46 protein-coding genes (1 of these 46 cut by a window edge) are annotated in these 56,774 nt (G+C 68.7%); 32 read left to right on the top strand and 14 right to left on the bottom strand.

From position 1 onward, the window contains the following. The 3 genes in view from ACSQ2F_RS00770 to ACSQ2F_RS00760 are tightly spaced (at most 2 nt apart) and all read left to right on the top strand, a layout consistent with a single transcriptional unit that may run on beyond the window. Window positions 1-649 carry the 3' portion of a LamB/YcsF family protein gene (locus ACSQ2F_RS00770; RefSeq protein ID WP_436018781.1) on the top strand. 116 nt of this gene lie to the left of the window's left edge, so only the last 649 of its 765 coding nucleotides appear in the window; its start codon lies off the left edge, out of view; its stop codon occupies window positions 647-649. Window positions 650-651: 2 nt separating this feature from the next. Further along, a complete protein-coding gene (locus ACSQ2F_RS00765; RefSeq protein ID WP_436018779.1) occupies window positions 652-2,289 on the top strand; it encodes a 5-oxoprolinase/urea amidolyase family protein in 1,638 nt (545 codons plus the stop codon). Continuing rightward, window positions 2,286-4,028, top strand: coding sequence for an acetyl/propionyl/methylcrotonyl-CoA carboxylase subunit alpha (locus ACSQ2F_RS00760; RefSeq protein ID WP_436018777.1), 1,743 nt, complete (start codon window positions 2,286-2,288; stop codon window positions 4,026-4,028). Before ACSQ2F_RS00765 ends, ACSQ2F_RS00760 begins: the two co-directional genes overlap by 4 nt. Window positions 4,029-4,109: 81 nt before the next feature. On the opposite strand, the gene ACSQ2F_RS00755 is transcribed toward ACSQ2F_RS00760, so the two are convergent. Continuing rightward, window positions 4,110-5,660 carry a hypothetical protein gene (locus ACSQ2F_RS00755; protein ID WP_436018775.1) on the bottom strand — a complete coding sequence of 517 codons (1,551 nt, stop codon included), beginning with the start codon at window positions 5,658-5,660 and terminating at the stop codon, window positions 4,110-4,112. 268 nt (window positions 5,661-5,928) lie between these two features. Further along, a complete protein-coding gene (locus ACSQ2F_RS00750; protein ID WP_436018773.1) occupies window positions 5,929-8,001 on the bottom strand; it encodes a TonB-dependent siderophore receptor in 2,073 nt (690 codons plus the stop codon). Window positions 8,002-8,394: 393 nt separating this feature from the next. Between ACSQ2F_RS00750 and ACSQ2F_RS00745 the strand changes: the two genes are divergently transcribed. From ACSQ2F_RS00745 to ACSQ2F_RS00715, 7 genes are all read left to right on the top strand, one after another. Then, window positions 8,395-9,720, top strand: a complete 1,326-nt coding sequence (locus tag ACSQ2F_RS00745; RefSeq protein ID WP_436018771.1) for a GH1 family beta-glucosidase — start codon at window positions 8,395-8,397, stop codon at window positions 9,718-9,720. A 318-nt stretch (window positions 9,721-10,038) separates the two neighbouring features. Continuing rightward, window positions 10,039-11,049, top strand: a complete 1,011-nt coding sequence (locus ACSQ2F_RS00740; RefSeq protein WP_436018769.1) for a porin — start codon at window positions 10,039-10,041, stop codon at window positions 11,047-11,049. Between the two features lie 32 nt (window positions 11,050-11,081). Beyond that, window positions 11,082-12,314 (top strand): ABC transporter substrate-binding protein, encoded by a 1,233-nt coding sequence (locus ACSQ2F_RS00735; RefSeq protein WP_436018767.1) that lies wholly within the window; start codon window positions 11,082-11,084, stop codon window positions 12,312-12,314. A gap of 48 nt (window positions 12,315-12,362) precedes the next feature. Further along, window positions 12,363-13,307, top strand: a complete 945-nt coding sequence (locus ACSQ2F_RS00730; RefSeq protein WP_436018765.1) for a carbohydrate ABC transporter permease — start codon at window positions 12,363-12,365, stop codon at window positions 13,305-13,307. Continuing rightward, complete coding sequence (locus tag ACSQ2F_RS00725; protein WP_436018763.1) at window positions 13,304-14,212, top strand: carbohydrate ABC transporter permease; 909 nt, start codon at window positions 13,304-13,306, stop codon at window positions 14,210-14,212. The genes ACSQ2F_RS00730 and ACSQ2F_RS00725 overlap by 4 nt, the downstream gene beginning before the upstream one ends. A gap of 18 nt (window positions 14,213-14,230) precedes the next feature. Further along, entirely contained in the window at window positions 14,231-15,316 is a 1,086-nt protein-coding gene (locus tag ACSQ2F_RS00720) for an ABC transporter ATP-binding protein (protein WP_436018761.1), read from the top strand. A 73-nt stretch (window positions 15,317-15,389) separates the two neighbouring features. Further along, a complete protein-coding gene (locus ACSQ2F_RS00715) occupies window positions 15,390-16,469 on the top strand; it encodes a LacI family DNA-binding transcriptional regulator (RefSeq protein ID WP_436018759.1) in 1,080 nt (359 codons plus the stop codon). Window positions 16,470-17,024: 555 nt separating this feature from the next. Here the strand turns inward: ACSQ2F_RS00715 and ACSQ2F_RS00710 are convergent. After that, a complete protein-coding gene (locus ACSQ2F_RS00710) occupies window positions 17,025-18,206 on the bottom strand; it encodes a hypothetical protein (protein ID WP_436018757.1) in 1,182 nt (393 codons plus the stop codon). Window positions 18,207-18,403: 197 nt separating this feature from the next. Here ACSQ2F_RS00710 and ACSQ2F_RS00705 point away from each other — a divergent pair, with 197 nt between their 5' ends. The 3 genes from ACSQ2F_RS00705 to groL all read left to right on the top strand — a co-directional run bounded on the left by ACSQ2F_RS00705 (window position 18,404) and on the right by groL (window position 21,008). Then, a complete protein-coding gene (locus tag ACSQ2F_RS00705) occupies window positions 18,404-18,703 on the top strand; it encodes a transposase (protein WP_436018755.1) in 300 nt (99 codons plus the stop codon). Window positions 18,704-19,040: 337 nt separating this feature from the next. Next, the gene (gene groES, locus ACSQ2F_RS00700; protein ID WP_056657987.1) at window positions 19,041-19,331 is read left to right on the top strand and encodes a co-chaperone GroES; all 291 of its coding nucleotides are present in this window, start codon (window positions 19,041-19,043) and stop codon (window positions 19,329-19,331) included. A gap of 27 nt (window positions 19,332-19,358) precedes the next feature. Beyond that, entirely contained in the window at window positions 19,359-21,008 is a 1,650-nt protein-coding gene (groL, locus tag ACSQ2F_RS00695; RefSeq protein WP_436018752.1) for a chaperonin GroEL, read from the top strand. Window positions 21,009-21,187: 179 nt separating this feature from the next. Here groL and ACSQ2F_RS00690 read toward each other — a convergent pair whose 3' ends face one another. Both ACSQ2F_RS00690 and yihA read right to left on the bottom strand, forming a co-directional pair. Beyond that, entirely contained in the window at window positions 21,188-22,093 is a 906-nt protein-coding gene (locus tag ACSQ2F_RS00690) for an alpha/beta fold hydrolase (protein WP_436018750.1), read from the bottom strand. Then, the gene (gene yihA / locus ACSQ2F_RS00685) at window positions 22,090-22,731 is read right to left on the bottom strand and encodes a ribosome biogenesis GTP-binding protein YihA/YsxC (protein WP_436018748.1); all 642 of its coding nucleotides are present in this window, start codon (window positions 22,729-22,731) and stop codon (window positions 22,090-22,092) included. Before yihA ends, ACSQ2F_RS00690 begins: the two co-directional genes overlap by 4 nt. Before the next feature lie 125 nt (window positions 22,732-22,856). Between yihA and ACSQ2F_RS00680 the strand changes: the two genes are divergently transcribed. The 6 genes from ACSQ2F_RS00680 (at window position 22,857) to ACSQ2F_RS00655 (ending at window position 29,495) form a co-directional block, all read left to right on the top strand. Further along, the gene (locus ACSQ2F_RS00680; protein ID WP_436018746.1) at window positions 22,857-23,486 is read left to right on the top strand and encodes a c-type cytochrome; all 630 of its coding nucleotides are present in this window, start codon (window positions 22,857-22,859) and stop codon (window positions 23,484-23,486) included. A gap of 113 nt (window positions 23,487-23,599) precedes the next feature. Then, entirely contained in the window at window positions 23,600-25,732 is a 2,133-nt protein-coding gene (locus tag ACSQ2F_RS00675) for a cytochrome c biogenesis protein ResB (RefSeq protein ID WP_436018744.1), read from the top strand. Beyond that, on the top strand, window positions 25,729-27,093 hold the full coding sequence (gene ccsB, locus ACSQ2F_RS00670) for a c-type cytochrome biogenesis protein CcsB (protein ID WP_436018743.1): 1,365 nt from the start codon (window positions 25,729-25,731) through the stop codon (window positions 27,091-27,093). The genes ACSQ2F_RS00675 and ccsB overlap by 4 nt, the downstream gene beginning before the upstream one ends. Window positions 27,094-27,220: 127 nt before the next feature. Beyond that, window positions 27,221-27,517: a hypothetical protein gene (locus ACSQ2F_RS00665; protein WP_436018741.1), complete on the top strand. Its 297-nt coding sequence runs from the start codon at window positions 27,221-27,223 to the stop codon at window positions 27,515-27,517. Window positions 27,518-27,691: 174 nt separating this feature from the next. Next, window positions 27,692-28,684, top strand: coding sequence for a protein-methionine-sulfoxide reductase catalytic subunit MsrP (msrP, locus tag ACSQ2F_RS00660; protein WP_436018739.1), 993 nt, complete (start codon window positions 27,692-27,694; stop codon window positions 28,682-28,684). A gap of 217 nt (window positions 28,685-28,901) precedes the next feature. Beyond that, on the top strand, window positions 28,902-29,495 hold the full coding sequence (locus tag ACSQ2F_RS00655) for a sulfite oxidase heme-binding subunit YedZ (RefSeq protein WP_436026689.1): 594 nt from the start codon (window positions 28,902-28,904) through the stop codon (window positions 29,493-29,495). Window positions 29,496-29,526: 31 nt separating this feature from the next. On the opposite strand, the gene ACSQ2F_RS00650 is transcribed toward ACSQ2F_RS00655, so the two are convergent. From ACSQ2F_RS00650 to ACSQ2F_RS00635, 4 genes are all read right to left on the bottom strand, one after another. Next, window positions 29,527-30,108 carry a hypothetical protein gene (locus tag ACSQ2F_RS00650; RefSeq protein WP_436018737.1) on the bottom strand — a complete coding sequence of 194 codons (582 nt, stop codon included), beginning with the start codon at window positions 30,106-30,108 and terminating at the stop codon, window positions 29,527-29,529. A 74-nt stretch (window positions 30,109-30,182) separates the two neighbouring features. Further along, the gene (locus tag ACSQ2F_RS00645; RefSeq protein WP_436026688.1) at window positions 30,183-30,695 is read right to left on the bottom strand and encodes a GTP-binding protein; all 513 of its coding nucleotides are present in this window, start codon (window positions 30,693-30,695) and stop codon (window positions 30,183-30,185) included. 5 nt (window positions 30,696-30,700) lie between these two features. Beyond that, a complete protein-coding gene (locus tag ACSQ2F_RS00640) occupies window positions 30,701-31,324 on the bottom strand; it encodes a hypothetical protein (RefSeq protein WP_436018735.1) in 624 nt (207 codons plus the stop codon). A gap of 3 nt (window positions 31,325-31,327) precedes the next feature. Next, entirely contained in the window at window positions 31,328-33,139 is a 1,812-nt protein-coding gene (locus ACSQ2F_RS00635; RefSeq protein ID WP_436018733.1) for a glycoside hydrolase family 15 protein, read from the bottom strand. A gap of 181 nt (window positions 33,140-33,320) precedes the next feature. Between ACSQ2F_RS00635 and ACSQ2F_RS00630 the strand changes: the two genes are divergently transcribed. Continuing rightward, the gene (locus tag ACSQ2F_RS00630) at window positions 33,321-35,573 is read left to right on the top strand and encodes an alpha,alpha-trehalose-phosphate synthase (UDP-forming) (RefSeq protein WP_436018731.1); all 2,253 of its coding nucleotides are present in this window, start codon (window positions 33,321-33,323) and stop codon (window positions 35,571-35,573) included. Next, window positions 35,570-36,364 (top strand): trehalose-phosphatase, encoded by a 795-nt coding sequence (gene otsB, locus ACSQ2F_RS00625; RefSeq protein ID WP_436018729.1) that lies wholly within the window; start codon window positions 35,570-35,572, stop codon window positions 36,362-36,364. The genes ACSQ2F_RS00630 and otsB overlap by 4 nt, the downstream gene beginning before the upstream one ends. Window positions 36,365-36,385: 21 nt before the next feature. On the opposite strand, the gene ACSQ2F_RS00620 is transcribed toward otsB, so the two are convergent. After that, the gene (locus ACSQ2F_RS00620) at window positions 36,386-37,702 is read right to left on the bottom strand and encodes a chloride channel protein (RefSeq protein ID WP_436018727.1); all 1,317 of its coding nucleotides are present in this window, start codon (window positions 37,700-37,702) and stop codon (window positions 36,386-36,388) included. Between the two features lie 49 nt (window positions 37,703-37,751). Further along, window positions 37,752-38,261: a pilin gene (locus ACSQ2F_RS00615; RefSeq protein ID WP_436018725.1), complete on the bottom strand. Its 510-nt coding sequence runs from the start codon at window positions 38,259-38,261 to the stop codon at window positions 37,752-37,754. Window positions 38,262-38,511: 250 nt separating this feature from the next. Between ACSQ2F_RS00615 and ACSQ2F_RS00610 the strand changes: the two genes are divergently transcribed. Together ACSQ2F_RS00610 and ACSQ2F_RS00605 are read left to right on the top strand one after the other, a co-directional pair. Beyond that, window positions 38,512-39,966: an MATE family efflux transporter gene (locus tag ACSQ2F_RS00610; protein WP_436018723.1), complete on the top strand. Its 1,455-nt coding sequence runs from the start codon at window positions 38,512-38,514 to the stop codon at window positions 39,964-39,966. Then, window positions 39,963-40,412, top strand: coding sequence for a MaoC family dehydratase (locus ACSQ2F_RS00605; RefSeq protein ID WP_436018721.1), 450 nt, complete (start codon window positions 39,963-39,965; stop codon window positions 40,410-40,412). Before ACSQ2F_RS00610 ends, ACSQ2F_RS00605 begins: the two co-directional genes overlap by 4 nt. Before the next feature lie 17 nt (window positions 40,413-40,429). Here ACSQ2F_RS00605 and ACSQ2F_RS00600 read toward each other — a convergent pair whose 3' ends face one another. Further along, the gene (locus ACSQ2F_RS00600) at window positions 40,430-41,044 is read right to left on the bottom strand and encodes a TetR/AcrR family transcriptional regulator (RefSeq protein ID WP_436018719.1); all 615 of its coding nucleotides are present in this window, start codon (window positions 41,042-41,044) and stop codon (window positions 40,430-40,432) included. A gap of 241 nt (window positions 41,045-41,285) precedes the next feature. Here ACSQ2F_RS00600 and ACSQ2F_RS00595 point away from each other — a divergent pair, with 241 nt between their 5' ends. From ACSQ2F_RS00595 to ACSQ2F_RS00575, 5 genes are all read left to right on the top strand, one after another. Beyond that, complete coding sequence (locus tag ACSQ2F_RS00595) at window positions 41,286-42,161, top strand: dienelactone hydrolase family protein (RefSeq protein WP_436018717.1); 876 nt, start codon at window positions 41,286-41,288, stop codon at window positions 42,159-42,161. Window positions 42,162-42,357: 196 nt separating this feature from the next. Then, complete coding sequence (locus ACSQ2F_RS00590; RefSeq protein WP_436018715.1) at window positions 42,358-43,638, top strand: hypothetical protein; 1,281 nt, start codon at window positions 42,358-42,360, stop codon at window positions 43,636-43,638. A gap of 1 nt (window position 43,639) precedes the next feature. After that, window positions 43,640-44,083 carry a hypothetical protein gene (locus ACSQ2F_RS00585; protein WP_436018713.1) on the top strand — a complete coding sequence of 148 codons (444 nt, stop codon included), beginning with the start codon at window positions 43,640-43,642 and terminating at the stop codon, window positions 44,081-44,083. Further along, window positions 44,080-45,708 (top strand): diguanylate cyclase domain-containing protein, encoded by a 1,629-nt coding sequence (locus tag ACSQ2F_RS00580; protein WP_436018711.1) that lies wholly within the window; start codon window positions 44,080-44,082, stop codon window positions 45,706-45,708. Before ACSQ2F_RS00585 ends, ACSQ2F_RS00580 begins: the two co-directional genes overlap by 4 nt. Further along, entirely contained in the window at window positions 45,705-46,259 is a 555-nt protein-coding gene (locus tag ACSQ2F_RS00575; protein ID WP_436018709.1) for a GAF domain-containing protein, read from the top strand. The genes ACSQ2F_RS00580 and ACSQ2F_RS00575 overlap by 4 nt, the downstream gene beginning before the upstream one ends. On the opposite strand, the gene ACSQ2F_RS00570 is transcribed toward ACSQ2F_RS00575, so the two are convergent. Next, entirely contained in the window at window positions 46,260-46,670 is a 411-nt protein-coding gene (locus ACSQ2F_RS00570) for a carboxymuconolactone decarboxylase family protein (protein ID WP_436018707.1), read from the bottom strand. A 157-nt stretch (window positions 46,671-46,827) separates the two neighbouring features. On the opposite strand from ACSQ2F_RS00570, the gene ACSQ2F_RS00565 reads away from it, so the two are divergent. After that, complete coding sequence (locus tag ACSQ2F_RS00565) at window positions 46,828-47,325, top strand: hypothetical protein (RefSeq protein ID WP_436018705.1); 498 nt, start codon at window positions 46,828-46,830, stop codon at window positions 47,323-47,325. Window positions 47,326-47,435: 110 nt separating this feature from the next. Here ACSQ2F_RS00565 and uvrA read toward each other — a convergent pair whose 3' ends face one another. Next, on the bottom strand, window positions 47,436-53,105 hold the full coding sequence (gene uvrA, locus ACSQ2F_RS00560) for an excinuclease ABC subunit UvrA (protein ID WP_436018703.1): 5,670 nt from the start codon (window positions 53,103-53,105) through the stop codon (window positions 47,436-47,438). Window positions 53,106-53,269: 164 nt separating this feature from the next. Here uvrA and ACSQ2F_RS00555 point away from each other — a divergent pair, with 164 nt between their 5' ends. The 3 genes from ACSQ2F_RS00555 to ACSQ2F_RS00545 are packed head-to-tail and all read left to right on the top strand — an operon-like array spanning window position 53,270 to window position 56,586. Beyond that, window positions 53,270-54,799, top strand: a complete 1,530-nt coding sequence (locus ACSQ2F_RS00555; protein WP_436018701.1) for an acyl--CoA ligase — start codon at window positions 53,270-53,272, stop codon at window positions 54,797-54,799. A 10-nt stretch (window positions 54,800-54,809) separates the two neighbouring features. Further along, window positions 54,810-55,829, top strand: a complete 1,020-nt coding sequence (locus ACSQ2F_RS00550) for a 2-dehydropantoate 2-reductase (protein WP_436018699.1) — start codon at window positions 54,810-54,812, stop codon at window positions 55,827-55,829. Beyond that, window positions 55,816-56,586, top strand: coding sequence for an MOSC domain-containing protein (locus tag ACSQ2F_RS00545; protein ID WP_436018697.1), 771 nt, complete (start codon window positions 55,816-55,818; stop codon window positions 56,584-56,586). The genes ACSQ2F_RS00550 and ACSQ2F_RS00545 overlap by 14 nt, the downstream gene beginning before the upstream one ends. Window positions 56,587-56,774 lie beyond the last annotated feature (188 nt).

Below are 56,774 nucleotides of genomic sequence, written 5' to 3'. Positions count from 1 at the left end.
CGGCGACCCGGCCGGCATCCTGGCCACCGTGCGCAAGGCGCGGGAGCGGGGCGTGGTCGTGGGCGCCCATGTGGCCTACCCTGACCTGGTCGGCTTCGGGCGAAGGAACATGGATATCGCAAGCGACGACCTGCGGGCCGGCGTCATGTACCAGGTGGGCGCCCTGCAGGGCCTGGCCACGGCGGCGGGCACCACCGTCCGCTACGTCAAGCCGCACGGCGCCCTCTACAACACCATCGCCCACGACGCGCGCCAGGCCATGGACGTCATCGAGGCGGTGCTTGCGATCGACCCAACGCTCGTGCTGGTCGGACTGGCCGGTTCGCCGTTGCTCGGCTGGGCGAGGGACAAGGGCCTCACGGTCGTCGCCGAGGTGTTTGCGGATCGGGCGTACGAGCCCGATGGCGCCTTGGTCTCGCGTCGCCAACCCGGGGCCGTCCTGCACGACCCGGCGCTGATCGCCCAACGCATGGTGCGGCTGATCAAGGAGGGCGCGATCACCGCCATCGATGGCACCGACCTGCGCCTCGACGCCCAATCCATCTGCGTGCACGGGGACTCGCCCGACGCGGTGCAGATGGCGCGTGAGGTGCGGGCTGCGCTGCACCGCGAAGGCGTTGCATTGAAGAGCTTCGTGGGCACGCCGTGACCATGCGGTTCCTGCCCGCCAGCCTCGATGCACTGCTCGTGGAGCTGGACGACCTGCCGCAGACCATGGCCTTGCTGGCCTCGTTCCGGGCCCACCCCCTGCCGGGCGTCACGGAGCTCGTCCCGGCCGCGCGCACGATGCTCATCCGCTATGAGCCCTCGCTGCTGACGCCGGCCGCGATCGTCGAGAACGTGTCCCACCGAACGCTCGTGTTCGAGGCGGCGCAGGACGCGCCGTTGGTGGAGATCGAGGTGGACTACCGCGGCGAAGACCTGCCCGCGGTGGCGGCGCTGCTGGGCATCTCCCCGCGGGAGGTGGTCGAGCGCCATGGGGCGGCGCTGTACACGGTGGCGTTCAACGGGTTCGCGCCGGGATTCTCGTACCTGAGCGCCCAGGCCGGACTGGACGTCCCGCGTCGGCGCTCGCCGCGCGTGCGGGTGCCTGCCGGGTCGGTGGCGCTGGCCGGTGAATTCAGCGCGGTCTATCCGAAGGAAAGCCCGGGCGGCTGGCAGTTGATCGGCACGACGACCGCCTCCATGTGGGACATGGGGCGTGACGTCCCGGCGCTGCTTCAACCGGGCTACCGCGTCCGCTTCATCGACGCGGCGCGGCGCCGCGTGGTCAGCGCGGGCCGGCCCGCCGCGGGGGAGCCGCCCGTTACGCCCGCCAAGCTGCCCGCCTTTCACCCCCTCCCCCACGGCGCGATGGCGCAGTCAAGCGCCACGCTCGTGATGAACCGCGTCGGGATCCAGACGCTGCTCCAGGATGGCGGACGGCCCGGCCTGGCGGCACAGGGCGTCTCGGCTTCCGGCGCGCTCGACAAGGCGGCGCTGCGGTCCGCCAACCGCGTGGTCGGCAACGCGGTGAATGCCCCGGTCCTGGAAATCGTCGGCGGAGGTTTCGAGGTCACGGTGCAAGGCGCCTGCGTGGTGTGTGTGTCCGGTGCGGACGGCCCGATCACCATCACGTCCGCGGCGGGCCGTGAACGGCCTGCGTGGCGGGGCCACCCGATCGCCCTGGACAGCGGCGATCGCCTTCGCCTCGGCGAGCCAGCCCGCGGGGTGCGGTCCTACCTGGCCGCGCGCGGCGGCCTGATCGCGGACCCCGTGCTCGGAAGCGTGTCCACGGACACGCTGGCCGGCATCGGTCCACCGGTCGTCACAGCGGGACAGGCCGTCGGGGTCGCGCCCCTCCGGCACGGGACAGTCGGCACGCCGGAGCCTCCCTCGCCGGCGCTGCCCGTGGCGGGCCAGGACGTCGTACTGGACGTGGTCATGGGGCCACGCACGGACTGGTTCTCCGACGAGTCGGTGGAGCGGTTCTGCACCCAGCCCTGGGTGGTCACGCCGCAATCGAACCGCGTCGGCCTGCGATTGTCGGGCGCCACGCCACTGACGCGCACCCACAACCTGGAGCTGCCCAGCGAAGGCACGCTGCCCGGCTCCATCCAGGTGCCGCCGAACGGGCAACCCGTGCTCTTCCTGGCCGACCATCCGTTGACCGGCGGTTATCCGGTGATCGCGGCGGTGGCCCCGCACCACCTCGACCTGGCAGGCCAGATTCCCATCGGCACGGCGGTGCGCTTCAGGCCCCTGCGCCCCTTCGCCGTCCTTTCAACTTCCTCACCGGCTGCGCCATGAAAAAAGTGCTTGTTGCCAACCGCGGCGAAATCGCCGTCCGTGTGATCCGCGCCTGTGCCGACCATGGCGTGGCGTCCGTGGCCGTCTACGCAGACCCGGACATCGATGCGGTGCACGTTCGGATGGCCGACGAGGCGCATGCCCTCGAGGGCACCCGTCCGGCCGACACCTACCTGCGCATCGACAAGCTCATCGCCATCGCCCGCCGCAGCGGTGCGGACGCCGTCCACCCCGGGTACGGGTTCCTTTCCGAGAGCGCCGCCTTCGCGCGCGCCGTGCTCGAGGCTGGCCTCCTCTGGATCGGCCCGCCGCCTGACGCCATCGCCGCCCTGGGCGACAAGGTGAGCGCACGACGGCTGGCCAGTGAAGTCGGCGCGCCCCTGGTGGCCGGCACGCCGGGGCCCGTGGGCAGCGCCGAGGAAGTGCATGCGTTCGCCGATCAGCATGGCTTTCCCATTGCGATCAAGGCCGCCTTCGGCGGCGGGGGTCGAGGCCTGAAGGTCGCGCGCCACAAGGCCGAGGTGTCCGAGCTCTTCGAGTCAGCCGTGCGCGAAGCCACGGCCGCCTTCGGACGCGGCGAGTGCTACGTGGAACAGTTCATCGACAAGCCCCGCCACATCGAGGCCCAGGTGATCGCCGACACGCACGGCGCCGTCGTCGTCCTTGGCACGCGCGACTGCTCACTGCAGCGGCGGAACCAGAAGCTGGTCGAAGAGGCCCCCGCGCCCTTCCTGACCGATGCGCAGCGCGAACGCATCCACACGTCGGCACGCGACATCTGCCGTCATGCCGGCTACGTGGGCGCCGGCACCGTGGAGTTCCTGCTGAGTGCCAACGGCACCATCTCTTTCCTCGAGGTCAACACCCGGCTCCAGGTCGAGCACCCCGTCACCGAGGAAACGACCGGTGTCGACCTCGTGGTCGAGCAGCTCCGCATCGCGGACGGCCTGCCCCTGTCGGTGCACGAGACCCCGCGCCCCATCGCCCACGCGTTCGAGTTCCGCATCAACGCCGAGGATGTGGGCCGCGGCTTCCTGCCCTCTCCCGGCCCGGTCCATCGCTTCGACCCGCCCTCCGGGCCGGGGGTCCGCGTGGACGCGGGCGTCCGCACCGGGTCCACCGTGCCCGGCGCGTTCGACTCGCTGATGGCCAAGCTCATCGTCACCGGCGCCACACGGGACCAGGCCATCCGTCGCGCCCGCCGCGCCTTGAAGGAATTTCGCATCGAAGGGCTCGCATCGGTGCTGCCCTTCCATCGCGCGGTCATGACCCACCCGGACTTCGTCAGTGAGCATGAATTCAAGGTCCACACCCGCTGGATCGAGACCGAGTTCGTCAATGACGAGGTGCCCTTCCAGGCGCCCGCCCCGACCGACGATCCACTCACTCGCCTGCCCATCGAAATCGACGGCCGCCGCGTGATGCTCGGGCTTCCCTCAGCATGGCTGGGCGGCCTGGCCGCCGGCGCGGGAAGCCGCGTGGCGCACCCCGCCGATGCGGCGCCAGCGGCCGCGGCCGATTCGCGCGACCTCGTGGCGCCGATCGCCGGCACCGTGCTCGTCTGGCAGGTCGAGGACGGCGCCACGGTGGACGCCAAGGCGACCGTCGCGGTCATGGAAGCGATGAAGATGGAAACCGCGGTCGACGCCCACCGCGGTGGACGACTCGTCCAGAGAGTGCCCGCGGGCACCTACGTCGCCGCGGGCACGGTGATCGCGGAGATCACGCCGGACGACTGACGCGCAGGTAAGTGCGCGGCCGCACGAGACGGCTCGGCACGCGCTGGGCCCGACCGACTCGGGCTTCGCGCGACGCGCTCGTCAGGGGGCTAGCGTGCCGAAGGCCCAACCGACGGACAACGAGGCCACCGGGGTACCACGTCCGCCATTGCCGAGCGCCTGCAGGTGCCCGATGCCGGCCTTCAGCCGCAGGCGGTCCTTGCGCACGATCCCTTCCCACTGGGCCCACGCTTCGCCACCGGCGATCGCACCGCCGCGCACGTCGACGCCGCCGCCGCCCGCCGCGCCGGCGAGACCTTCGATGCCGAAGCGCACGCCGTTCATCCGGGATGTCTTGGCGCCGAGACCGACGAGACCGTACGAGAAGCCTCCGGCCCTGCCCCACGCGGCGCTGCCGGCTTGTGCCGTGCCGTACCAGGTGCGGTCGAGGTCGCGGTTGAAGGTGAGACCCAGGCCCGTCACTCCATCCTCGCTCCCGTCTTCGAAGCGCAGCTTCAGGAAGTGGGGCGTGGTCACGTACCAGGCCATCTCGCGCACCGTACCGTCCAGGAACGAATGCGGCGCACGTGCCCGTGCGGCGCTCTCCAGCGGCAGCGACAGCGACAGCCGAAGTTGCTCCGAGCGGTAGTGGCCACCGGGCGCGGTCAGGTAGGACGCGTCGGCGCGCAGGGTCGGCCCCCACGGGGTGATCCAGCGCAGTGTCGGCCCGGCGCGCAGCAGCCAGCCGCTGCCGGTGTCGATGACACCACCGCCGCCCAGGCCGGCCGACAGCTGGGCGCCGACGCGCAGTTGCTCGCCGAAGATGCCCCAGTCGGCGCCCGCGTTGGCCAGGAGTTCCATGTAGCCGTTGACGTCGCCACCGGCCGCGCCGGACGCTTCGATGCCCCACCACCGGCCCGGCGCGACGTAGCGGCGCAGGTCCGCGCCGGCCTTGTCGAGGCGACCCGTCAGCGGCGCACCATTGCGCCGGCGACTGCCTTCGCGGAAGGTTTCGGTGCCTGCACTCAGGCTGATCTCATCGAACTTGAGACCGAGGCGCCCGTCGGCGCGGCCCGGCATGCCGGCGTGCGTGGGCAGGAAGCTGAGGAAGTTGTCGGACCGGCCAATGACGACGGTCCACTGCGTGTCGCGGATGTTGCCGCTCGGGAAGGTCACGTGGGCCACACCCAGACCGGCGTACACCGGCCCGAAGGCGCGGCGCAGCGACAGTTCGGGCCGCAGCATGAGCCCGCCCCCGGCGTCCGCATCCTTCGCATGGGTTGCGCCGCCCGCACCGGCATAGAGGCCCGCCGCAACGAACCACGGTGACGAGGAAAGCCGCCACCGCCGTTGCGCCGTGACCCCCACGGTGAACAGGCCGCCGTGGTCGCCCTGCGCGCCCGCATAGACCGACGGCCCAAAGCCCCAGTCCGGATTGACCGCCACCATGTAGGTGCCGCCCAGCAACGCCGTGCGTTCTCCCGCCGGCATGCCGAGCGGCGTCCAGTTGAACTCCAGGGCGGCCTCGCGGCGCTCGGGGTAGGCGCGTCGCTCGGGCGCCAAATCTGCCGGGGCGGCGGACGCCGCGCAAGCGGCGAGGCACAGGAGCGACGGCATGAGCACCTGGGGAAGGAATCGGCAGGGGAAGTACATCAAGACATGAGCGGCAGAGAGGCGCCGGCTCGCGCAAGTCCGGCGGGGTGGTGAGGTTGACGCGCGGCGGTGCGACACGCGCGGATGGAATGTCTGACGGCGAACGCGGGGCGATCCGTCGCGCAAGCCGGACACCTTTGCATGGCGGGCGTGCGAACGAGCCGTCGTTTGTAGCACGGCCGTCGGCGAGGCGCCAGCGGCCGAGGCACACTCTTGCCGGCCCACCGAGGACGCCTCGCGTCCGGTGCGATGTCCCGGGCCGTGTTCGTCAGAAGTCGAACAGGGCGCTGACCGCGACGGTGCGCGGATCAGCCGGCTTGACGTAGTCGGCGTATTGGTACTCCCAGTAGCGCTTGTCGGCGGCGTTGTTGATCGCGACACGGAAGGTGGCGTCCGTGCCGTACATCCGCGCCACATAGCTCGCGCCGAGGTTCGCCACCACGTAGCCGCCCAGCTCGATGGCGTTGGCCGCGTTGAGCATCGTGGCGCCGGTGTACTTGGCGTCCGCCGTGAGCTTCATTCCCGGCAGCGCGGGCACGTCGTACGACAGCCGGGCGGCCGCCACGAACTTCGGCGCGCCGGCCACCCGGTTGCCGGTGTGCGCATTGCCTCGCTCATACGAACTGTCGAGCGCCATCAAGCTGCCACTCACGCGCCACGGCGCCCCCAGGCGCACGGCGCCTTCGATCTCCACGCCCTGGTAGACCGACAGGCCGTCCTGGACGAGCAGGTTGTTCGCGTTGGCGTACTCGGCGGCACGCTCGATGCGGAACAGCGCTGCGGTGGCGCTCCAGTCGCCCCGCTGCGTCTTGGCGCCCACCTCGACCTGTTTGCTCTTCAGCGGCTTGAGCTGCACGCCTTTGTTGTCGTAGGTGTCGCCCACACGAGAGCCCGCTTCGAGCGACTCCACATAGCTCGCATACAGCGTCGTGCCCGTGTCCGGCTCGAAGAGCAGCGCGAGGGTCGGCGTGGTGGTGCGCTTCTCGTACCCGGGCAACTCAGCACCCGTGGGCGCAAAGCTCGCCTGTTCATAGCGCGTGTGGCGCAACCCGCCGACCACCGACCATTGCGGCGTCAGCTGGAGCGTGTCGCTCGCGAAGACGGCGCGCTGCGTGATCTCGCTGTCTCGGTACATCGCGAAGTCCGTCACCGTGTCGTAGCGGTTGCCGCTGCCGCCGTCCAGGCTGCCCGAACCGATCTGCTGGTACACGCTGTTGGCGCTGTAGAGGTTCACCTGCTTCTGCAAGGCCGTGCCCACCACCACCTGGTGGCGCAGCGCGCCGGTCTCGAGCTTCCCGTTCACGGTGGCCTGCCACTGGGTGAAGCGGTGGCCTTCTGCGCTGTCGGATCGCCACTCGTCGAACGCGCCACTGGCATCGGTCAGGAACAGGATGCCTTCGTTGCGGCTCCGGTCGGCGGTGCTGTAGCTCAGGTCGCTCGTCAGTGTCCAGTCCGGTGTCAGGCGGTATGCCACGCCGGTCGCGTGCAGCTGGAAGTCGGTGGTCAGGTGCTGGCCACCGCTCACGATCGCATCGTTGTCGCCGTTGACGACGGACGGGAGTGCGGTCCCCACGTAACTGCGGGTAAAGATGGACGGGGTCTGGCCGGTGGCCTTTCGCTTCTGATACAGCGAGCCGAACGTCCAGGTGAGGTCGGGCGTCAGGCGTGCGTCGAGCGCCACGGACACGGCGTTTCGGTCCAGTGTGCCCTTGTTGAAGGTCTTGCCTTCCTCGTGCGTCACGTTCAGGCGGTAGCCGAACATGCCGTCGTTGCCGAAGCGCCCGCCCAGATCGCCATGCTCGCGCCACAGACTGTTCGAGGTGAAGCCCACCTCCACGCTGCGCACCGGCGTTTCCGAGGGCCGCTTGGTCACATAGTTGACCACCCCGCCCGGCGAACCAAAGCCATGCATGAAGCCCGACGCGCCCTTCAACAACTCGATCTGCTCGAAGTGATCGTAAGGCAGCGTGATCGCATAGCTGAGGAACGGCTTGCCGTCGATGCGGTAGCCGTTCTGCCAGTCCAGGGGCAGGCCGCGCACCGTGAGGTACGACGCCCAACTGCTGTAGCCGCCACTGTTGTCGCTGACCGACGCGTCGAGCGCGAACACGTCGCCGAGCTTGATGGGCTGACGCTCGGCCAGCTGCTCCGCCGTCACGGCGGTGATGGAGAAAGGGGTGTCGAGCCGGCTGGCCGAGCCAAGCGCCCCCGTGTTGACCTTGCGACGCAGGTCGACCGGTTCATCACCCGCTGACGCCCGCACCGTCACCTGCGGCAGCGTCTGGGCGTCGGGCTGCACCTCCTGCGCCAGCGCGCTTGCAAGCAGACAGAGCGCACTCACCGCGATGAGTATTCGACCGGAGGTTCCGTAGAGAGGAGTTCGCACGACAAGGCCTCGACAAAGAAAGGAGGCACATCTTAATGCGAATCACTCGCAATTGAAGCTGACATCCCTTGGAGGTCCTCCCGGTACACGGTCACCTGCGCGCCTATCGCTGCCGTCGACCTTCATCGTCACAGGCGCAGGAAGCGCGTAGAACGGACAACCGCGCCGGAAGCCCGTCCTCGCCCCTACCGGGAAATCCCCAATGCAGAGCTTGGCCACTGGTGGTGGAATCGATTCCAGTGGAAACGATTCCACCACATTTTCAGCCCACTTCTCGTGCCAAGGTTTGCCATGTCCTCCCTGTCGCCGCCCTCTTCGCCTTTGGTTGCACCGCCTGCCGGCTCCGTCATGAGTCGGCCAGACTTCCTCTGGGGCGTGGCCACGGCAGCCTTCCAGATCGAAGGTGCGACGCAGGCGGACGGCCGGCTGCCGAGCATCTGGGACACCTACGCCGCGACACCCGGCAACGTGCTGAACGGAGACACCGGCGACCGCGCCTGCGAGCACTACCACCGGTGGGCGGACGATGTGGACCTGATCGGGTCTCTGGGGGTGGACGCCTACCGGCTGTCCATCGCCTGGCCGCGCGTGATCGGGCTGGACGGTGAACTGAACTCCCGCGGCGTGGACTTCTACAAGCGGGTGCTGGACCGCCTGGCGGACAAGGGCATCCAACGGTACGCCACGCTGTATCACTGGGACCTGCCGCAGCACCTGGAAGACCGCGGCGGCTGGCTGAACCGTGACACTGCGTATCGCTTCGCGGACTATGCCGACAAGATCAGCCGCGCCCTGGAAGGACGCGTGACGGCCTGGGCCACGCTGAACGAACCGTGGTGTTCGGCCTACCTCGGCTACACGCACGGGCGCCATGCACCGGGCCGCCGCGGCCCGCGGTACGCAGCGCAGGCGCTGCACCATCTGCTGCTGGGCCATGGCCTGGCGCAGCCGGCCCTTCAGGCCAATGATGCCAAGGCGCAGCGCGGCATCGTGGTGAACATCGGCCGCGGCGCGCCCGAAGACCCGAACAGCGCGGCGGACCGCGAAGCGGCGCGCCTCTTCGAAGTGCAGTTGAACGACTGGGTGCTCGACGCCCTGCTCAAGGGCGAGTATCCCGAGGACGTGTTCCGCCTGCGCCCCGGCACGGAGCCGCTGGTGCTCGAGGGCGACATGGACGTCATCAGCCGACCGCTCGACTTCCTCGGCATCAACTACTACTACCGCAGCACGCTGCGCAGCGACGACGGCCACGGCTATGTGGAGGTCCAGCCGCCGGGCCGCGAGCGCACGCAGATGGGCTGGGAGGTGTGCCCGGAGGCCTTCACCGAACTCCTCGTGGGCTTCCGGGAGCGTTACGCCAACCTGCCACCCATCCTGATCACCGAGAACGGCATGGCGTCCGCCGACCTCGTGGTGGACGGCCAGGTGGCGGACACGCAGCGCTGCGCCTACCTGCAACGGCACTTTGCCGCCGTCCATGCCGCGATCGAGGCGGGCGTGGACGTGCGCGGCTATTTCGTGTGGTCGCTGCTGGACAACTTCGAATGGGCCTACGGGTACGAGCGCCGCTTCGGCCTTGTCCACGTGGACTACGACACCCAGGTTCGCACGCTCAAGCACAGCGCGAAGGGCTTCCAGGCCTTCCTCGCCGAGCGCGCGCGCGGACCCCGATGAACCCGGCGGGCCCGCCCGCCCACGGCGTTCCCTGAACGCCTGTTTCCAACGATGCGCACCGCAGGGGCGGTGTGCATGGACAGGTCCGCGCCGCGCGGACCGGTCCACCCGGTCACGCGCGGCATCGCTCCCTTCTGCCGGATGGGCACTCAGGACCCGAACCCAACATGCGCCAGCTGCCCGAAGGCACCCGCCGCTCTGCGGCATCGACATGAACCCGCCGCCTCCGCGGCACCGACAAGCACCGGCCGCTCTGCGGCCTCGAGGCCCTGGGGGCGCGCCGCGCCACCTTCCTCCCGAACCCTTGAAGGACAACCGATGAGCCGTTCACCGATCACTGTCGCCGCGCCCCTCGCCCTCGCACTCGCTGCCTGCACCGGCGTCGCCACCGCGCAGAACTCCGTCACGATCTATGGCGTCGTCGACGTCGGCATCAGCAAGTCGAACAACGGCACGTCGCTGAACCCGGGACGCGGTACGCCGGGCACCTGGGTCGTGCAGCAGGGCAATGCCTCGCGGCTCGGCTTCAAGGGTCGCGAGGAACTGGGCGGCGGCCTGTACGCGAGCTTCGACATCCAGCACCGCTTCTTCGCCGACACCGGCACGGTCGACTCCGGTTCATTCTGGAAGGGCGTGTCGGTGGTGGCCCTGGGCAGCAAGGCGCTCGGCGAGGTGTACCTGGGCCGCGAGGTGATCCCGGCCTACTACCTCACCTGCACGGCCGACCCCACCTGCTGGAGCTACACCAGCCAGCCCGGCCAGCCGTTCGCCTGGGCCAACTACAACGGCAGCGTCGCTTCCGACAACTCGGGCATCCGGCGCAACAACTCGGTGGGCTACCGCTCGCCGGTGTTCGGCGGCCTCAGCACGGAGCTGGCCGTCGCGGCCGGTGAAGGGCAGCGCAGGCGCAGCCTGGGCGGCAACGTCCAGTACAACGGCGGCCCGGTGTATGCGGCCATCGGCTTCGACGGAGTCGACAGCGACAACCGCCTCGTGATCCTCGCGGGCGGGTACGACTTCGGCTTCGTGCGCCCGCTCGTCACCTTCTCCGACGCCCAGGGCGGCCCGACCACGCCGGAGTACGAAGCGCGATCGGCAACGCTCACGTTCGTCGTTCCCACGCCCACCGGCCGGGTCTTCGCCGGGGCGGGCCGATTGGAGGCGACGACCAACGCGGCCAGCACGGAGGTGCACCACACCAAGTTCTACGTGGGGGCGGACCACAACCTGAGCAAGCGGACGATGCTGTACGCGAACCTGGGGACCGCCAAGTCCGACGGACTCACCCGATCGACCGCCTACGACGCCGGCATCCGCCACAAGTTCTGAGCCTCCTCTCCACTTCTGACATGGAACGACCGATGAACCGCAACCTTCCACTCCGTCCCCTGATCGCCGCGCTGCTCGTGGCTGCCGCCGGTACCTCGCATGCGCAGAAGGCGGAGGTCATCCACTGGTGGACCTCCGGCGGCGAATCGGCGGCCGTGCGGGAGCTGGCCAATGCCTATCAGAAGGCGGGCGGCACCTGGGTGGATGCCGCCGTGGCGGGAGGAGCCAATGCCCGCGCCACGGCCATCAACCGCATTGCCGGCGGCAGCCCGCCCACAGCCGCGTTGTTCAACACGTCCAAGCAGTACCGCGACCTGATCGCCGAAGGCATGCTGAACAACATCGACGCCGTGGCCGCGAAGGAAGGCTGGGACAAGATGCTGCCCGCGCCCATCCTGAACAGCGTGCGTGTCAACGGACACTACTACGCGGCCCCGGTCAACATCCACAACCCCAGCTGGTTCTGGTACTCCAAGGCAGCGCTCCAGAAGGCCGGCGTGGCCGGTGAACCCAAAAGCCTCGATGAGTTCTTCGCGGCGCTCGACAAGCTCAAGGCTGCGGGACTCACGCCGCTGGCCATCGGTGGGCAGGGCTGGCAGGAGATGCTGACCTTCAGCGCTCTGCTGGTGCATGTGGGCGGCAAGGACACCTACCTGAAGTTTTATCAGGCACAGGACGCCTCGGTGATCGACAGCGAGCCGTTCCGCCGGACCCTCACGACCATGCGCCGGCTGCGCGGGTACACCGACGCGGGCTCGGCAGGCCGCAACTGGAACGACACCACGGCGCTCGTGATCAACGGCAAGGCCGGTTTTCTCATCATGGGCGACTGGGCCAAGGGCGAGTTCGCGAGCGCGAAGCAGACAGCCGGCAAGGAGTACGGCTGCTTCAGCGGCTTCAGCCCGACGGCGCCTTACATCATTGCGGGCGATGTCTTCGTGTTCCCGAAGACGGCCGACGCGCAGGCAGTGAAAGCCCAGCACACGCTGGCCGCCGCATTCACCGGGCCCGCCGCCCAGGTGGCGTTCAACCAGCGCAAGGGCTCGATCCCCATCCGCACGGATGTGGACGCATCCCAGTTCGACATCTGCGCCCAGGCCGGACTGCAAGCGCTCAAGGACCCGTCGCGCCACCTCGCCGTGGCCGACATGCTGATGACGCCGGACATGTATGGGAACGTGCAGGACGCCATCTCGAAGTTCTGGAACAGCGATGCGTCCATCGACGCGGTGAGCAAGTCCTTGCGGTCCGCGCTCAAGCCCTGAGCCGACTGAACCACACGGCGCCCCAGCTGCCCTCAGGAAGCCTGACCCATGAACTCATCCGTCACGTCCCCTTTGGCGGCACCGGGCGCCGCCAAGGCGCCCCGGCGTCCGCGCCGCAGCGGCTCTCCCTGGGGCGCGCACCTCGCCCTGCTCCCCATGGCCCTGACCGCCATCGGCGTGTACGTCGTCTGCGTGCTGTGGTCGGTGCGCATCTCGGTGTCCAGCTCGCAGATCTTTCCGCGCAGCGACTTCGTCGGCCTGTCGCAGTACGCCCGGCTGTTCGCCAGCGAACGCTGGATCACCTCGCTGGAGAACGCGGCGCTCTTCGGGGTGTTGTTCGTGGCGCTCAGCCTTGCCGTGGGCTTCCTGCTGGCGGTGTTCATCGACCAGCGGGTGCGCGGTGAAGACTTCTTCCGCACGATCTTCCTGTACCCCTATGCGATGTCCTTCGTGGCCACGGGCCTCGTGTGGCAGTGGGCCCTGAACCCGGAGTTCGGTCTGCAGTCCACGGTGCGGGCGCTGGGCTGGGAGGACTTCCGCTTCGACTGGATCGTGTCGCAGGACAAGGTGATGTACACGATCGTGCTGGCCACCGTGTGGCAGGCCTCCGGGCTCGTCATGGCGATCCTGCTGGCCGGCCTGCGGGGCGTGGACGAATCGCTGTGGCATGCCGCGCGCATCGACGGCATTCCGCGCTGGCGCTACTACCTGAGCATCGTGTTGCCGCAGCTGGGCCCGGCCTTCGCATCGGCCACCATGCTGCTGGCCATTGGCGTGGTCAAGATCTACGACGCGGTGGTGGCCATGACGCAGGGCGGACCCGGACAGGCCAGCGAGGTCCCGGCGAAGTTCATCATGGACCACCTCTTCGCCCGCGCGAACATCGGCCTTGCGTCCGCGGCCAGCTCCGTGATGCTGCTGACCGTGATCGCGCTGCTGGCACCGCTCTGGTATGCACGCAGCGTGGCGAACCGCGGGGAGAGCAAGCGATGAACACGCTCGCACGACCGCTGCCCGCGGCACGCGTGGCGGCACCGTCCCGCCGCCGCTGGCTCACCCCCGGCCGCATCGGGCTCTACGCGTTTCTCGCCGGTGCAGCGCTGTTCTTCCTGATGCCGCTCTATGTGATGGTGGTGACGTCGCTCAAGCCGATGGAGGAGATCCGGCTCGGCAACCTGTTCTCGCTGCCCGTCGCGCCGAGCTTCGACGCCTGGGTGCAGGCGTGGTCCGGCGCATGCACGGGCCTCGACTGCAACGGCATCCGCGGCGGCTTCTGGAACTCGGTGCAGATCGTGGTGCCGAGCGTGGCCCTTTCCATCTTCCTCGGGGCCCTGAACGGCTACGCGCTGTCGTTCTGGCGCGTGCGGTGGGCCGGGCCGCTGTTCGCGATCCTGCTGTTCGGCAGCTTCGTGCCGTACCAGGTGATCATGTACCCGCTCGTGCGCACCTTCGCCCTCGTCAATCTGTTCGGCTCGCTGCCCGGCATCGTGCTGATCCACACCCTGTTCGGCATGCCGGTGATGACGCTGCTGTTCCGCAACTACTTCGCGAGCGTGCCGGGCGAGCTGTTCAAGGCGGCGCGCATTGACGGCGGGGGCTTCTGGCGCATCTTCTTCCAGCTGATGCTCCCCATGGCGCTGCCGATGATCGTGGTGGTCGTGATCCTGCAGGTCACCATGATCTGGAACGACTTCATCCTCGGGCTCGTGTTCGCCGGCGGCGACCACCTGCCGATGACGGTGCAGCTCAACAACGTCATCAACACCACCACCGGCGAGCGCACCTACAACGTAAACATGGCCGCCACCATCCTCACGTCGCTCGTGCCGCTGTCCGTCTACCTCATCTCCGGTCGCTGGTTCGTGCGGGGCATCGCCGCCGGCGCGGTCAAGGGCTGAACCTTCAGGAAACCACACATGGCCAACGTACAGATCCAGGACCTCGGCATCCGCCTGGGCGGTGTCGACATCATCGAGCGGCTCGATCTCGACGTGCAGGACGGCGAGTTCCTCGTGCTGCTGGGTCCGTCCGGGTGCGGCAAGTCCACGCTGCTGCACAGCATCGCCGGACTCATCGACGTGAGCGAAGGGCGCATGGTGATCGGCGACACCGACGTGACCTGGGCCGATCCCAAGGACCGCGGCATCGGCATGGTGTTCCAGAGCTACGCGTTGTATCCCACCATGACGGTGGAAAGGAACATGTCCTTCGGGCTGCGCATCGCCGGCGTGAAGCGTTCGGTGATCGCCGAGCGGGTGAAGCGCGCGGCCGAGATGCTGCACCTCACCGAGCTGCTTCAGCGCAAGCCGTCGCAGCTGTCAGGGGGACAGCGGCAGCGGGTGGCCATCGGTCGGGCGCTGGTGCGCGAGGCCGGCGTGTACCTGTTCGACGAGCCGCTGTCCAACCTGGACGCCAAGCTGCGCAGCGAACTGCGCCGCGAACTGAAGCAGCTGCACAAGGACATCGGCACCACCATGGTCTACGTGACGCACGACCAGGTGGAAGCCATGACGCTCGCCAGCCGCATTGCCGTGATGAAGCAGGGCCGCATCCAGCAGATCGGCACACCGCAGGCGGTCTACAACCGTCCGGCCAACCTGTTCGTGGCCGGATTCCTGGGTTCGCCCAGCATGAACTTCCTCGAGGGCAAGCTCGTGGTCACCGGTGGTGCCGTGCGCTTCGAGGGCGCTTCGCTGGCCATCGACGTCAGCGGCTATGCCTTTGAACGCGAGCCGGTGCAGGACATGCCCGCCGTGCTCGGCGTGCGGCCCGAGGCGCTGACACTGCTCGGTGCGGATGACCGGCAGGCGGGCTTGCGAGCCACCGTCTCCCTGGTAGAGCCGATGGGGGCAGACCAGGTGGTGTGGCTGGACGCGCAGGGCGTGTCCATGGCGGCCCACCTCGATGCCGCGGCGCGGCTCGACGAGGGCAGCACCGTCGGTGTGGGTGTCGATGCAGGCACCGTGTCCCTGTTCGATCCCGTGAGCCAGCAGCGGCTGTGACGGCCTCGTCGTGGCCTGTTCGCCACGGGCCTGTTGGTACCATCGCCCAAAGGACAGAGGCGCGCAAGGGCGAATGGCAACAATCAAGGATGTGGCAAGGCTGGCAGGTGTGGGCACAGGCACCGCCTCCCGGGCCATCTCGGGGCGAGGCCCCGTCGCCCCCGAAACACTCGAACGCGTGCGTGCTGCCGCTCGGCAGCTGGATTTCCGGCCGTCCTCCATCGCTCGCGCACTGCTCATGGGCTCGTCCGGCATGCTGGGTGTGTACGTGCCCGCGTTCACGGGCACGTTCTACGGCCCCATCCTCGGGGCCATCGACGCCGAACTCCGGGCCATCAACCGGCACATGGTGTGTGCCAACGGCTGCGGCCAGGGCGACGCTCGGCGCCTGGCACTCGACGGCGTGGAATTCCTGCTGGAGCGGGAGTGCGACGGCATCATCGTGCTGAGCAACGCGCTGCTCGACGACGACTTCGTGGCCTTGAGCCGGCGCATCCCTCACCTCGTGGTGCTCAACCGCGACGTGCCGGCCATCGCGCTTCGCTGCTTCACCGTGGACCATGTGCATGCAGGCCGCTTGGCCGCGCAAGCACTGCTCGGCAAGGGCCATCGCGACATCGCGCTCATCGGCGGCCCATCCACGGCACCCGACAACCAGGCCCGGCTGGCCGGGTTCCATGACGAACTGGCCCGGCATGGCGTGGCGGTAAATCCGTCGCTCGCGTTCGAGGGCGACTTCACCTTCCCCAGCGGCCATGCCGGCGCACGGGCGCTGCTGGCCCAGGCGGGCAAGGGCTATACCGCGCTGTTCTGTGCGAATGACGAGATGGCCATCGGTGCCATCTCGTGCTTCAACGATGCGGGCCTGCGCGTCCCCGACGACGTCTCCGTCATGGGCTTCGACGATGCGCCCGTGGCCGCCTACGGGTCGCCGCCGCTCACCACCGTCTCCGTGCCGCATGACGTGGTGGCCATCGACGGCTGCCGGCAGCTGGTGAACGAGTGCTACGGCCTCGCCGTGCCGATGCAGCGTGACTACCCGGCGGAGATCGTGTGGCGCCGTTCGGTGGGGTCCGGGCCGCACGCGAACGTGGCTGCTGCCGTGGCAGCCTCCAGCCCCAAGGCCGGGAAGAGCGCGGCCCGACGTCGCTAAGCCGCCGGGCATCGGCGTGGGGACGCGCCAGATCCGTCGGCAGCAGATGGTCGCGATTGACGCGGCCGTTCAAGCTCTAGAGTGTCTTCACATCGTTCGGGAGAGTCCCATGCCGCTATGGATCTACAAACTACCCGCGTGTCAGTTCCGCGCGCGGCTGCTGGTCGGGTAGATGCCGCCCTCCCTCGGCGGCTTGGTTGCTCAGGTCTGCCCTGCCGCGGTTAGAGGCGCCAATCTCTGTGCGAAGCGGTCGTCGGCCTCGCCCGCACGCGCCAGGGACGTTCCAGCTTGAGCGAACGAGAGTTTCAAATCGAGCGGCGATCGACATCACGTGCCAAGTGGCATTTCCTCCGGCAGCGAGCACTTTCCGATCTGCATCCAAGTCAGCACTGAGGCCCGTACGCGAGCAAGGTGAACTGCCGGTTTGCGCGCAAGCATGGAACGCGACACAGGGCCTCACATGTAGATCTGCAGCGAAGGTGTGGGTCTTGGAACGGGAAACGAGGGCCAAGTGCTTAGGCGCGAGCGCGCCGGCGACGGCGCCGCCAAACGGGCCTAGTTGAGGCTGCTGCACCACCGGCGGATGCGCGGGTCAACGTCCCCGTTCCGGTCGCCAGGAGCCCAGATGCGAACTTGCTTGGCGTCTATCGCCATCCCATCACCTGCTCGCCCCGGGCAGCCAAGCCGCCACTGTTCACCAATCCTAGAAACGACCAGCACGTTCTTTAAGGTGCATGCGGACTTCCCCTCGCTTTCCGGCGCGGCAGCGGTCGCCCCGTCGGGCAGCCGGTCCAGGGCCTCACATGCTTCCTGGGCCAGGACTATCCGCGCATGAGGCACCCTGACCGACGCGGCGGCCATAACTGAATCGAGCAAGCCGCCCACGGCGCCTAGACTGATCATCAGCAGCACAAAGGCGCCGAACATCCAGCAGGTATGGCCTGCCACCTGCCGGGCGCTGAGTCCGCCTTCGCGTAGGATGTTCACCCCGCAAATCATAACCACCGTAGTCAACAGCAGGCCTGCTGCGGCAGCCACCTCCAGAAGTCGCAACCCATCGCGTTCCCGTGCAAAGGTGCCTGCGGCCGCGAACTGGAAGAACGCCAGGACCGGGCCTACGAGCACGAGCATCGAGACGAACGCCAGAACGATGCGAAGCCATCTCTGGCCTGCACTAAGTGCCCGAAAGAGATACATCCAGCCGGCTATCGAAACCGCCAGCAGGGCCAGCATCACCTGGCGGTGCAAGCCGTCGTCACCAAAAACCCCGGGCAAGGAGCCGGCCACCATCGCCATCCAAGGCAGCCACACCCAACTGGCGCCCACGAGAACTCGCCTCCCCAGACGACGAACCCTTTGCCGACTGCTCGGTTCTGGCGTGCCCAGGCCGGACACATCGAACAGTTGCCGCAGCGCTGGCGAGGCCTCCGAATTGGCAAGGGCCAACAGCAGGCCCGCCGGGTAAGCCCAGATCGCAAAAAGCGTTCCGCTCAGGATCATGGCTAGGACAGCCACCAGGCCGGCGACCGCGCCGACGCTGCCCAGGCTGTCAATGGGGCTGTAGCGGTACCGGACGAAGTAACCGAAGCACAGGAGTACGCCTGCGGCGGTCGTCGCCTTCCAGGCGAACCCGAGCCCGCCTGAGAACTCGGCAAGACTCGAGAAGAACGTTGAAGACTTCTGGCGTTTTCGGCGGACCACGATAGGTGCAGGGCGAATGTGCTCGCGCTGCATCATCGAGTCGCCCTGATGGAAAGGCCATCCCTAAAGCTGCCTTATGCTGTCCATCGATGGGAAGGAATGTCCTAGGAGGCGGGGTAAGTCTCTGAGGCGGTTCCCTGCGACGGTGGCCACCGTGAAGTACCCGGATAAGGTTGAGGTGCGCCCCACCAAGGTGTTCAGCAAAAACCCCGACGACAACCTGTGCTAACGCATTGGCCGAGCTCGCCGGCAAGCGAGTCGCTATTGATGTGCTACGCCAGATGGAGCAGTTCATCGCTCAGCGGCCGACGGAGATCGACGTCCGGGGGCGCTTTGGTGCCGGCTACAACGAGAAGAGCGCCGAGCGGACCAACAGCCGCAACGGGTACCGGGAACGAGCCTGGGAGACACGTGCTGGTACCGTCGATCCCAAGATCCCCAAGCTGCGGGAGGGCAGCAACTCACCCGAGTTCCTGGAGCCGCGCGGGACGGCCGACAGGGCGCTGACCGCAATGATCCAGGAGGCCTATTAAATCAAGGGCATCTCCACGCGTCTTCAGACGACCTATTCAATGAGCTCGGGATAAGTGGCGTGTCCGAAAAGCCAAATCGCCGGGCTGTGCCTCGAACTCGACGAGCAGGTCGGTGCGTTCCTCAACCGCACGCTTGAGCGCGCCTAGCCTCAAGGTCGTCTCGTTCCCCTTGCATCCCGCCCAACCCTCCCTATAATCCGCCCTGCTAGCACTCGGACGAACCGAGTGCTAACGGCGATCCGCAGAGGTGCCTGCATGGATCTGCCGTCCAGTCAGTGAACGCAAACTTGCGAACGCTGCCCTGCAGAAGTTCGAATCGAGTCATCAAGGAGATGCTATGAAACTTCGTCCGTTGCACGACCGCGTGGTCGTCAAGCGCCTGGAACAAGAAACCAAGACCGCCTCTGGCATCGTCATTCCCGATGCCGCCGCCGAGAAGCCGGACCAAGGCGAAGTCGTTGCCATCGGCACCGGCAAGCGCAATGACAAGGGCGATTTCGTTGCCCTGAGCGTCAAGGTCGGCGACCGCGTCCTGTTCGGCAAGTACAGCGGCCAGACCGTCAAGGTCGACGGTGACGAGCTGCTGGTGATGCGTGAAGAAGACCTCTTCGCCGTCGTCGAGAAGTAATCCAGCCCACCGAGTTCGGAGAATCAAATGGCAGCAAAAGACGTAATCTTTGGCGGCGAAGCCCGCGCACGCATGGTCGAGGGTGTGAACATCCTGGCCAACGCCGTGAAGGTGACCCTGGGCCCGAAGGGCCGCAACGTGGTGCTCGAGCGCTCGTTCGGTGGCCCGACCGTCACGAAGGACGGTGTGTCGGTCGCCAAGGAAATCGAACTGAAGGACAAGCTTCAGAACATGGGCGCCCAGATGGTCAAGGAAGTTGCTTCCAAGACCAGCGACAACGCCGGTGACGGCACCACCACCGCGACCGTGCTGGCCCAGGCCATCGTTCGCGAAGGCATGAAGTACGTGGCCGCGGGCATGAACCCGATGGACCTGAAGCGCGGCATCGACAAGGCTGTCACGGCCCTGGTCGCCGAGCTGAAGAAGGCCTCCAAGGCCACCACGACCTCGAAGGAAATCGCGCAAGTCGGCTCCATCTCGGCCAACAGCGACGAATCCATCGGCAAGATCATCGCTGACGCGATGGACAAGGTCGGCAAGGAAGGCGTGATCACCGTCGAAGACGGCAAGTCGCTCGACAGCGAACTCGACGTCGTCGAAGGCATGCAGTTCGACCGCGGCTACCTGTCGCCGTACTTCATCAACAACCCCGAGAAGCAGTCGGCCCTGCTGGACAACCCGTTTGTCCTGCTGTTCGACAAGAAGATCAGCAACATCCGCGACCTGCTGCCGGTGCTGGAGCAAGTGGCCAAGGCGGGCCGTCCGCTGCTGATCATCGCTGAAGAAGTCGAGGGCGAAGCCCTGGCAACGCTGGTGGTCAACACCATCCGCGGCATCCTGAAGGTCGTGGCCGTCAAGGCTCCGGGCTTCGGCGACCGTCGCAAGGCCATGCTCGAAGACATCGCCATCCTGACCGGCGGCAAGGTCATCGCCGAAGAAGTCGGCCTGACGCTCGAGAAGGTCACGCTGGCCGACCTCGGCCAGGCCAAGCGCGTCGAAGTGGGCAAGGAAAACACCACGATCATCGACGGCGCCGGCGCTGCTGGCGACATCGAAGCCCGCGTCAAGCAAGTGCGCGTGCAGATCGAGGAAGCCACCAGCGACTACGACCGCGAGAAGCTCCAAGAGCGCGTGGCCAAGCTGGCCGGCGGTGTTGCCGTCATCAAGGTCGGTGCTGCCACCGAAGTCGAGATGAAGGAAAAGAAGGCCCGCGTCGAAGACGCCCTGCACGCCACCCGCGCTGCAGTGGAAGAAGGCATCGTGGCTGGTGGTGGCGTGGCCCTGCTGCGCGCCAAGCAAGCTGCTGGCGCCATCAAGGGTGACAACCCTGACCAGGAAGCCGGCATCAAGCTGGTCCTGCGTGCCATCGAGGCTCCGCTGCGCGAGATCGTCTACAACGCTGGCGGCGAAGCCAGCGTGGTCGTGAACGCGGTGCTGGCCGGCAAGGGCAACTACGGCTTCAACGCGGCCAACGACACCTACGGCGACATGATCGAGATGGGCATTCTCGATCCGACGAAGGTGACCCGCACGGCACTGCAGAACGCCGCTTCGGTTGCATCCCTGATGCTGACCACGGAAGCCATGGTCGCCGAGTCCCCGAAGGACGACGCTCCGGCCGGTGGCGGCATGGGCGGTGGCATGGGCGGCATGGGCGGCATGGGCATGGACATGTGATGTCCACGGCCGGACCTTCGGGTCTGGCCGGCCATGCGGTCATACCGCAATGAGAAACGGGCTGCCTTGGCAGCCCGTTTTTTTTCGTCCGGCGATGGATCTGGCGTCAGCCGATCGACGCCTCGCTCACGTCGCTGTCCGGGCGAGCCGCCTGGGCGACCGCCCCACCGCAGGGTGCCTCAGCGGTTGAGGGCGCCGTCGATCTCGGCGATCACCCGGCCCGGCATCTCGTGGACGATCCAGTGGGTCGCCTCGGGGATGCGGGTCACGGTCAGGCGCGGCACGAAGGCCTCCAGCCCATCGAGCAGCGAGGGCGGCAGCGCGGTATCGGCTTCGCCCCAGACGACGTGAGTCGGCACCCGGATGGTGACGGCGTCGGGCGGCAGCGTCACGCCATGGACTGCGGAATCCGGGCCGGTGGGCGGGCGAAGCGGCGAGGCGCGGTAGTAGTTCACCGGGCCGGTGAGGCCGGCCTGCCACACCGCGCGGTACTGGGCGCGCACCGGGTCGGTGAGCCAACCGCCACCCGGCCGGGTGGGATCGGCCGCGCCCATGCGCGTGAAGATCTGCCACAGCGCGGCGAAGTCGTCGGCCGCCAGGCGGGCCTCCGACCCGGGCGCTGCCAGCTCGTTCATGTAGGCGCTTGCTGCCTGCTGCAGCGGGTTGTTCTGCAGCTCGCGCAGGAAGGTGGCCGGGTGCGGCGAATTGACGATCACGAGCCGCTCGAGCATGTCAGGGAACATGGCGGCGAAACCCCAGGCGACAGCGCCACCCCAGTCGTGCGCCACCAGCGCCGCCAGCGGTGCCTCACCGCTACAGGCCTTCACCAGCGCATGGATGTCCTGCACCAGGTGCTTGGCCCGGTAGGAGGCCACGTCGGCCGGTGCCGAGGACGCCTCGTAGCCGCGCAGGTTGGGCGCGATGCAGCGGAAGCGCCCGGAGAAATAGGTCAGCAGCGGATCCCAGACGAAGGCCGCCTCCGGGAAACCGTGCAGGAAGATCATGACGGGCGCCCCTTCGGCGCCAGCCACGCGGCAGTTCAAGGTGATGCCGTGCGGCAGCGCGATGGGGCGGACGTCGATCATGCGGGAGCAGCTCCAGGGTGAGTCCAGCTGTGCAGCACCTGGGCGGCATCGCCCACGCCGGACTTGTTGAGGGCGGAGAACAGCGACATGCTGACATCCGCTTCGTCGGTCGACAAGTCGCCCAGAACGGCTTGTGCGGACGCAAGCGCCTCCTGGCCTTCGCGGCGATTGAGCTTGTCCGACTTGGTCAGCAGCACCAGCAGCTTGACCGATCCGTTGCCCACGCGCGGAGCGACGAAGGTCAGCAGTTGACGATCGAGGTCGGTCAGCCCGAGGCGCGAGTCCACCATCAGCACGACGCCGGCCAGCGAGCGTCGCAGCTCCAGGTAGTCGGCCATCACTTTCTGCCAGCGGAGCTTCGCGCCCCGAGCGACGGCCGCGTAGCCGTAGCCCGGCAGGTCGGCGAACAGGGCGTCCGGTATCAGCTTCGGGCCCAGCTCGAAGAGGTTGATGTGCTGGGTGCGGCCCGGCGTCTTGGAGGCGAAGGCCAGGCGCTTCTGCTGGGTGAGGGTGTTGATCGCGGTGGACTTGCCGGCGTTCGACCGCCCGACGAAGGCGATTTCAGGGAGTTCGGTGGACGGAAGCTGGTCGAGCTGGCTGGCGGTGGTCAGGAACCGGGCGGTGTGGGTCCAGGCCAACGCCAATTTCTCGAAATTGACGGGTTCTGCGACCGGCTGATTGGAATTGTTTTGATCGGTCATAGAGACACCCAAAACTTGCATTGTAAAATCGCTGGGTTTTGCACACGGAATCGCCCCAAGCCATGAAGTCTTTTGCCCCTGTGTTGTCCTCGCTGCTGCTGGCTGCCACGCTCTCGTCTCCGGTCGCCGCCGCAGGAACCCAAGCACCCGCGAAGCCCGACCTGGCCAAGGGGGAAGCCATTGCCACCAACGTTTGCGCGGCCTGCCATGCGGTCGACGCCGGCCGGGGCGCTCCGGCGAACCCGTTGCTCAAGGGGCAGCACCCCGAGTACCTGGTCAAGCAACTGACCGAGTTCAAGAACGACAAGCGCAAGAACCCCGTCATGAAGGGCTTCGCCTCCATGCTGAGCGACGAGGACATGCGCAACGTCGCGGCCTTCTACGCCTCGAAGCCGGCTCCCCTGGGCGCCGCCAAGAGCAAGGCCACCGTCCAGCTGGGCGAGAAGATCTACCGCGGCGGCATTGCCGACCGTGGCGTGCCGGCCTGCGCCGCCTGCCATGGCCCGACCGGCAGCGGCATCCCGGCGCAGTACCCGCTGCTGCGCGGCCAGCATGCCGACTACACCATCGCCCAGATGCAGGCCTTCCGCGGCAAGACCCGTGAGAACAGCCCCCAGATGATCGGCGTGGCCGCCAAGATGAATGATGCGGAAATCCAGGCCGTGTCGGACTACATCGCCGGCATGCGCTGAACTTCAGGCGCGTGACTCGCTCCAAGAAGGCCGGTCGTTGACCGGCCTTTTTTACTGCGCCACGTCCTCGCTGACCGCTGCCTTCCCCTTGCCCCTTCCCCGCCCGTAGTCCCATGGCAGCCTCCACCACCGGCATTCACCTCCGCACCGGTTCGCGCGTGCTGCGCGACGGCGTCGAACTGCTGTCCTCGATGCGGTTCGCGATTTCCCTGCTCACGCTCATCTGCATCGCCTCGGTCATCGGCACCGTGGTGCGCCAGAACGAGCCGGCCATCAACTACGTCAACCAGTTCGGGCCCTTCTGGGCGGAGCTCTTCACGGCGGTGGGCCTGACGCGGGTGTACAGCGTGTGGTGGTTCCTGCTCATCCTGGCCTTCCTGGTGGTCTCGACGACGCTGTGCATCCTGCGCAACACGCCCAAGATCCTGGCCGACCTCAAGCACTACAAGGAACACATCCGCGAGCAAAGCCTGCTGTCCTTCCATCACCGGGGTGATGCCGACCTGGCGGAATCGCCGGACCAGGCCTTCGAGCGGGTGAAGGGGCTGCTGACCGGACACGGCTGGCGCGCCAAGGTGCAGGAGCGGCGCGACGACGGCGTGCTCCGCGGCACCATGATCGCGGCACGCAAGGGCGCGGCCAACAAGCTCGGCTACATCGCCGCGCATGCCGCCATCGTGCTGATCTGCATCGGCGGCCTGCTCGATGGCGACCTGATCGTTCGCGTGCAGATGCTGCTGCAGGGCAAGACGCCCTACGGCGGCTCAGGCATGCTCCGCGACGTCCCGGCGCAGCACCGCCTCGACGCCGGCACCCTCACCTTCCGGGGCAACATCGAGGTGCCCGAAGGTGCGCGCCGCGGCACCGCCATCCTGACGCAGCAGGACGGCGTCGTGCTGCAGGAGCTGCCCTTCGAGATCGAACTCAAGAAGTTCATCGTCGAGTACTACGACACCGGCATGCCCAAGCTGTTCGCAAGCGAGGTGCTGATCCACGACCGCGAGACCGGCCAGGTGACGCCGGCCACCGTGAAGGTGAACGAGCCGGCCTTTCACCGCGGCGTGGCGATCTACCAGAGCAGCTTCGACGATGGGGGCTCGCGACTGAAATTGCGGGCGCTGCCGCTGCAGCCCGGCATTGCGCCCTTCGAGATGAACGGTGTGGTCGGCACCGGCGGCACCCTGCCCCTCGCGGGCGTGGCCGACAAGGACAAGCTCACGATCGAGTTCACCGGCCTGCGCGCCATCAACGTCGAGAACATGCAGGCGGCCGCGAGCGGCACCGATGTGCGCAAGGTCGACCTGGTCGACAGCCTGGAGTCGCACCTCGGTTCCGGCGCGAAGGTGCGCACCGAGAAGGCCCTGCGCAACGTGGGCGCCTCCGTGAGCTACAAGCTGCGCGATGCCTCGGGCCAGGCGCGCGAGTTCAACAACTACATGTCGCCGGTGGAGATCGACGGGCAGCGCCTGTTCCTCGCCGGTGTGCGCGACAACCCCTCGGAGGCCTTCCGCTACCTGCGCATTCCGGTCGACGAGCGCGACAGCATCGCGCGCTGGCTGGCGTTGAACAGTGCGCTGCGCGACCCGGCCGCGCGCGCGGCCGCGGCCCAGCGCTACGCCCGCCAGGCGACGCCGGACGACAAGCCGACCATGCTGCCGCAACTGGCGCTGATGAGCACGAGAGGGCTCGACCTCTTCGCGGGCGCCGTGCCGCCCGAGGCCGGCGAAACGCCGCTCGGCGGGCTGCCGGCGCTGTCTCGCTACCTGGAGAAGACGATCCCTGAAGGTGAGCGCGAGCGGGTCTCGGAGGTGATGCTGCGTGTGCTGAGCGGCAGCCTGTACGAGCTCCTCAACCAGACGCGGGAGAAGGCCGGCCAGGCGCCGCTGCCGGCCGACACCGCCACGCAGACCTGGATGACCCAGGCGATGCTGACGTTGTCCGACAGCCAGTTCTATCCGGCGCCCGTGTTGCTCGAACTGACCGACTACGAGCACGTTCAGGCGAGCGTGTTCCAGGTCGCCCGTGCCCCGGGCAAGACACTCGTCTACCTCGGTTGCGTGGCGCTGATCGTCGGCGTGTTCGCGATGCTGTACATCCGCGAGCGTCGCCTCTGGATCTGGTTGCAGCCGACGGCCGGCGGCACCCACATCCGCACCGCGATGTCGACCACCCGCCGCACGCTCGACGCGGATGCCGAATTCGAGACGTTGAAGCAGGCCCTCTTGAAGGGCGGAGCCCAGCCATGAGCAGTACCACTTCCACCACGACCACCACCACCACGCTGGATTTCGGCCGCACCGGCTACTTCGCGCGGCGCAGCCTGTTCGACTGGCTCTTCGCGCTGCTCGTGCTCGCGGGCGGCGCCTGGGTCTTCGCGCAGTACGGCGCCTCGATGGATGTCTACGAGAAGCCCATCTTCGCCGCCACCCTGCCCTCCCTCATCGCGCTCGGATGGTTCTGGGGCCGGCTGCGCGTGCTCTCGCTGGTGGTGGGCGCTGCGGCCTTGCTGGCCATCGGCCTGTATCTGCAGCAGCGCGACGGCTTCGGCGCCGACCTCTCGCGTGCCGACAGCGTCTTCCTGCTGAAGTACTTCCTGTCCAGCCAGAGCGCGATCCTCTGGATGAGCGTGCTCACCTTCATGAGCACCGTCTTCTACTGGGTGGGCTTTGCCGCACGCGGCGAGGACAACACGGCGCTCAAGCTGGGCAGCCGTTTCGCCTGGGCTGCGGTGGGCATGGCGCTGGTGGGCACACTCGTGCGCTGGTTCGAAAGCCACCAGATCGCACCGGACGTCGGCCACATCCCGGTGAGCAATCTCTACGAGGTGTTCGTCCTCTTCTGCTGGCTCACCACGCTCTTCTACCTCTACTACGAGCAGCACTACCGCACACGCGCGCTGGGCGCCTTCGTCATGCTCGTGATCAGCGCCGCCACCGGCTTTCTGCTCTGGTACACGGTGGTGCGCGAAGCCCACGAGATCCAGCCCCTGGTACCTGCGCTGCAGAGCTGGTGGATGAAGCTGCACGTGCCGGCCAACTTCATCGGTTACGGCACCTTCGCGTTGTCGGCGATGGTGGCCTTCGCCTACCTGGTGAAGCACGCCGCGCAGCAATCGCGCTGGTGGCAGCTGGCGCCGCTGTTCCTGCTCGGCATGGTGCTCTGCCTCGAGCCGGTGGTGTTCCGCAAGAACCCGATCGAGGCCATCAGCAGCTACTGGGCCGTGTACTTCGGCATCGCGGCCCTGGTGACCGGCGGCATCCTGGCGGCCCGGCGCCGCATTGCCGAACGCCTGCCCGCCCTCGAAGTGCTGGACGACGTGATGTACAAGGCGATTGCGGTGGGCTTCGCCTTCTTCACCATCGCGACCATCCTCGGCGCCTTCTGGGCCGCGGAAGCCTGGGGCGGCTACTGGAGCTGGGACCCGAAGGAAACCTGGGCCCTGATCGTCTGGCTGAACTACGCTGCCTGGTTGCACATGCGCCTGATGAAGGGCCTGCGCGGGCCGGTCGCGGCCTGGTGGGCGCTGGTCGGGCTGGTGGTGACCACCTTCGCCTTCCTGGGTGTGAACATGTTCCTGTCCGGACTGCACTCCTACGGCGAACTCTGAGCGTGCTTCGGGTGGGGGACGGGACTATAGTAGGCATTCCCCGTCCAACCTGCCCGCCACCATGCCTTACGTCCGACGTGGCCCCGATGGCCAGATCGAAAGCTTGCACCGGCACGGTGCCGAGGGCATGGAATTCCTGCCCGACGGCCATGCCGAGCTGATGGTGTTCCTCGGTCACACCGCCCCGAATCCCAGCGACTTCGGCCGGCTCGACGCCGACTTCGTCCGCGTGATCGAGGACGTGATCGACACCCTCATCGTCAAGAACATCATCAACATCACCGACCTGCCGGGCGAAGCGCAGGCCAAGCTGTTCGCACGAAAGAACTTCCGCGAACGGGTGGCGCGCAACTCGCTGCGCCTGTTCGTCGACACCGGCTTCAACTCGCTGATCGACGACACCAACTTCGGCGAGCTTCGCTGAGCGGGCGGCGGCGGCGGCGGCGCCGCTGCAGGGCCCCGAGGCCGGACTCGATCGGCAGCGTTTGCTTGCGACGCCCGGCCGCCGTGAAAGGCCGTTTGCGGGCGGAACTGTGCGGCGCCGCGCGGCTCGAACCCATCCCTGTGCAGACGGCGCCCAGCGCCTCGAGGAGACGGCATGCATTTCCTGAAAGACCGTGGTTTCGTTCACCCCGCGTCGTCCGAGATCACCCCGCGGGCCGTCTACGAGCAGCGCCGCACCATGCTGGCGGCACTGGCCGCCGGCGGCAGCGGCCTGGCCCTCGCCGCATGGGCGGGCCGCGAGGCCATGGCCCAGACGCCGCGGCCCAACAAGCTGGCCGCACTGCCCGGGCAGCGCAGCGCCGTGGCCGGTGCCGCCACCATGGAGCGGCCCACGGCCTACGCCGACATCACGACGTACAACAACTTCTACGAGTTCGGCACCGACAAGGCCGACCCGGCCCGAGCCGCCGGCACGCTCAAACCTCGGCCGTGGACGGTGGCCGTGGAAGGGGCGGTGGCGAAACCGCGCAGCTTCGACCTCGACGAACTCCTCAAGCTGGCACCGATGGAAGAGCGGGTCTACCGGCTGCGCTGCGTCGAAGGGTGGTCGATGGTGATCCCGTGGGTCGGCTACTCGCTGTCGGCGCTGATCAAGCGCGTCGAGCCCACGAGCGATGCGAAGTTCGTCGAGTTCGTCACCCTGGCCGACCCGAAACAGATGCCGGCCCTCGGTTCCCGGGTGCTGTCCTGGCCGTACGTCGAAGGCCTGCGCATGGACGAGGCGATGAACCCTCTGACCCTGCTGGCCTTCGGCCTCTATGGCGAGGTGCTGCCCAACCAGAACGGTGCGCCTTTGCGTCTGGCGGTGCCATGGAAATACGGCTTCAAGAGCGGCAAGTCCATCGTCAAGATCCGCTTCACCGACAAGCAGCCACTGACCTCGTGGAACCGCACGGCGCCCGAGGAGTACGGCTTCTATTCGAACGTCAACCCGAACGTGGACCACCCACGCTGGAGCCAGGCCAAGGAGCGCCGCATCGGTGAGGACGGGCTGTTTGCCAAGAAGCGCGCGACGCAGATGTTCAACGGCTACGAGGCCCAGGTGGCGTCGCTCTACGCCGGCATGGACTTGAAGAAGTTCTTCTGAGCCGGCTGACGGCACCGCGCCCATGTCATCCATCCTGCCGCCCGGTGGCGGCTCCTCGGCCCGTGCCGGCACGGGCCTGACCCCGCAGGCGACCGGTTCTGCGCCTTCGTCGGGCGCGGGGCCCACCCTGGCCCGCGCCGCGAATGGGCCTGTGAAGTCGCCCGCTGCAGCTCGCACGGACGGGTCCGCCACCTCAGCGGCCCGCGCTCGGAAGGGCCTGCTGTTGCATCCCGCGGCCAAGCCCGTGCTGTTCCTTGCCGCCCTCCTGCCACTGGCGTGGCTGGTGTGGGGCGCGGTCACCAATGGCCTCGGACCCAACCCGGCCGAAGCCCTCATCCGCGGGCTCGGCGACTGGACGCTGCGCCTGCTCTGCCTGACGCTCGCCATCACCCCCGTGCGCCAGTGGATCGGCAAGCCGGCGCTGGCCCGCTTCCGGCGCATGCTGGGCCTGTTCACCTTCTTCTACGGTTGTCTGCACTTCCTGAGCTACGCCTGGCTCGACAAGGAATGGCTGATGGCCGAGATCGCACGCGACATCGCCAAGCGCCCCTTCATCCTCGTGGGCTCCCTGGCGCTGCTGCTGATGCTGCCGTTGGCGGCCACCTCGTTCAACCGCGCCATCAAGGCGCTGGGGGCGGCACGCTGGAAGCTGCTGCACCGGCTGGTCTACGGCACCGCCCTGCTCGGCCTGCTGCACTTCTTCTGGATGCGGGCCGGCAAGAACGACTTTGCGGAAGTGGCGGTCTATGCCGCCGTGCTCGGCGTATTGCTGGGATGGCGCGTGGTGCAGCGCCTTCGCACGACGCGCTGAGCCGCGCCGTGCCGGCACACGGCGGCGCGCTTCAAAGGCGCATGGCTGTCGTCTCCGCCAAGCGGCCGCCCAGGAAGTAGGCGGTCAGGAACGGCCCCTGGTCGTCCAGGCCCCAGCTGACCAGTACGCTTGCGCCGGCCACGGTCCGGTTCACCGACAGCGTCTGGCCCGGGCAGCCAACGATGCGAAACACCTCGTCGACGGTCATGCCGTCGCGCAGCTGCGACACCGCCACGCGCGTCGGCAGGCAAGCCGCCGTGCCGACGCCTGTCAGGTCGGTGGCGGTGACGTCGTAGAGCACGCCGTTCTCGAAGTTGGCCATCAGGTAGGGGCCGCCCCCCTGGCGCCCCCAGTCGAGTGCATGGCGCATCACACCGCCCGAGGACGACTCGTAGATGCGGCGCCCGTCGCAGCCCATGGTGTCGATGACCTGGGCTTCCGAGGTGTTGATTCGCAGGGCGTCGAACTGCTCGATGGTTGGCGTGCAGACCGTGGTGGGGCCGTGCGCATCGGCCGGCCCGGCGGCGGGCGAGTCGTTGCCGCCGCCTCCGCAGGCGGCAAGCAGCGCGGCGAGGCACGAGGTGGAGCACCAGCGGAGAAGGGAGAGATTCATCAGGAAGCCTTTGCGAGGAGATGGCGTGGAGACTGCTCGCTGCAGTGTCCGGCCACCCGCCTTGCAGGCTCCCTTCAGAGCCCCCGACTTTCCAGCTGCACCAGCAGCAGGTCCACCAGCTGCAGCACCTGGGCACGGTCACGCACGTCCACCGGCACGATGGGACACACGACACCGAGGTGGGCCGCCACCTCGGCGTAGGCATCGGATGCGGTCAACGCGTCGTGTCCGTCGCGCGCGATGCCGACCACGCACGCCGTGCGGTGGATCAGGTCAGTGAAGTTCTCGAGGTAGATGGCGAGGTCGGCCAGGGGGTCCGGCCGACCGGGGTCGACCAGCACGACCAAGCCGATGGCGCCGTCCGCGAGATTCCGCCAGGTCGGCTCGAAGCGCCGCTGGCCCGGCGTGCCGTACAGGCGCAGCCGATCGCCGTTGTCCAGGCGCAGGTCGCCGTGGTCAATGGCCACGGGCACGGGACTGTCGCCGAGGGTGGTGCGGACGGGCGGTGCGTCGAGCAGGTTCGCCACGGCGGTGCTCTTGCCGACGCCGATGGTGCCGGTGAAAAGGATGCGGTGCTCGCGGTCCATGGCGTTCACGGGAGTCCGAGTCGGGAGCGGATGCGACCGATCAGGCCCGACGAGCCCGTCGAGGGCGCCGACGCGTCGGGATGGTCGGGGTCGATGAGCCATTCGGCCACGCCGTTGCCATGCAGCATGGCGGCAAAGGCATGGCAGGTGGCCAGGGGAATGCCGGACTTGGCGGCGAGTTCTTCCACGGCGAACGGCCGCGCGCCCAGCATGGTGGCGAGGCGAAGGTAGCGCAGGTCCGATCGCAGCAGGGAATCCGGCGGCCACCGCATCAGCTGCAGTCGCCGGCCGCCGGCCACGCCCGCCGACTCGCTGCCGCGAGCCACCGGTCGCACGAGTTCCAGGTCGAGCTCGATCTGCGCGCTGGCACGATCGAGCTGGCTCCAGAGATCGTCCGCACGCAGGGGCAGGCCGACCCGCACGATGGCCGTGGGGGGCGCCACGGGCTCGGCGTAGCCGACCGGCGCAATCAAGGCGTGCACCGGGTCGGCATCGGCCGCAGTCCAGTGGTCGCGTGTCTTGCCGGCCAGCAGCTTGACCATGGACTTGATCACGAGCACGTCGCGCTCGGGCAGGCCCGTCACGCGGTAACGGCGCTCAGCGGGTCGGGGAGCCGGTGCCTGCACCATGTCTCAGACCACCGTGTCCCAGGGCTTGGACAGGCGCATCGCGCCATTGATGATGCCCACCATCGAATATGTCTGCGGGAAGTTGCCCCACAGCTCGCCGGTGCCCGGCGACAGGTCCTCGGACAGCAGGCCCACGTGGTTGCGCCGCGAGAGCAGCGTCTCGAAGATCTCCCGCGCCTGCTCCACCCGCCCGATGCGCGCCAGGGCGTCGATGCGCCAGAACGAGCAGACGTTGAAGGCGGTCTCGGGGCGCCCGAAGTCGTCTGGGGCCTCGTACCGTCGCATGAAGGGGCCATCGCAAAGCGAGGCCTCGAGGGCGTCGACGGTGGCGATGAAGCGGGGATCGCGCGGGTTGATGAAGCCCACCTCGGCCATCAGCAGCACGCTCGCATCGAGGTCGCGGCCGCCGAAGCTCTCGACGAACGCCTGGCGCTCCTCGCTCCACGAGGCTTCGAGGATGCGACGCTGGATGACCGCCGCGCGCTCGGACCACATCACGGCACGGTCGCGAAGGCCCAGCACCGTGGCGATCTTGCCGAGCCGGTCGCACGCGGCCCAGCACATGAGCGAGGACGAGGTGTGCACGCGCGAGCGGGTGCGCAGTTCCCACATGCCCGCATCGGGTTGGTCATGGAGCTGCCAGGCGCGCTCGCCCACCGGTTCCAATGCGGCGAAATCGTCGACGTCCGCACGCCGGAACAGCCGGTGGTCATGGAAGGCCTGCGCCGCGCCGAGCACGATGTTGCCGTAGACGTCGTGCTGGAAGTGCTCGTACGCCTGGTTGCCCACGCGCACCGGCCCCATGCCACGGTAGCCGGCCAGGTGGCCCAGTTCCCGCTCGACCAGACCCTGCTCGAGGCCGACGCCATAGAGCGGCTGCACGTGACCGCCATCGGCGCTTCGCACGACGTCGTGCACCCAGCGCAGGTAGTCTTCCATCGTGCCGACCTCGGACAGGCTGTTGAGCGCCCGCACCACGAAGAAGGCATCGCGCAACCAGCAGTAGCGGTAGTCCCAGTTGCGGCGGCTGTGCGGCGCTTCGGGAATGCTGGTCGTCATCGCCGCGACGATGGCACCCGTGTCGCCGTACTGGCACAGCTTCAGCGTGATGGCCGAGCGGATGACCGCGTCCTGCCACTCGAGCGGCAAGGCCAGGCGTCGTGTCCACTCACGCCAGTAGAGGCTCGTCTGCTCCTCGAAGTCGCGAGCCGTGTCACCGATGCCGCTGCTGATGGTCTCGTCGGGGCCGAGGAGCATGCTGATCGGCGCATGCAGGGAGAACCAGGTCTCGTCGAGCACGTAGGTGAGCGGCGCATCGGTGCTCAGGCGCAGCGTGCCGGCCGGCGAGACGTAGCGCAGGTGGTTGCTGCCGCGCGTGATGGACGGCGCGGTGGCGCCCCACTCGCTGCGCGGTCGCACGATGAGCCGCACCCGCGGGCGCCCGTTGATCGGGCGGATTCGACGCACCAGTTGAGCCGGATGGAACATGCGCTCGCGCACCCAGAAGCGAGGCGCGAAGTCGGTGACCTCGATGCCATGGCCGGCGGCGTCGTACAGGCGCGTGCGGACCACGGCGGTGCCCGGCTCGTAGAACTGCTCGCTGCGCACGGCGCCTTCGAGTTCGACGGCGAGCGTGCCGTCGTGGCCGACGCCGTTGGCGGAATCGAGCAGGGCGTGGAAGACCGGATCGCTGTCGAAGCGCGGCATGCAGCACCACACGATGCGCGCATGCCGATCGATGAGCGCACTGATGGCGCAATTGCCGATCAGCGCGAGGTCGAGTCCCGCTTCACGATGTAGTTCTTGCCGTTCCACGCCCGGTCCGATCACGAATTCTCCTTTTCCTGTAGGCCTTGTCCGACACGAGAAACCGCCGATTGGCCACAACGGTCCACTGTACAGTCGTCCGCATGGTTTTGTGCAATGCAACGTCATTGCCTCTTGGCGCTTTCACTCCTTTGGATCCGGCCCCCGCTGCGGGCCGCCCGCGACATCAATGACCTCACTGCGACTGCAGCTTCGCTTCCTGCTTCCCCTTGTTCTCACGCTGATCGCCACGGCCTATCTCGTGCTGCCGATCATGGACCGGCTCACCTTGAGGTGGTTCTCGCGCGACCTGAACCTGCGTGGGTCCCTGGTGGCCAGTGCGCTCTCGGATTCCATCGCGGAGAACCGCCAGGACTTCCGCACCCAGCGGCTGCAGACCCTGATCAACCGCGCCGCGCAGGACGAACGCCTGGTCGGCATCGGGCTGTGCTCCATCGAAGGCGAGGTGGTTCGTCGCACGGCCGGCTTCCCGAGTTCCCTGACCTGCGACAAGGCGCGCGAGATCGCGGCCCTGAACGAATCGCAGCTCAAGCTCGAGGGCGGCTCGGTGCAAGTGGGCATGCACCCGATCAATGGCGACGCCGGCCGCATGGCCGATCTCGTCATCCTGCATGACCTGAGCTTCCTCGAGCGGCGCAGCCAGGACACGCAGAAGTACCTCATCATCCTGATCGCGAGCCTGGGCCTCGCGATGACGCTGATCACCGTCGTCGTCGCGCAGATCAGCTGGCGCGGGTGGATGGCCGGTGCGCGCGCACTGCTGCGTGGCGAGGGCGTGCTGATGCCGATGTCGCAGTCGTCGAACAACACGCCGGCGCCGGAGCTGGCGCCCCTGGCGGCCGACCTGCGCGCGCGGCTGCGCGACCTGGAGGACGAGTACCGGCGCGCCCAGGGGCCCGATGCGGAATGGAACCCCGAACGCCTGCGCACGCTGCTGCGCACGCAGTTGCGCGGCGACCAGGTGATCGTGGTCTCGAACCGCGAGCCCTACATCCACGAGAAGGGCAAGGACGGCGTGATCGTCAAGCGTCCGGCGAGCGGCCTCGTCACCGCCGTCGAACCCGTGATGCGCGCCTGCTCGGGCACCTGGATCGCCCACGGCAGCGGCAGTGCCGACCACGACGTGGTCGACGCGAACGACCGTGTCATGGTGCCCCCGGGCCAGGACGAATACGTGCTGCGCCGCCTGTGGCTCACGCCCGAGGAGGAACAGGGCTTCTACTACGGGTTCTCCAACGAAGGCCTGTGGCCACTGTGCCACGTGGCGCACGTGCGGCCGGTCTTCCGCGAGGCGGACTGGAATCGCTACCGCGAGGTGAACCAGCGATTTGCCGACGCCGTCGTGGCCGAGGCCGTGGTCGAGGATCCCGTCGTGCTGGTCCAGGACTACCACTTCGCCCTGCTGCCGGCGATGATCCGCAAGAAGCTGCCGCGCGCGACCATCCTGACCTTCTGGCACATCCCCTGGCCCAACCCGGAGTCCTTCGGCATCTGCCCGTGGCGCCGGGAAATCCTCGAAGGCATGCTGGGCAGCACCATCCTCGGCTTCCACACGCGCTTCCACTGCAAGAACTTCATCGAGACGGTCGACCGCTTCCTCGAGGCCCGCATCGAGCACGAGCACTCCACCATCTCGTTCCACGACGACGACACGCTGGTGGAGAGCTACCCCATCTCGATCGAATGGCCCTCGGAGGCCGAGATGTCGACCTGGGCGCCGGTCGATGCGTGCCGGCGCATCGTGCGTGAGCGCTTCGGCTATGGCACCGAGCACCGCATCGCCGTCGGCGTCGACCGCTTCGACTACACCAAGGGCATCCTGGAGCGGCTGCATGCGGTCGAACGCCTGCTCGAGAAACACCCCGAGTGGGTGGGCAAGTTCTCCTTCATCCAGGTCGCCGCGCCCTCGCGCAGTTCGCTCGAGGAATACCGCGCCTTCCAGGACCGCATCCAGCAAGTCACCGAGCGCATCAACAAGCGCTTCGGCGCCGAGGGCTACACGCCGGTGCACCTGCTCGCGGAACACCACGAGCACGCAGCGCTCATCGAGCTCTACCGGGCGGCCGACATCTGCGTCGTCACCAGCCTGCACGACGGCATGAACCTCGTCTGCAAGGAGTTCGTCGCCGCGCGCGACGACGACCAGGGCGTGCTGATCCTGAGCCGCTTCGCCGGCGCCGCGCGCGAGATGCCCGAAGCCTTGATCGTCAACCCGTACCACGTCGAGGAATGCGCCGATGCGCTGGCGCTGGGCCTGAACATGCCCCCGGCCGAGCAGCGCGAGCGCATGGCCAGCCTGCGCGCCAACGTGCGCGAGTTCAACGTCTACCGCTGGGCCGGTCGCATGCTGGCCGACGGCGGTCGCTCCCGCCTGCGTGACCGCATCCAGGCCCGCCTCAAGCGGCACCAGCAGACGACATGAGCCTGCCGCAGCACCCGTTTGCCGACAACATGATGAAGCACCTCTTCACGCCTCCGGGCGAGCAGGCCCTGTCGACCGTGATGGCCCTGCGCCCGCTGCTCGCCTTCGACTTCGATGGCACCCTGGCCCCGATCGTGGCCCGTCCGGACGATGCCCGTGTGTCAGCGGCCATTGCCCAGCAGCTGCGCCAGCTGGCGACGGTGCTGCCCGTCGCCATCGTCACCGGCCGCAGCGTGGCCGACGTCACGCCGCGCCTCGGCTTCCAGCCTCACTATGTGGTCGGCAACCACGGGGCCGAGGATCCGCTCGATCCGTCTCCGCCGCACCTGAGTCCGTCACTGGATGCGTTGCGACTGCGGCTGGCCGATGCCGGGCCGGCTCTGGCTGCCGCCGGGGTGTCGATCGAGGACAAGGGCTACTCGCTGGCATTGCACTACCGCCTCGCCCGCGATCGCGACCAGGCCGAAGCCACGATCGAATCGCTCATGCGCTTTCTCGAGCCCGGCCTCGAAGCCTTCGGCGGCAAGTGCGTGGTGAACGTGGTCGACCGTACGGCACCCGACAAGGGAGTCGCCGTCGCCCGCCTCGTGGAGCGGTCCGGGGCCTCGGCCGCGGTGTTCGTGGGCGACGACCTTAACGACGAATCGGTGTTCGTGCGCGCCCCGGCCCACTGGCTCACCGTGCGCATCGGCCGGGATGATCCACGGTCGCGCGCAGCCTATTTCCTCGACGGCCACGCCGAGATGGCCCTCTTCCTCGGCATGATGCTCAACGCCCTCGCGCAGCCCTGAGCGGGGCCCTGCACCGCACCTTCATCGGGCGGCGGGCAATCGCTGCAGCTGCAGCTCGGCCAATGCCCCGTAGAGCGGCGGACTGAGCAGGCGCGAGACCAGGCTGGCCAGCAGTGCACTCGCCATGAGGCTGAGCACCATGCCGTGTCCGTCGACCATCTCCATGACGATGATGAACGACGTCAACGGCGCCTGGGTGACGGCCGCCAGGAACCCGGCCATGCCGAGCGCGATCAGCGCCTGGGTGTCCCGGAATCCGGTCAGCCAGGCCACATCGTTGCCCAGGCTTGCACCGATCGACAATGCCGGCGCAAAGATCCCGCCCGGGACCCCGCTCCAGGCGGTGAGCCACGTCGCGAGGAACTTGAACAAGGCGTAAACGCCCGGCGTGCTCCCCTCGCCTTCGAGCAGGGCCCGCGTCGACTGATAGCCACTGCCATACGTTGCGCCTCCGGTGACCACGCCGATCACCGCCACCACCCCCGCACAGAGGGCCGCGAAGACGAGGGGTCGGCGTTGGCGGAGCCGACTGGCCCGGTCGCTTCCGGTGCTCATCGACGTGATGAGCAGTCGGGAGAACAGCCCGCCGGCCAGGCCGCTCACCGCGGCCACCAGAAGGCCCGGGCCGACCAGTGACAGGGTGATCTCCGGCACCCGGATGACGCCGAAGTAGGTCGAATTGCCGTACACCGACACGGCCATGAGGCCGGCCAGCACGATGGCTGCGATGAGCAGGCCGCTGCTGCGCTGCTCGGGGCGGCGTGACAGCTCCTCGATGGCGAACATCACACCGGCCAGCGGCGTGTTGAAGGCCGCGGCGATGCCGGCGGCCCCACCCGCGACAAGCAGGCCGTGCTCCGTGACCGTGCTGCGCTCGGGCAGCCAGCGTCTGGCATGGTGCATCACGCCTGCGGCGATCTGCACCGAGGGGCCTTCCCGGCCCATCGACATGCCGGCGAGCAGACCCCACGACGTCATGACCGTCTTGGCCAACGCCAGCTTCAGTGACACGAACAAGCTGTGTTGATGCGAGTCGACGCTCGTGTCCAGCGCCGCCATGACCTGCGGGATGCCGGAACCGGCGGCACCAGGGGCGAACCGCCGGGTCAGGAAGACGATCGCCACCGCGCAGAGCGGCATCCACAGCAGGGGCGCCCACCACACCGCATCGACAAGGCGTTCGAAGCCATGGTGGGCACGCTCGGCCATCCAGGTGAAGGCCACGATGGTGAGTCCGGATGCGGCGGCGAAGGCCAGCACGAGCACGCGGGTCACCCAGGGCCGCCAGTCGGACAGTTCCTGTCGAACGGATTCAACGGGGTCAGGCGAATGGTTCATGGAAGGGCACGGGGAGGTTCTCCCCGGCCCCAGCAAAAGCCGCGCCTGCTCAGCCCTTCGGCTTGGCCGCAGGACGGCAGTTCGGCGGCAGGTGCAGCGCCGGGATGTCCGTCGCGTCGGCGCCCTGCACCGCCATCTTGTCCGGGACGGGGCCGCCCGCGCACACCCAGACCAAGGGCACCTGGGGGTAGTCGGGCACGGCGGCGGGCCTGAGGCTCAGGCGCTTCCCGGCAAGCGCGCCGTTCGCACCGTTGCCGAACACGAGGTGCAGCACGCCGTCGCGCACGGTGACCGAGGAGAGAAAGCTGCCGACGATGCGGTCGGCTGGCGGCAGGCCGGCTTCCTCGTTGTCGGCGGGAAAGGTGCCGCTGAGCGCATGCTTGGTGGCGACCGCCTGGCGGGCGAAGGCGACGTGCTCCAGCGTCTCGGCCACTTGCTTGCGCACCACCCGGTCGGTGAGGTTGGGCGCGGCCATCAACGCGAGGATGGCCAGCACCGCCATCACGACGATCACCTCGATGAGGGTGAATCCGCGGTGGGGTCGGCAAGGACGGCGCATGGTCGGCAGGGGCGGGCAGCGAGGACCCGACGACTGTACGCCAGCGCCGGCGTCCCGGTCGGCCCGGTTCGTGACAGCCCGTTTCGAAGTGCTATATGATCTTCATCATTCAATCACGGAGCGCTGGCATGGATCCACTCGCCCCCCGAGGAAATCGCCGCACACCGGCGCCCTGCACCCTGCCGGCGGCAACGGGTCGCCCGGGGGCCGGCCGGCGATCCTCCGCGCCGCGCGACGGCAAGGGCCGACCATGAGCGCCCCGACGTCGGCCGAACCGCTCGCCGCTGCACCGACCACGGCGATGCTGGCGGCCCGTGCGCGCACCGAGCGGCTGCTGAAGGGCCCGGTGGCCGCGACCCTGCTCGCCCTCGCAGCGCCCAACCTCGTGGTGATGCTGGCACAGGCAGCGGCCAACTTCCTGGAAAGCTACTACGTCGGCCTGCTCGGTGTGGACGCGCTGGCGGGCGCCGCGCTGGTGTTTCCGGTCGTCATGCTGATGCAGATGATGTCGGCCGGCGGCATCGGCGGCGGCATCTCGTCGGCCGTCGCCCGCGCCATCGGGGCCGGCGACCACGCCCGCGCGGAGGCCCTCGTGCTGCATGCCGTCGTCATCGGGGCCGTGCTCGGGCTGCTGTTCACCGGCGCCGCGCTGCTCGGCGGCCCCTGGCTGTACGCGACGATGGGCGGGCGCGACGCGGCCCTGACCTCGGCGCTCACCTACTCGAATGCCATCTTCGCGGGCGCCACCCTGCTGTGGCTGCTCAACGCCTTCGCCAGCGTGCTTCGCGGCAGCGGCAACATGCGGCTGCCCGCGATCGTGCTCGCCAGCGGCGTGGTGCTGCTCGTGGTGGTGTCACCGGTGCTGATCTTCGGGGCCGGACCGCTTCCCGCCCTGGGCATCGCGGGCGCCGGGTACGCCTTCGTCCTGTACTACGCCTTCGGCGTCCTCATCCTCGGGCGCTACCTGCTGCGTGGCGACGGCGGCCTGCGCCTGCGCTGGCGTCAGCCGCTGCAGCGCGCCCTGTTCGCCGACATCCTCGGGGTGGGCGGCGTCGCGGTGGTCAACAACATCAACAGCAACCTGGCCGTCGTGGCGGCCACGGCCTTCGTCGCGCCCTTCGGCATCCCGGTGCTGGCCGGCTTCGGCCTCGGCATCCGACTGGAATACCTGCAGGTGCCGATCGTCTTCGGCTTCGGCACGGGCATGGTGGCCATGATCGGGATGAACGTCGGCGCCGGCCAGTTCGCACGCGCACGGCAGATCGCCTGGACGGGCGCCTTCATGGCCGCGGCGGCGACCGAGGTGGTGGGCCTGGCCGCCGCGATCTTTCCGCAGGCCTGGCTGGGCCTCTTCACGCGGGACGCCGCGGCCATCGAGGCGGGCTCGGCCTACCTTCGCACGGTGGCGCCGTTCTACGGCCTCTTCGGCCTGGGCCTCGCCCTCTACTTCGCGTCCCAGGGCGCGAGGCGAATGAACTGGTCGACGATCGCGGGCTTCGCGCGGCTCGGCGTGATCGTCATCCTCGGACACATCGCCATCACGCGCCTGGGTGGCGGCCTGGCGGCCTTGCTGGCCGTGCTCGTCGTTGCGCTCCTTGCCTTCGCCGCCCTGGCCTGCGTGCCCTGGATTCCGCGCGCCGTCGACCGCCCCACCCGCCCGTCCGCCTCGGCCACACCCCTTGCCTCCACCGGAAACGCCCGATGATCGAGCCGCTCTATCTCGACGACCTGCGCGTCGGCGACCGCTTCACGACCGGCGAGTACGCCCTCGACGCCGAAGCGATCAAGGCCTTCGCCGCGGTCTACGACCCCCAGCCCTTCCACCTCGACGAGGTCGCGGCCGCCGATTCCCTGTTCGGCGGATTGGCGGCCAGCGGCTGGCAAACCGCCGCCATCACCATGCGACTGATGGTGACGAGCGGAATGAAGATCGCGGGCGGGCAGATCGGTGCCGGCTGCGAACTGCAGTGGCCGCGTCCGACGCGCCCGGGCGACGTGCTGCGGGTGGAAAGCGAGGTGCTCGAGCTGCGCCCTTCGGCGACCCGGGCCGACCGCGGCATCGTGGTGCTGCGCAGCGAGACACGCAACCAGCATGGCGACCTGCTGATGGTGCTCACCGCCAAAGTGATGATGCAGCGCCGGACGACCTGAGTCCGATCGCCGTTACGTCAGCCGACCACGCTGCGGTACGGCCACAGCAACCGCGCATAGGCGGCCTCTGCGCGTTCCAGTGAGTGCGGCGAGCGCGAAAGCCGCTGGGCGTACATGAAGCTCATCATCAGCCCGAAGATCTCGAAGACGAGCTGCTCCGGGTCGGTGTCGGGCCGCAGGTGCTTCAGTTCCACGGCCTTCTGGATGGTTCGCTCGAGCGCCTTCTGCCAGAGCACGAAGCCTTTCACCAGGCGCTCCCGCAACGGGAGGTGGATAGGGTCCGACTCGAAGGTGCAGTGCCCGTAGAGCGAACCGAGCAGCACGTGCATCTCGCTGCCGCCGGTGATCCACAGGTGCATGATCGCGTCCAACCGCGGCAGGCCGGGGGGCGCAGCCAGCGCCGGCTCGAAGACCGTGCGCTGGAAGTAGGCCTCGTAGGTGTCGAGCACCATGTTCTTCAGCGCCTCGATGGACCCGGCACGCAGGGCGACCCCGCCCTTGCTGATGCCCAGCTCCTTGGCAACGCTCGTGAGGGACACGCTCTGCAAGCCCTGCCGGCGGGCGATGTCGAAGCCGGCGGCCACGATGGCGGCCAGCGTCTGCTCGCTCTTGTCGCTGCGTTTTCTCGTCATGTCGATCTCAGTTCGGCTGCGCGAAGTGTACGGGCGCGCACGGACGATGCCTGGCCCCGCCGGAACCGGCCCGGCAAGGCAAAACCGTGTCGCAGTTCACGAAATGAAGGTCAAGACGGTCAAAAGCTTGTGAAGGTCCCGGTGCCCGGGTAAACCCGATACGCGATCGATGAACGACCGTTCATCGTGCTCCGGCAGCCGGCATCGCCAGGCTGTGGACCACCACAACATCGGAGCCAACATGAAGACCCTCGTTCGACTCGCTGCCGCCTGCAGCCTTGCATTCGTCGCCGCCAGCGGCGCGCTCGCCCAATCCAATCCGTACCAGAAGGGCCCGGACCCCACCGTCAGTTCGCTCGAAGCGGCACGGGGCCCGTTCGCGGTCGGGTCCACGCGCATCAGCTCCAGCGTGAGCGGCTTCGGCGGCGGCACCCTGCACTACCCCACCGCTCCCGGCAGCTATGGCCTGATCGCGGTGGCGCCGCCCTTCATCGCACAGTCGTCCTCCATCGGCTGGTTGGGTCCCCGCCTCGCCTCGCACGGTTTCGTGGTGGTGCTGATCGACGTGAACAGCACGCTCGATTTCCCGGAGAGCCGCTCACGCCAGCAGCTCGCGGCCATCCAGTACGCCATCAACCAGAGCCGGAGCGCTTCGAGCCCGGTGTACAACAAGGTGGATGCCACGCGCATCGGCCTGTCCGGCCACTCCATGGGCGGTGGCGCCACGCTGCTGACCGCGCGCAACGCACCGACCAACATCCGCGGCGCCTTCCCGCTCACGCCGTGGAGCAGCGACAAGAACTTCTCTCGTCTGACCGTTCCAGCTGGCATCCTGGCCTGCGAGAACGACACCGTGGCGTCCAACACGAGCCACTCGAGCGCCTTCTACAACAGCATCCCGGCGAGCACGCCCAAGGCCTACTACGAGCTGCGCGGCGAGAGTCACTTCTGCCCGCAGAGCCCGTCGAACAATCCGGTGATCGGCAAGTACATCGTGTCGTGGATGAAGAACTTCGTCGACAACGACACCCGCTACGCGCCGTTCCTGGCCGGCGCCCTGCCGCAGGCCGACCTGGCGTCGCGCCGCTTCTCCGCCCTGCGAACCAGCGGCCTCTGAGCGAACGCCCCCCGGGCGGCCCGGCAACGGGTCGCCCCTTGCCGCCCCGCCGTGATCCGGCGGGGCGTTTTCACGTCAGGCAGGCCGGGAGGATCGCGAGATCCTTCACACCGCGTGCGGGCGCAAAGGCCGGGCCGGCTCAGGTCCGGCGGCCAGCGGCCGAAAACGAGGGGTTCCTCGTCATCCCCTCCGCCTCATGCCGGCCCTGTTCCACTGTCTTCGAGTCCCGCTGCTCGGCCTGACGTCCCGTGCCCTGGTCGCGGCGCTTGTCGGCGCGCCGGCCGCACACGCCTTCGACAGCCCTTCGTTGCGCCTGAGCGGGTTCGGCACACTGGGCGCCGCCCACGCGCACGTCGACGGACCGTGGAGCTTCCGGCGCGACGTGCTGCAGCAGCCCACCGGGCGCGGCGTGCAGACACGGGTCGACAGCCGGCTCGGCCTGCAGGCCAACCTGCGCCTGCCGCACCAGTGGGAAGCGGTGCTGCAGGGCGTGGCCAAGCCGCTGGCCCACGAGGCCCCGCTGTCCCAGCACCTCGAATGGGCATTCCTGGCGCACCGGCCCGCGCCGGGGCTCACCATCCGGTTCGGGCGCGTCAGCAACGACATGTTCCTGGAGTCCGAGTACCGCAATGTCGGCTTCGCCATGCCCTGGATCCGCTCCAACATGGAGTTCTACGGCTGGAGCCCCCTGCCCTCGCTGGACGGCGCCGACATCGCCCAGCGCTGGCAATCCGGCGAGGCCCGCTGGCGGGCCAAGCTGGCCATCGGCCAGTCGGACCTGGACGTGCCCTCGTACGGCGGCAAGTCGATCGGATTCCGTGCCCGCGATGCCTTGGCCGCTTCGGTCTCGCGCGAGGAAGGCGGGCTGCTGGTCAAGCTCAGTTTCGTCCAGATGAAGATCGCCTTTACCGGGGCGGACGAGCTCTCGGCCGTCGCGGCCGGACTGCGGGCCATCGAAGGCAACCCGCTCGCTCCCGAGCGGATGCGGGCGGAGGCGCGCTCGCTGGCCGACGGCATGCTGCTGGGCAGCGTGATGTCGCGCTATGCCACGCTCAGCGTGCAGCACTCCGCGGGTCCGTGGCTCACCCAGTTCGAGGCCAACCGCGGCTACAGCAGCGGCGGCCGGGCGTCCGACGACTGGCATGCGTACGCGGCGCTCGCCTACCGCGCCGAGCCCTTCACCGTCTTCGGCATGACCGGGCAGGCACGCCCGATGGCCGAGGCGGCGCGCGCTCCCGCCTGGACCGGCCCCACCTACGCCCTCGGCGCCATCGGCGCCGCGATCAGCAACGTGGGCCGCGTCGAGCAGGAATCGGTGTCCGCCGGCCTGCGCTGGGACATCAACCCCCAGATGGCCGCGAAGTTCCAGTACGACCACTTCCGCATCGGCGAGCATGGCGGCACGCTCTGGGGCGACAGCGACAACAGCGGTCGCCGGGCCAACGTCGTCTCCTTCGTGATCGACTCGGTGTTCTGAGATGAGCCGTCTCGCGCAGTTTCTTCGCGTGCTGGCCGCGGTCGCCCTGCTGGGCGGCCCGGTTGCGGCTCGTGCCGATGTCTACGTCGTCGTGCACCCCGAGTACGCCGTGCGGGCCATGACGCAGGCCCAGACCCTGGACCTCTTCATGGGCCGCACCCGCCACTTTTCCAACGGCGACCCGGCACTGCCGCTGGACCAGCCGCGCAACAGCCCGGCCCGCGCCCGCTTCTACCGGGCGCTGACCGGCATGGACCTCGCCCAGGTGAACAGCTACTGGGCGCGCCTGATGTTCAGCGGCCAGACCATGCCGCCGGAGCCGATTGCCAGCGAGGCAGCCGTCCTGGCCGCGGTGAGGCAGAACCCTGCCGCGATCGGCTATGTGCTGGCCGAACCGGCAGATCGGAGCGTCCACGTCGTCTTCGTCCTGAAGGAAGCGCCGTGAAGCGGACGAACGGGTTCGGCCTGCGCAGCATCCGCACGCGCTTCGTCCTGCTGCTGCTGGCGAGCGCCGGGCTCTTTGCCGCGGTGGCCGCGACGATCACCTACACGGTGGAATACCAGCGGACGGAAGCCGCCGCCCTGCAGACGATCGAGGACCTGATGACGGCGGTGGAGAAGACCGCTGCGGTGGGCACCTTCACGGGCGACCGGCTGCTCATGCAGGAAGTGATTGAAGGGCTCGCGCGCAACCGCCTCGTGGCCTCGGTGCGCATCGTCGATGATCGCGGCCAGGTCCTCGCGTCAGGGGCCGTCGCACAGGCTGACAGGCGCACCGCACCGCCCCTTCAGCGAGCCCTGATCTCACCCTTCATCACCGGCCAGGAGATCGGTGCGCTGCAGGTGACGGAGAACCAGCCGTTCATCGCGGCGGAAGCACGCCAGCGCGCCCAGACCATGTCGGCCCTGCTCGCCGGGCTCATCGCGCTGATCGCCTGGGTGCTGCACCTGACGGTCGCCCGTTTCGTCTCGCGACCGATCGTGCAGCTTGCCCGTGCCCTGCGCGACATGCCGCCCGGCACCCGGGAGCGCATCGCGGTACCCGCTCCACACGCGCGCGATGAGTTCGGCATGCTCATCGCCGGCGCGAACAGCCTGCTCGAGACCAATGCCGGCGCGCTCGCGCGCGAGCGCGCGCTGCGGGCCGACGTCGAGCGCATGGAAGCCCAGTACCGGGAGATCTTCGACGCGACCAGCGCCGGCATCTTTCTCCTCGACGAATCGGGCCGGCTCATCGATGGCAACCCGACGGTGCTGCGGCTGCTCGGCCGCCCGGACAACGACATGGCCCTGCTGCGCGGCACCGACTTCCTGGCGTCCGCCTTTGCCGAGCCGGTGCGGGCCCGTGAGCTGGTGGAACGGGCGGCTCACAGCCGTCAGACCGAGGCGACGGATCTGTGCGTCGTCACGCCCCAGGGCTTGCCGACCTGGGTGCATTGCCTGCTTTCGGTGCGGCAGCGGGAACAGGGCGGACGCCTGGTGGAAGGCGTGATGTATGACATCACCGACCGCAAGCGCACCGAGGGGCAGGTGCGTCACGAGGCGGAGCACGACGTGCTGACCGGACTCAAGAACCGCCGGGCGGCTCAGGACGCCATCAATCGCATCGTGGCCGAGGCCGCGGCCGGTGGCGTCGGCGCGACCCTGCTTTTTCTCGACCTCGACGGTTTCAAACGAGTCAACGACCAGCACGGCCATCCCGCCGGAGACGCCGTGCTGGTGCAGTGCGCCGAACGCATGCGCCAGGTCGTGCGCCGCGCGTCCGACCTGGTGGGGCGGCTGGGCGGTGACGAGTTCGTCGTCATGCTGCCGCACATCGGCGCGAGCGACCCCCAGGGTGCGGCCGTCGCCGCTGCACTGATCGAATCGCTTGCCGAGCCGTTCGAGCTGCCCGATGGGGGCCGGGCCTCCATCGGCGCCAGCATCGGGATGGCCGCGTACCCGGTCCACGGCGACAACCGCGGTGCCCTGGAGGCCAGCGCCGACGAAGCGCTCTACGCCGTCAAGCGCACCGGCAAGCGCAGCTTCGCCATGGCCGTTGCCCCTTCAAACCGGAGCGCCCCCCGATGAGAGCCCAGGATCGTTCCGACTTCGCCGTTCAATGCCGCGCGCTGGGGGCCCGGCTGGCCGAGGGCGAGCTGCCGCTGGCCGAGTTCCGCGGCCGCATCTGCGCCCTGCTCACGGAGCGCTTCTCGGTGTCGCGCGCCAGCCTGTGGCGCTTTGTCGGTGCGGGCGTCGACCGTCGCATGTGCTGCGTGGGCATCGGCACCATGAGCGGCCAGTTCGACCCGGGCGGCGCGGTGCTGCACGCCAACGCCTTCGGCGGCTACTTCGAGGAGCTCGTCACCCGGGGCGTCTACAGTGCGCCTGACGTTCACGTGGACCCGCGGCTCGCCGGCCTCGCGCCGTACTTCGAGGCCACCGGCGTGCGCGCGCTCCTGGACACCTGCTTCGCCATCAACGGCCTTCCCTTCGGCGTGCTGTGCCTCGAGGAAACTCGGCACACCCGCCAGTGGACGGCCGCGGAGGGCGCGGCCCTGCGCCAGGCGGCCAGTGCCTTGAGCCTCGTCGTCGCCCGGCTCGGGCCGGAGTTCGACTTCGGCGTGCGGCACGACGACTGATCACGTCTCGTCGAAGGACAGGCCTTCGGCGGCCATCCACTCTCCAGCTGCCCGAAAGGCCGCCACCGACGCCGGCACGCCCGCATAGGGGCCGACGTGCAACAGCACCTCGCGCAGTTCAGCCAGGGTGGCACCGTTGTTGAGCGCCCCGCGCAGGTGGCCCTTCAGTTCGTGGACATGGCCGAGCGCGGCGAGCATCGCCACCGTGCACAGGCTGCGCTGCTTGAGGTCGATGCCGCCGCGCTGCCAGGTGGCGCCCCACGCGTGTTCGCTCACCAGCTCCTGCAACGGGCGGGTGAAGGGCGTGGCACTGGCCAGTGCACGGTCGACGAAGGCGTCGCCCATCACCTGGCGGCGACGGGACTCGCCGGCACTGCGGGCGGGGGATGCGGAGGAGGCGGTGTCGGTCATGGCGAGGCTATGGAGTCAAAGGGCAGAACCCGGAGGCCAGCACGATAGCCCAACTCGGGTCATCCACCCCGATGGCGGCGCGGCCATCACGCGCGAGCGCCCACGGGCGTATCCTGCAAACTTGCCCGAGACGCCTCATTTCTTCAGGACCGCCTTCATGCAACGCACGACCCATGCCGCACTGATCGCCGCCCTCGCCGCTTCCCTCCTGTCGGCCTGCCAGAGCTATGCCCCCGACGGCATCAAGCCGGGCACCACGGTCGCGCAGGTGCAAGCCGGCATGGGGCCTCCCACCGCCACCTTCGCCATGCCCGACGGCGGCAGCCGGCTGGAATACCGCCGCGGCCCCTATGGCAAGCACACCTACATGATCGACGTGGACGCGGCCGGTCGCGTACTCAGCGCCACGCAGGTGCTCACTGAGGCCCAGTTCGCCCGCATCGCCCTCGGGCAGTCACGGGACGAGGTGCTGCGCGCCATCGGCCACCCGTCAGACGTGAAGGTGCTCGGCTGGCAGAACCGCATGCTGTGGTCATACCGCTACGACGCGGTGTTCTGCACCTGGTACCAGGTGAGCTTCGACACCGAGTGGAAGGTGGTCGACACCGGTTACGGACCCGACCCGATGTGTGATCGGGACGAGCGGGAATGGTGATGCCCCCGCCAGGCCGCTGAGCCCCACCTCCGAGAAGGGCTCGCCGGGGCACCGGCCCGCACTGCCGATCGGTCTGAGTGGTGCAGCGGGTCGCTCCAGCGGCACTCCCGTCAGACCCGCGCGAGCACGGGCTTGAGCGCAGCCCCGGTGTGGCTCTCCGGATCCGCTGCCAAGGCTTCGGGGACGCACTCCGCCACGATCGTGCCGCCGCGCACGCCGCCCTCGGGCCCCAGATCGATCACCCAGTCGGCCTCCGCAATGACGTCCAGGTCGTGCTCGATCACGACCACGCTGTGGCCGCCATCGACCAGGCGATGCAGCACGCGAATGAGCTTCTCGACGTCGGCCATGTGCAGGCCGACGGTCGGTTCGTCCAGCACGTAGAGCGTGTGCGGCGCCTTCTGCCCGCGGCGCCCGACGTCGTCGCGCACCTTGGTGAGTTCGCTGACGAGCTTGATGCGCTGCGCCTCGCCGCCACTCAAGGTGGGCGAGGGCTGGCCGAGCGTGAGGTAGCCGAGGCCCACGTCCTTCAGCAGGCGCAGCGGATGGGCGATGGACGGCATGCTGCCGAAGAATTCCACCGCCTCGTCCACCTCCAGGCGCAGCACGTCGCCGATGCTCCTGCCGCGCCAGGTGACGGCCAGGGTCTCGGCGTTGAAGCGCTGCCCGTGGCACACGTCGCAGGGTACCTTCACGTCCGGCAGGAAGCTCATCTCGATGGTGCGCATGCCCTGCCCCTCGCACGCCGGACAGCGCCCTTCGCCGGTGTTGAAGCTGAAGCGGTTGGGCGCATAGCCGCGGGCGCGTGACTCCAGGGTGTCCGCAAAGAGCTTGCGGATGGTGTCCCAGAAGCCGATGTAGGTGGCCGGGCAGGAGCGAGGCGTCTTGCCGATCGGCGTCTGGTCGACCTCCAGCACGCGGTCGATCTGCTGCCAGCCCTCGATGCCGTCGCACCCTTGCCAATGCGGCTTGCCGCCGCGCTGGTTGATGAACGTGAGGTTGGCCAGCAGCACGTCGCGCGCCAGCGTGGACTTGCCGGAGCCGCTCACGCCGGTGACGGCCACGAGCCGCTTGAGCGGCACGTCGACCGTCACCTGCTGCAGGTTGTGCAGCGACGCCGCGAGCACCGTGAGGCGTGGGGCGTCGTCCCTCAGGACCTCGCGCCGCACCTGGATCGGGTGCACCAGCGGATGCGCCAGCGAGCGGCCGGTCACCGAGTCAGGCTGACTGGAGATCTCGCTGACCGTGCCCTGAGCCACCAGCGTGCCGCCTCGCTTGCCGGCGCCCGGGCCGATGTCGATGATGTGGTCGGCACGGCGGATGGTGTCTTCATCGTGCTCCACGACCACCAGCGTGTTGCCCTTGTCGCCGAGCTTGTGCAGGGCATTGAGCAGGATCTGGTTGTCGCGCGGGTGCAGACCGATGGTCGGCTCGTCCAGCACGTAGCACACGCCCTGCAGGTTGCTGCCCAGCTGCGCGGCCAACCGGATGCGCTGGGCCTCCCCGCCGCTGAGCGTGGGGGCTGCGCGGTCGAGCGTGAGGTAGCCGAGGCCCACCTCCTCCAGGAATTCGAGCCGGCTCCGGATCTCCACCACCACGTCGCGGGCGATCTCGGCGTCCCGGCCGGTGAGGTCGAGCGCCTCCACCCACTTGCGGCAGTCCGCGACCGACCACTGCGCCACCCAGGCGATGGAATGGTCGGCGAACTTCACCGCGCGCGACGTCGGATTGAGCCGGGTGCCGCCGCAGTCGTCGCAGGGCTCGTCCACCAGGCCCTCGATCTCGGGCTCTTCCGACGGGAAGCTCTGCTCACGGCCCTTGGCGTCGTCGTCCCGCACCGAATCGTCGAATGCCTTGCGCTGCTCGCGGTCCAGCGCGAGCCCGGTGCCCACGCAGGTGCCGCACCAGCCGTGTTTGCTGTTGTAGCTGAACATGCGGGGATCGAGCTCCGGGTAGCTTGTGCCACACACCGGACAGGCCCGCTTGGTGGAAAACACCTTCACCTTGCCGATTTGCCGGGTGGGCGTGCCGGCCAGCATCGCGCCCCTGAGCGCATTGAGCGGCGAGAGCAGGTGCATGACCCCCTTGCCGATGTCGAGCGCACGCGCGAGCAGCGTTCGCAGTTCGCCCTCGTTGCCCGGCTCGACGAGCAGGTCGCCGACGGGCAGCTCGACCGTGTGTTCCTTGAAGCGATCCAGTTTGGGCCAGGGTTCGACGCGCACGAACTCGCCATCCACCCGCAGGTGGGTGTAGCCGCGGGCCTTGGCCCACTTCGCGAGGTCGGTGTAGAGGCCCTTGCGGTTGATGACGAGCGGCGCCAGCAGCCCGACATGCTGGCCGCGGTGGTCGCGCATCAGCTGTGCGGCGATGCTTTCCGCGCTTTGCGGCATCACCGGCGCGCCGTCGTTCACGCAATGCTGGATGCCGAGCTTCACGTACAGCAGGCGCAGGAAGTGCCACACCTCGGTGGTGGTGGCCACCGTACTCTTGCGTCCGCCGCGGCTCAGCCGCTGCTCGATGGCGACCGTGGGCGGGATGCCGTACACCGCATCGACCTCCGGTCGGCCGGCGGGCTGCACGATGCTGCGGGCGTAGGCGTTGAGCGACTCCAGGTAGCGCCGCTGGCCCTCGTTGAAGAGGATGTCGAAGGCGAGGGTCGACTTGCCCGACCCCGACACGCCCGTGACGACGCTGAACTTGCCACGCGGAATGTCGACGTCGAGCGACTTGAGGTTGTGCTCGCGCGCATTGACGATGCGGATCACCTCGGCCTGCTCGCGCGCGGCGCGGATCACCTGCTGCAGCGGGCGCCCCTCCTCCACCACGTGGCCGTTCAGGCCCATCTGGCGGTCGTAGTCGGCCAAGGCGCGACCGGTGTGCGAGCCGCCATGCTGCTTCACGTCGTCCGGCGTGCCGGTGCACACCACCAGGCCGCCGGCGTCGCCGCCTTCGGGGCCGAGGTCGATCAGCCAATCGGCGGCGCGGATGACGTCGAGGTTGTGCTCGATGACCACCAAAGAATGCCCGGCATCGAGCAGCTTGCGGAAGGCCCGCATCAGCTTGGCGATGTCGTCGAAGTGCAGGCCGGTGGTGGGCTCGTCGAACAAGAACAGCGTGCCCTTGCGGGCCACGGGTTGACGGCTGGCGGTCGCCCCCTGCGCGGCTTCGGCCAGGAAGCCGGCGAGCTTCAGGCGCTGCGCTTCGCCGCCGCTGAGCGTGGGCACCGGCTGGCCGAGCTTCACGTATTCCAGGCCCACATCGATGATGGGCTGCAGCACCCGCAGCACCTCACGATCGGCCGCGAACAGCTGCACCGCCTCGCTGACGGTGAGTTCCAGCACGTCGGCCACGTTGAGCTCGCGCACCACGTCGCCCGGCATGCGGCGGTCGATCCTGACCTCCAGCAGCTCGGCGCGAAAGCGCTTGCCGTCGCAGTCCGGGCAGCGCAGGTAGACGTCGCTCAGGAACTGCATCTCCACATGCTCGAAGCCCGAGCCGCCACAGGTGGGGCAGCGACCGTCGCCGGCATTAAAGCTGAACATGCCGGCCCCATAGCCGCGCTGCTGGGCGAGCGGCGCCTGCGCGAAGAGCTTGCGGATCTCGTCGAAGGCGCCGACGTAGCTGGCCGGGTTGGACCGCGCCGTCTTGCCGATGGGCGACTGGTCGACGAACACCGCATCGCCCAGCCAGTCCGCCCCGAGCAGTGCATCGTGCTCGCCCGGGGTTTCGGTGGCGCGGCCGAAGTGGCGCTGCAGGGCCGGGAACAGCACGTCCTGCATCAGGGTGCTCTTGCCTGAGCCCGACACGCCGGTGACGCACACCAGGTGCTGCAGCGGGAACTCGACCGTGACGTCCTTGAGGTTGTGGTCGCGCGCCCCTTGCAGGATGAGTTTCGGCGTGGCCTCGGTGACGAGGCGGCGGATGCCCATGCCGACCTGCTTGCGCGCGCCCAGGTAGGCGCCCGTCAGGGTGTCGGCCTCGCGGATCGCGGCGGGCGTGCCGTCGAACACGATGGAGCCGCCCCGCTCCCCGGGCCCGGGGCCCATGTCGATGAGGCGGTCGGCGGCCAGCATGACGGCCGGGTCATGCTCGACGACGACGAGGGTGTTGCCCGCATCGCGCAGGCGGTGCATCGCCTCCACGATGCGGTTCATGTCGCGCGGGTGCAGGCCGATGCTGGGCTCGTCCAGCACGAACATGGTGTTCACCAGCGAGGTGCCGAGCGCGGTGGTCAGGTTGATGCGCTGTACCTCGCCGCCGCTCAAGGTGCGGCTCTGGCGGTCGAGCGTCAGGTAGCCGATGCCCACGTCGCACAGGTACTTGAGCCGGGTGCGGATCTCGTCGAGCAGCAGCTTGAGCGCATCGTCCAGCAGCGAACTGGGCAGCACGATGTGCGCGAAGAAGCGGGCGATGCGATCGATGGGCACGAGCATCAGGTCGTGCACGGTGAGGCCGGGCAGCGCCTCCAGCTGCTCGCGCGACCAGTCCACGCCCTGGGGCATGAAGCGGCCGCTGGGCGGCAACGCGGCATCCGCATCGTCCTTGCCGCCGAGGCGCCACAGCAGGGACTCGGTCTTCAGGCGGGCGCCCGCGCAGGTCGGGCAGGTGGTGTAGCTGCGGTACTTCGACAACAGCACCCGGATGTGCATCTTGTAGGCCTTCGATTCGAGGTACTCGAAGAAGCGCTTGACGCCATACCACTGCTTGTTCCATTTGCCGCTCCACTGCGGGGAGCCGTTGATGACCCAGTCCTTTTGTGCATCGGTGAGCTGCGACCACGGCGTGTCGCGCGGGATGCCGGCTTCGCCGGCGTAGCGCATCAGGTCGTCCTGGTTCTCCTGCCAGGCAGGGGTCTGCAGGGTCTTGATCGCCCCGCCGCGAAGGGTCTTCTTCGGATCGGGCACGACCAAGCCCCAGTCGACGCCGATCACCCGGCCGAAGCCACGGCAGGTGTCGCAGGCCCCCATGGCCGAGTTGAAGGAGAAGAGCGCCGGCTGCGGCTCGCTGTAGCGCAGATCGCTGTCCGGGCAGTGCAAGCCGGTGGAGTAGCGCCAGAGCACCGGCTCGCCTTCGTCGGCGAGCACGTAGATGTTGACCCGCCCGCCACCGCGCTTCAGCCCGATCTCGAGCGCCTCGATGGCACGGGCCTTCTCGACGCCTTGCATGCGGAAGCGGTCGGCCACCACGTCGAGCAGCTTGCGCGGTCCGGTGGGCGAGGCGACCTCGCGCTCGGCCTGCACGCGGGTGAAGCCGCTGGCCGACAGCCACTGCGTCACTTCCTCGGCGGTGGTGTTGGCCGGCAACTCCACGGGGAAGGTGACGGCCAGGCGCGGGTCGCCCTCGGCCGTGCGGGCCATCAGTTCGGCGTAGATGGTCTCCGGCGAATCGTGCCGCACGCGCTGGGCGGTCTGCCGGTCGTACAGCTCGGCTGCGCGGGCGAACAGCAGCTTGAGGTGGTCGTTCAGCTCCGTCATCGTGCCCACGGTGCTGCGCGAGGTGCGCACCGGGTTGGTCTGGTCGATCGCGATGGCCGGGGGCACGCCATCCACCCGGTCGACCGCCGGGCGGTCCATGCGGTCGAGGAACTGGCGGGCGTAGGCGCTGAAGGTCTCCACGTAGCGCCGCTGCCCCTCGGCGTAGAGCGTGTCGAACACCAGGCTGGATTTGCCGGAGCCGCTCGGCCCCGTCACCACCGTTATCTCGCCCGTGCGGATGTCGAGGTCCAGGTTCTTGAGGTTGTGCTGGCGAGCGCCGCGGATGCGGATGAGGCCGGAGGACATGCAGGAGGACCAGGGTCGGAGGGAGGCGGACATTCTAGGAGCCGGCCCCCTGTCGTTCGGCTCGGCGGGACATTGCGGCGCCGTCCGGGCCGCCGGTACCCACGTCGGTGGCGGCCCGGCGCCGCGACGGGATAATCTCTCGCTGCCGATCGCTCAGGAACGCCATGACATCGACCTTCGACGACCTCCTGTCCGCCGGGCGCGACGACGCCGTGGCACTGTCCGCCCCCGGGCGCCGGCCCTTGACGCACGGCCAGTTGCGGGCGCTCGTGACCGACACGCGGGCCGGCCTCGCGCGCCTCGGGGTCGGGCGCGGCGACCGCGTGGCCATCGTGCTCGACAACGGCCCGGAAATGGCGGCCAGCTTCCTGGCCGTCGCCTCGACGGCCGCGAGCGCACCACTCAACCCGGCCTACCGGGCCGAGGAGTTCGAGTTCTACCTGACCGACTTGCGCGCCCGGCTGCTGATCGTGGCGCAGGGGAGCAAGTCGGCGGCGGTGGACGTCGCCCGGCGTCTGGCCATCCCCATCGCCGATCTGGTGGTGGCCCCCGATGCGCCCGCCGGGCAATTCACCCTGGAACCGCGCGAAGCCGACCGCCGGTTCGAGGCGCCGGCGCGTGCGGGGCCGGCCGAAGCCGACGACACCGCCATGGTGCTGCACACCTCGGGCACCACCTCACGACCGAAGATCGTGCCGCTGTCGGTGGCCAACCTCGCCGCTTCGGCCGCGCACATCCGCACCACCCTGCGGTTCACGCCAAGCGACATCGGACTCAACATCATGCCGCTGTTCCACATCCACGGCCTGGTGGCCGGGGTGCTGGCGCCCGTGTCCGCGGGCTCGCAGGTCTTCTGCACGCCGGGCTTCCATGCGCTGCGCTTCTTCGGCTGGATGGAGGAGGCGCGCCCCACCTGGTACACCGCCGTGCCCACCATGCACCAGGCCATCCTGGCACGGGCACGGACGCACGCCGACGTCATCGCGCGGCACCCGCTTCGCTTCCTGCGGTCGTCCTCCTCCTCCATGCCGCCGCAGGTGATCCGCGACCTGGAGGCCACCTTCGGCGCGCCGCTCATCGAGGCCTACGGCATGACGGAGGCCGCGCACCAGATGGCGTCCAACCCGCTGCCACCGGCGGTGCGCAAGCCGGGCACGGTAGGCATGGCGGCCGGTCCGGAGATGGCCATCATGGGCGCGGACGGTCGGCTGCTGGGCCCGGGCGAGGTGGGCGAGATCGTCATTCGCGGCCCGAATGTGACCGCCGGCTACGAAAGCAACGCGGCCGCCAACGCCGAGGCCTTCCAGGGCGGCTGGTTCCGCACCGGGGACGAGGGCGTGGCGGACGACGAGGGCTACCTGCGCATCACCGGGCGCCTGAAGGAAATCATCAATCGCGGCGGCGAGAAGATCAGCCCCCGCGAGGTGGACGAGATCCTGATGGACCATCCGGCCGTGGCGCAGGTCGTGTGCTTCGGCATGCCCCATCCCAAGCTGGGTGAAGAGGTGGCCGCCGTGGTGGTGCTGCGCGACGGCCACGCCGCGACGGAGCATGAATTGCAGGGCTTCGTCTCCCAGCACGCGGCCGATTTCAAGGTGCCCCGCAAGATCCTCTTCATGGACGAGATCCCGAAAGGGGCGACGGGCAAGCTGCAGCGCATCGGACTGGCCGCTCGACTCGGGCTGGCATCCTGAAGGCGGGCGCATGAAGATCGCCATCGTTGGAGCCGGCGCCATCGGCGGCTATCTGGGCGCGCGCCTCGCGCTGGCGGGTGAGGACGTCACCTTCATCGCACGCAACCGGAACCTGCAGGCCATTCGCAGCCAGGGCCTGCGGCTCATCACGCCCGACGGGCAGACCGCGGTGGCGAGCGGCGTGCGCGCCGTCGAACACATGGGCGAGGCCGGACCGCAGGACGCCGTGCTGCTCACCCTCAAGGCCCACCAGGTGGTCGACGTGCTGCCCGGGCTGAGAACCTTGTTCGGGCCCGACACGGCCGTGGTCACCATGACCAACGGCCTGCCGTGGTGGTACTTCCACCGCCTGGCCGGCCCGCACGAGGGCCGGCCGCTGGAAAGCGTGGACCCGGGCGGGCGCATCGCCGCCGCCATCGAGCCGGAACGCATCATCGGCAGCGTCGTCTACCCGGCCGCCACCCTGCTGGCGCCCGGCGTCGTGCAGGTGATCGAAGGCAACCGCTTCACGCTGGGCGAGCCCGATGGCAGCCGCAGTCCCCGGGTCGAGCGTCTGGCCGCCGCCCTGATGGCCGCCGGCTTCAAGGCGCCGGTCTCGCGCGACATCCGCAGCGAGATCTGGGTGAAGCTGTGGGGCAACCTCAGCTTCAATCCGATCAGTGCGCTGACCCATGCCACGCTGGAGGACATCTGCCGCTTCGGACCGACACGGGAACTGGCCGCGGCCATGATGCGCGAGGCGCAGGCGGTGGCGGAGCAGCTCGGCGTGGTGTTCAAGGTGACGCTCGATCAGCGCATTGCCGGCGCCGAGGCGGTGGGTGCCCACAAGACATCCATGCTGCAGGACGTCGAGCACGGCCGCGTGCTCGAACTGGAGGCCCTGGTCGGCAGCGTCGTGGAACTCGGGCGCATCACGGGCCTGCCGGTCCCTGCCATCACCGCCGTGCACGCACTGGCCCAGTTGCTGTCCCGCACGCTGATGGCACACCGCGGGCGGCTGCGCATCGAGGCAACGGATGCAGGCGCCTGAGTTCCGCCCCGCCGTGGGCCCCGGCCCCATCATCATCGGTCAGCTCCGCAGCGTGTTGACGGGCCCCGCCCGGGCGTACACCCGCCCGGGAAGCCGAAGCGGCATCGACAAGCACCCGCAGGCCGGCGCCGTCGCCGCCACGGCATCCGGCCTGCATGGCGACGAGCAGGGCGACCTGCGGGTTCACGGCGGGCCGGACAAGGCGATCCACGTCTACCCGTGGACGCACTACAGCGCCTGGCGGCACGCGCTGGCCGGCAACCGGACGGCCGAGTCGCGCCTGCAACGCCCGGGTGCCTTCGGCGAGAACTTCAGCGTCGAAGGTCATCCGCCGCTGGACGAAGCCACGGTCTGCATCGGTGACCGCTGGGCGATCGGGGAGGAGGCTGTCTTCGAGGTGAGCCAGGGCCGGCAACCCTGCTGGAAGCTCAACGACCGGTTCGATCAAGCTGACATGGCCGCCCGGGTTCAAGCCGGCGGCCGCACCGGCTGGTACCTGCGCGTGTCCACACCGGGCGCGGTGCGCGCCGGCGATGCGATCCGGCGCATCGAACGTCCCTGGCCCGGCTGGCCGCTCGCCCGATTGCTGGCGCTCATTGCGTCGCGCACCACCGACCCGCTACTGCTGCGCGAGGCGCTCTGCCTGCCCTTGCCGCCATCCTGGCAGACGCTGTTCACCCGGCGCCTGGCCTCCGGCGAGGCCGAGGCCTGGGCCCGGCGCATGGAAGGCCCGCCCGGCCTGGCCGAAGGCACGTGACCGTGGCGGCAATGGCGCGGGCGACGCGGCCTGCAAGCGCCACCCCGGCGGTCGCCGCCCCCTGAAGACTGGCGTCACGCGGGTGCACGGCCTTACGCCCGAAGCGGGCGATGTCCGACAGGCAAGGCCTGCGTCTCTCGGAAGAATGCATCTCACGGCAGTTCGCTGCCCGTCGACAACAAACTACC

This window comes from Rhizobacter sp. LjRoot28 (assembly GCF_964253025.1).
GTDB lineage: Bacteria > Pseudomonadota > Gammaproteobacteria > Burkholderiales > Burkholderiaceae_C > Rhizobacter.
The sequence above is the reverse complement of the archived record's forward strand: the minus strand, read 5'-3'. Positions and strand labels throughout refer to the sequence as shown.

What these genes read in the sequence shown, in the direction of transcription:
- ACSQ2F_RS00550 (WP_436018699.1), top strand. Translation starts at nt 54,810, where the DNA reads ATGAAGATCGCCATCGTTGGAGCCGGCGCCATCGGCGGCTATCTGGGC.
- uvrA (WP_436018703.1), bottom strand. Translation starts at nt 53,105, where the DNA reads ATGTCCTCCGGCCTCATCCGCATCCGCGGCGCTCGCCAGCACAACCTC.
- ACSQ2F_RS00575 (WP_436018709.1), top strand. Translation starts at nt 45,705, where the DNA reads ATGAGAGCCCAGGATCGTTCCGACTTCGCCGTTCAATGCCGCGCGCTG.
- ACSQ2F_RS00715 (WP_436018759.1), top strand. Translation starts at nt 15,390, where the DNA reads ATGGCAACAATCAAGGATGTGGCAAGGCTGGCAGGTGTGGGCACAGGC.
- ACSQ2F_RS00545 (WP_436018697.1), top strand. Translation starts at nt 55,816, where the DNA reads ATGCAGGCGCCTGAGTTCCGCCCCGCCGTGGGCCCCGGCCCCATCATC.
- ACSQ2F_RS00640 (WP_436018735.1), bottom strand. Translation starts at nt 31,324, where the DNA reads ATGGTGCAGGCACCGGCTCCCCGACCCGCTGAGCGCCGTTACCGCGTG.
- ACSQ2F_RS00745 (WP_436018771.1), top strand. Translation starts at nt 8,395, where the DNA reads ATGAGTCGGCCAGACTTCCTCTGGGGCGTGGCCACGGCAGCCTTCCAG.
- ccsB (WP_436018743.1), top strand. Translation starts at nt 25,729, where the DNA reads ATGAGCAGTACCACTTCCACCACGACCACCACCACCACGCTGGATTTC.
- ACSQ2F_RS00690 (WP_436018750.1), bottom strand. Translation starts at nt 22,093, where the DNA reads ATGATCGACGTCCGCCCCATCGCGCTGCCGCACGGCATCACCTTGAAC.
- ACSQ2F_RS00595 (WP_436018717.1), top strand. Translation starts at nt 41,286, where the DNA reads ATGAAGACCCTCGTTCGACTCGCTGCCGCCTGCAGCCTTGCATTCGTC.
- otsB (WP_436018729.1), top strand. Translation starts at nt 35,570, where the DNA reads ATGAGCCTGCCGCAGCACCCGTTTGCCGACAACATGATGAAGCACCTC.
- ACSQ2F_RS00585 (WP_436018713.1), top strand. Translation starts at nt 43,640, where the DNA reads ATGAGCCGTCTCGCGCAGTTTCTTCGCGTGCTGGCCGCGGTCGCCCTG.
- ACSQ2F_RS00725 (WP_436018763.1), top strand. Translation starts at nt 13,304, where the DNA reads ATGAACACGCTCGCACGACCGCTGCCCGCGGCACGCGTGGCGGCACCG.
- ACSQ2F_RS00665 (WP_436018741.1), top strand. Translation starts at nt 27,221, where the DNA reads ATGGAATTCCTGCCCGACGGCCATGCCGAGCTGATGGTGTTCCTCGGT.
- ACSQ2F_RS00710 (WP_436018757.1), bottom strand. Translation starts at nt 18,206, where the DNA reads ATGATGCAGCGCGAGCACATTCGCCCTGCACCTATCGTGGTCCGCCGA.
- ACSQ2F_RS00615 (WP_436018725.1), bottom strand. Translation starts at nt 38,261, where the DNA reads ATGCGCCGTCCTTGCCGACCCCACCGCGGATTCACCCTCATCGAGGTG.
- ACSQ2F_RS00675 (WP_436018744.1), top strand. Translation starts at nt 23,600, where the DNA reads ATGGCAGCCTCCACCACCGGCATTCACCTCCGCACCGGTTCGCGCGTG.
- ACSQ2F_RS00735 (WP_436018767.1), top strand. Translation starts at nt 11,082, where the DNA reads ATGAACCGCAACCTTCCACTCCGTCCCCTGATCGCCGCGCTGCTCGTG.
- ACSQ2F_RS00755 (WP_436018775.1), bottom strand. Translation starts at nt 5,660, where the DNA reads ATGTACTTCCCCTGCCGATTCCTTCCCCAGGTGCTCATGCCGTCGCTC.
- ACSQ2F_RS00630 (WP_436018731.1), top strand. Translation starts at nt 33,321, where the DNA reads ATGACCTCACTGCGACTGCAGCTTCGCTTCCTGCTTCCCCTTGTTCTC.
- ACSQ2F_RS00720 (WP_436018761.1), top strand. Translation starts at nt 14,231, where the DNA reads ATGGCCAACGTACAGATCCAGGACCTCGGCATCCGCCTGGGCGGTGTC.
- ACSQ2F_RS00650 (WP_436018737.1), bottom strand. Translation starts at nt 30,108, where the DNA reads ATGAATCTCTCCCTTCTCCGCTGGTGCTCCACCTCGTGCCTCGCCGCG.
- ACSQ2F_RS00620 (WP_436018727.1), bottom strand. Translation starts at nt 37,702, where the DNA reads ATGAACCATTCGCCTGACCCCGTTGAATCCGTTCGACAGGAACTGTCC.
- ACSQ2F_RS00740 (WP_436018769.1), top strand. Translation starts at nt 10,039, where the DNA reads ATGAGCCGTTCACCGATCACTGTCGCCGCGCCCCTCGCCCTCGCACTC.
- ACSQ2F_RS00765 (WP_436018779.1), top strand. Translation starts at nt 652, where the DNA reads ATGCGGTTCCTGCCCGCCAGCCTCGATGCACTGCTCGTGGAGCTGGAC.
- ACSQ2F_RS00565 (WP_436018705.1), top strand. Translation starts at nt 46,828, where the DNA reads ATGCAACGCACGACCCATGCCGCACTGATCGCCGCCCTCGCCGCTTCC.
- ACSQ2F_RS00600 (WP_436018719.1), bottom strand. Translation starts at nt 41,044, where the DNA reads ATGACGAGAAAACGCAGCGACAAGAGCGAGCAGACGCTGGCCGCCATC.
- ACSQ2F_RS00555 (WP_436018701.1), top strand. Translation starts at nt 53,270, where the DNA reads ATGACATCGACCTTCGACGACCTCCTGTCCGCCGGGCGCGACGACGCC.
- groES (WP_056657987.1), top strand. Translation starts at nt 19,041, where the DNA reads ATGAAACTTCGTCCGTTGCACGACCGCGTGGTCGTCAAGCGCCTGGAA.
- ACSQ2F_RS00645 (WP_436026688.1), bottom strand. Translation starts at nt 30,695, where the DNA reads ATGGACCGCGAGCACCGCATCCTTTTCACCGGCACCATCGGCGTCGGC.
- ACSQ2F_RS00760 (WP_436018777.1), top strand. Translation starts at nt 2,286, where the DNA reads ATGAAAAAAGTGCTTGTTGCCAACCGCGGCGAAATCGCCGTCCGTGTG.
- ACSQ2F_RS00730 (WP_436018765.1), top strand. Translation starts at nt 12,363, where the DNA reads ATGAACTCATCCGTCACGTCCCCTTTGGCGGCACCGGGCGCCGCCAAG.
- msrP (WP_436018739.1), top strand. Translation starts at nt 27,692, where the DNA reads ATGCATTTCCTGAAAGACCGTGGTTTCGTTCACCCCGCGTCGTCCGAG.
- ACSQ2F_RS00605 (WP_436018721.1), top strand. Translation starts at nt 39,963, where the DNA reads ATGATCGAGCCGCTCTATCTCGACGACCTGCGCGTCGGCGACCGCTTC.
- ACSQ2F_RS00610 (WP_436018723.1), top strand. Translation starts at nt 38,512, where the DNA reads ATGAGCGCCCCGACGTCGGCCGAACCGCTCGCCGCTGCACCGACCACG.
- groL (WP_436018752.1), top strand. Translation starts at nt 19,359, where the DNA reads ATGGCAGCAAAAGACGTAATCTTTGGCGGCGAAGCCCGCGCACGCATG.
- ACSQ2F_RS00570 (WP_436018707.1), bottom strand. Translation starts at nt 46,670, where the DNA reads ATGACCGACACCGCCTCCTCCGCATCCCCCGCCCGCAGTGCCGGCGAG.
- ACSQ2F_RS00590 (WP_436018715.1), top strand. Translation starts at nt 42,358, where the DNA reads ATGCCGGCCCTGTTCCACTGTCTTCGAGTCCCGCTGCTCGGCCTGACG.
- ACSQ2F_RS00680 (WP_436018746.1), top strand. Translation starts at nt 22,857, where the DNA reads ATGAAGTCTTTTGCCCCTGTGTTGTCCTCGCTGCTGCTGGCTGCCACG.